Origin of the sequence: Alteromonas sp. LOR (assembly GCF_000753865.1) — a bacterium.
GTDB lineage: Bacteria > Pseudomonadota > Gammaproteobacteria > Enterobacterales > Alteromonadaceae > Alteromonas.
In genome coordinates this window covers 49,297-99,632 of the sequence record NZ_JQFW01000007.1, presented here as the reverse complement: position 1 = coordinate 99,632, position 50,336 = coordinate 49,297, and the positions used below count along the sequence as shown (strand labels likewise).

46 protein-coding genes and 2 tRNA genes are annotated in these 50,336 nt (G+C 45.3%); 28 read left to right on the top strand and 20 right to left on the bottom strand.

The features are described from left to right. Positions 1 to 590: 590 nt before the first annotated feature. Positions 591 to 1,448: a glutathione-dependent disulfide-bond oxidoreductase gene (yghU, locus tag JV36_RS0103965; protein WP_032095472.1), complete on the top strand. Its 858-nt coding sequence runs from the start codon at positions 591 to 593 to the stop codon at positions 1,446 to 1,448. A gap of 190 nt (positions 1,449 to 1,638) precedes the next feature. On the opposite strand, the gene JV36_RS0103960 is transcribed toward yghU, so the two are convergent. The 8 genes from JV36_RS0103960 to argC all read right to left on the bottom strand — a co-directional run bounded on the left by JV36_RS0103960 (position 1,639) and on the right by argC (position 10,133). Beyond that, the gene (locus JV36_RS0103960) at positions 1,639 to 2,085 is read right to left on the bottom strand and encodes a hypothetical protein (protein ID WP_152561520.1); all 447 of its coding nucleotides are present in this window, start codon (positions 2,083 to 2,085) and stop codon (positions 1,639 to 1,641) included. A gap of 339 nt (positions 2,086 to 2,424) precedes the next feature. Continuing rightward, on the bottom strand, positions 2,425 to 3,291 hold the full coding sequence (locus JV36_RS0103955; protein WP_032095471.1) for an alpha/beta hydrolase family protein: 867 nt from the start codon (positions 3,289 to 3,291) through the stop codon (positions 2,425 to 2,427). 137 nt (positions 3,292 to 3,428) lie between these two features. Next, a complete protein-coding gene (gene argA / locus JV36_RS0103950; protein ID WP_032095470.1) occupies positions 3,429 to 4,742 on the bottom strand; it encodes an amino-acid N-acetyltransferase in 1,314 nt (437 codons plus the stop codon). 18 nt (positions 4,743 to 4,760) lie between these two features. Beyond that, the gene (argH, locus tag JV36_RS0103945; protein ID WP_032095469.1) at positions 4,761 to 6,164 is read right to left on the bottom strand and encodes an argininosuccinate lyase; all 1,404 of its coding nucleotides are present in this window, start codon (positions 6,162 to 6,164) and stop codon (positions 4,761 to 4,763) included. A gap of 24 nt (positions 6,165 to 6,188) precedes the next feature. Next, complete coding sequence (locus JV36_RS0103940) at positions 6,189 to 7,394, bottom strand: argininosuccinate synthase (RefSeq protein ID WP_032095468.1); 1,206 nt, start codon at positions 7,392 to 7,394, stop codon at positions 6,189 to 6,191. Between the two features lie 14 nt (positions 7,395 to 7,408). Next, entirely contained in the window at positions 7,409 to 8,320 is a 912-nt protein-coding gene (locus JV36_RS0103935) for an ornithine carbamoyltransferase (protein ID WP_032095467.1), read from the bottom strand. After that, positions 8,317 to 9,123: an acetylglutamate kinase gene (gene argB / locus JV36_RS0103930; protein WP_032095466.1), complete on the bottom strand. Its 807-nt coding sequence runs from the start codon at positions 9,121 to 9,123 to the stop codon at positions 8,317 to 8,319. The genes JV36_RS0103935 and argB overlap by 4 nt, the downstream gene beginning before the upstream one ends. Further along, positions 9,120 to 10,133: an N-acetyl-gamma-glutamyl-phosphate reductase gene (argC, locus tag JV36_RS0103925; RefSeq protein ID WP_032095465.1), complete on the bottom strand. Its 1,014-nt coding sequence runs from the start codon at positions 10,131 to 10,133 to the stop codon at positions 9,120 to 9,122. The genes argB and argC overlap by 4 nt, the downstream gene beginning before the upstream one ends. 576 nt (positions 10,134 to 10,709) lie before the next feature. Between argC and JV36_RS0103920 the strand changes: the two genes are divergently transcribed. Further along, positions 10,710 to 11,120: a methylglyoxal synthase gene (locus JV36_RS0103920; protein ID WP_032095464.1), complete on the top strand. Its 411-nt coding sequence runs from the start codon at positions 10,710 to 10,712 to the stop codon at positions 11,118 to 11,120. A gap of 185 nt (positions 11,121 to 11,305) precedes the next feature. Here the strand turns inward: JV36_RS0103920 and JV36_RS0103915 are convergent, their stop codons facing one another. Continuing rightward, positions 11,306 to 12,163: a Spy/CpxP family protein refolding chaperone gene (locus tag JV36_RS0103915; RefSeq protein WP_032095463.1), complete on the bottom strand. Its 858-nt coding sequence runs from the start codon at positions 12,161 to 12,163 to the stop codon at positions 11,306 to 11,308. Positions 12,164 to 12,421: 258 nt separating this feature from the next. Between JV36_RS0103915 and JV36_RS0103910 the strand changes: the two genes are divergently transcribed. The 4 genes from JV36_RS0103910 (at position 12,422) to trmL (ending at position 16,163) form a co-directional block, all read left to right on the top strand. Then, the gene (locus JV36_RS0103910) at positions 12,422 to 13,129 is read left to right on the top strand and encodes a response regulator transcription factor (protein ID WP_032095462.1); all 708 of its coding nucleotides are present in this window, start codon (positions 12,422 to 12,424) and stop codon (positions 13,127 to 13,129) included. Positions 13,130 to 13,134: 5 nt separating this feature from the next. After that, on the top strand, positions 13,135 to 14,484 hold the full coding sequence (locus tag JV36_RS0103905) for an ATP-binding protein (RefSeq protein ID WP_235207756.1): 1,350 nt from the start codon (positions 13,135 to 13,137) through the stop codon (positions 14,482 to 14,484). Between the two features lie 181 nt (positions 14,485 to 14,665). Beyond that, a complete protein-coding gene (locus tag JV36_RS0103900; RefSeq protein WP_032095460.1) occupies positions 14,666 to 15,631 on the top strand; it encodes an alpha/beta fold hydrolase in 966 nt (321 codons plus the stop codon). A gap of 67 nt (positions 15,632 to 15,698) precedes the next feature. Further along, a complete protein-coding gene (gene trmL / locus JV36_RS0103895; RefSeq protein WP_032095459.1) occupies positions 15,699 to 16,163 on the top strand; it encodes a tRNA (uridine(34)/cytosine(34)/5-carboxymethylaminomethyluridine(34)-2'-O)-methyltransferase TrmL in 465 nt (154 codons plus the stop codon). 193 nt (positions 16,164 to 16,356) lie between these two features. On the opposite strand, the gene gpsA is transcribed toward trmL, so the two are convergent. The 4 genes from gpsA to JV36_RS0103875 all read right to left on the bottom strand — a co-directional run bounded on the left by gpsA (position 16,357) and on the right by JV36_RS0103875 (position 18,698). Continuing rightward, positions 16,357 to 17,340, bottom strand: a complete 984-nt coding sequence (gene gpsA, locus JV36_RS0103890; RefSeq protein WP_032095487.1) for an NAD(P)H-dependent glycerol-3-phosphate dehydrogenase — start codon at positions 17,338 to 17,340, stop codon at positions 16,357 to 16,359. 86 nt (positions 17,341 to 17,426) lie between these two features. Continuing rightward, positions 17,427 to 17,936, bottom strand: coding sequence for a protein-export chaperone SecB (gene secB / locus JV36_RS0103885; RefSeq protein ID WP_032095458.1), 510 nt, complete (start codon positions 17,934 to 17,936; stop codon positions 17,427 to 17,429). Between the two features lie 62 nt (positions 17,937 to 17,998). Beyond that, positions 17,999 to 18,259: a glutaredoxin 3 gene (gene grxC, locus JV36_RS0103880; RefSeq protein ID WP_032095457.1), complete on the bottom strand. Its 261-nt coding sequence runs from the start codon at positions 18,257 to 18,259 to the stop codon at positions 17,999 to 18,001. 13 nt (positions 18,260 to 18,272) lie between these two features. Next, the gene (locus JV36_RS0103875) at positions 18,273 to 18,698 is read right to left on the bottom strand and encodes a rhodanese-like domain-containing protein (protein WP_032095456.1); all 426 of its coding nucleotides are present in this window, start codon (positions 18,696 to 18,698) and stop codon (positions 18,273 to 18,275) included. Between the two features lie 355 nt (positions 18,699 to 19,053). Between JV36_RS0103875 and JV36_RS0103870 the strand changes: the two genes are divergently transcribed. The 3 genes from JV36_RS0103870 (at position 19,054) to JV36_RS0103860 (ending at position 21,805) form a co-directional block, all read left to right on the top strand. Then, positions 19,054 to 20,175, top strand: a complete 1,122-nt coding sequence (locus tag JV36_RS0103870) for a peptidoglycan DD-metalloendopeptidase family protein (protein ID WP_052010110.1) — start codon at positions 19,054 to 19,056, stop codon at positions 20,173 to 20,175. A gap of 275 nt (positions 20,176 to 20,450) precedes the next feature. Next, entirely contained in the window at positions 20,451 to 21,251 is an 801-nt protein-coding gene (locus tag JV36_RS0103865) for a divergent polysaccharide deacetylase family protein (protein ID WP_235207755.1), read from the top strand. A 125-nt stretch (positions 21,252 to 21,376) separates the two neighbouring features. Continuing rightward, complete coding sequence (locus tag JV36_RS0103860; RefSeq protein WP_032095454.1) at positions 21,377 to 21,805, top strand: MerC domain-containing protein; 429 nt, start codon at positions 21,377 to 21,379, stop codon at positions 21,803 to 21,805. 60 nt (positions 21,806 to 21,865) lie between these two features. Here the strand turns inward: JV36_RS0103860 and JV36_RS0103855 are convergent, their stop codons facing one another. The 4 genes from JV36_RS0103855 to rsgA form a co-directional block, all read right to left on the bottom strand. Beyond that, positions 21,866 to 22,555: a glycerophosphodiester phosphodiesterase gene (locus JV36_RS0103855; protein ID WP_032095453.1), complete on the bottom strand. Its 690-nt coding sequence runs from the start codon at positions 22,553 to 22,555 to the stop codon at positions 21,866 to 21,868. Positions 22,556 to 22,563: 8 nt separating this feature from the next. After that, positions 22,564 to 23,445, bottom strand: coding sequence for a DMT family transporter (locus JV36_RS0103850; RefSeq protein ID WP_032095452.1), 882 nt, complete (start codon positions 23,443 to 23,445; stop codon positions 22,564 to 22,566). A gap of 3 nt (positions 23,446 to 23,448) precedes the next feature. Further along, positions 23,449 to 24,327, bottom strand: coding sequence for an archaetidylserine decarboxylase (gene asd, locus JV36_RS0103845; RefSeq protein ID WP_032095451.1), 879 nt, complete (start codon positions 24,325 to 24,327; stop codon positions 23,449 to 23,451). A gap of 142 nt (positions 24,328 to 24,469) precedes the next feature. After that, a complete protein-coding gene (gene rsgA, locus JV36_RS0103840; protein ID WP_032095450.1) occupies positions 24,470 to 25,513 on the bottom strand; it encodes a small ribosomal subunit biogenesis GTPase RsgA in 1,044 nt (347 codons plus the stop codon). An 86-nt stretch (positions 25,514 to 25,599) separates the two neighbouring features. On the opposite strand from rsgA, the gene orn reads away from it, so the two are divergent. From orn to ilvN, 8 genes are all read left to right on the top strand, one after another. Further along, entirely contained in the window at positions 25,600 to 26,145 is a 546-nt protein-coding gene (gene orn, locus JV36_RS0103835; protein ID WP_032095449.1) for an oligoribonuclease, read from the top strand. A gap of 100 nt (positions 26,146 to 26,245) precedes the next feature. After that, positions 26,246 to 26,321, top strand: a tRNA-Gly gene (locus JV36_RS0103830). A 170-nt stretch (positions 26,322 to 26,491) separates the two neighbouring features. Continuing rightward, positions 26,492 to 26,567: transfer RNA gene (locus tag JV36_RS0103825), tRNA-Gly, on the top strand. Positions 26,568 to 27,213: 646 nt separating this feature from the next. Next, a complete protein-coding gene (locus JV36_RS0103820) occupies positions 27,214 to 30,300 on the top strand; it encodes a TonB-dependent receptor domain-containing protein (RefSeq protein ID WP_032095448.1) in 3,087 nt (1,028 codons plus the stop codon). Between the two features lie 180 nt (positions 30,301 to 30,480). Beyond that, positions 30,481 to 30,942 (top strand): hotdog fold domain-containing protein, encoded by a 462-nt coding sequence (locus JV36_RS0103815; protein WP_032095447.1) that lies wholly within the window; start codon positions 30,481 to 30,483, stop codon positions 30,940 to 30,942. A gap of 218 nt (positions 30,943 to 31,160) precedes the next feature. Next, positions 31,161 to 31,544, top strand: coding sequence for a DUF413 domain-containing protein (gene maoP / locus JV36_RS0103810; RefSeq protein ID WP_032095446.1), 384 nt, complete (start codon positions 31,161 to 31,163; stop codon positions 31,542 to 31,544). A 255-nt stretch (positions 31,545 to 31,799) separates the two neighbouring features. Beyond that, positions 31,800 to 33,518 carry an acetolactate synthase 3 large subunit gene (locus JV36_RS0103805; RefSeq protein ID WP_032095485.1) on the top strand — a complete coding sequence of 573 codons (1,719 nt, stop codon included), beginning with the start codon at positions 31,800 to 31,802 and terminating at the stop codon, positions 33,516 to 33,518. Then, complete coding sequence (gene ilvN, locus JV36_RS0103800) at positions 33,518 to 34,015, top strand: acetolactate synthase small subunit (RefSeq protein WP_032095445.1); 498 nt, start codon at positions 33,518 to 33,520, stop codon at positions 34,013 to 34,015. The genes JV36_RS0103805 and ilvN overlap by 1 nt, the downstream gene beginning before the upstream one ends. 111 nt (positions 34,016 to 34,126) lie before the next feature. Here ilvN and JV36_RS0103795 read toward each other — a convergent pair whose 3' ends face one another. After that, a complete protein-coding gene (locus JV36_RS0103795; RefSeq protein ID WP_235207754.1) occupies positions 34,127 to 35,173 on the bottom strand; it encodes a hypothetical protein in 1,047 nt (348 codons plus the stop codon). 182 nt (positions 35,174 to 35,355) lie between these two features. Here JV36_RS0103795 and tatA point away from each other — a divergent pair, with 182 nt between their 5' ends. Genes tatA through hemB form a run of 7 tightly spaced genes read left to right on the top strand, consistent with a single transcriptional unit; the run spans position 35,356 to position 40,937 of the window. Continuing rightward, the gene (gene tatA, locus JV36_RS0103790; RefSeq protein ID WP_032095444.1) at positions 35,356 to 35,595 is read left to right on the top strand and encodes a Sec-independent protein translocase subunit TatA; all 240 of its coding nucleotides are present in this window, start codon (positions 35,356 to 35,358) and stop codon (positions 35,593 to 35,595) included. Next, positions 35,595 to 35,894, top strand: a complete 300-nt coding sequence (gene tatB / locus JV36_RS0103785; protein WP_032095443.1) for a Sec-independent protein translocase protein TatB — start codon at positions 35,595 to 35,597, stop codon at positions 35,892 to 35,894. Before tatA ends, tatB begins: the two co-directional genes overlap by 1 nt. Further along, positions 35,895 to 36,668: a twin-arginine translocase subunit TatC gene (tatC, locus tag JV36_RS0103780; RefSeq protein ID WP_032095442.1), complete on the top strand. Its 774-nt coding sequence runs from the start codon at positions 35,895 to 35,897 to the stop codon at positions 36,666 to 36,668. 25 nt (positions 36,669 to 36,693) lie between these two features. Next, entirely contained in the window at positions 36,694 to 37,254 is a 561-nt protein-coding gene (locus tag JV36_RS0103775; protein ID WP_032095441.1) for a hypothetical protein, read from the top strand. Further along, complete coding sequence (locus tag JV36_RS0103770) at positions 37,255 to 38,031, top strand: TatD family hydrolase (RefSeq protein ID WP_032095440.1); 777 nt, start codon at positions 37,255 to 37,257, stop codon at positions 38,029 to 38,031. A gap of 9 nt (positions 38,032 to 38,040) precedes the next feature. Continuing rightward, positions 38,041 to 39,936 (top strand): sensor domain-containing diguanylate cyclase, encoded by a 1,896-nt coding sequence (locus JV36_RS0103765; protein WP_032095439.1) that lies wholly within the window; start codon positions 38,041 to 38,043, stop codon positions 39,934 to 39,936. Continuing rightward, on the top strand, positions 39,933 to 40,937 hold the full coding sequence (gene hemB / locus JV36_RS0103760) for a porphobilinogen synthase (protein ID WP_032095438.1): 1,005 nt from the start codon (positions 39,933 to 39,935) through the stop codon (positions 40,935 to 40,937). The genes JV36_RS0103765 and hemB overlap by 4 nt, the downstream gene beginning before the upstream one ends. 101 nt (positions 40,938 to 41,038) lie before the next feature. On the opposite strand, the gene JV36_RS0103755 is transcribed toward hemB, so the two are convergent. Further along, complete coding sequence (locus JV36_RS0103755) at positions 41,039 to 42,550, bottom strand: Ppx/GppA phosphatase family protein (RefSeq protein WP_032095437.1); 1,512 nt, start codon at positions 42,548 to 42,550, stop codon at positions 41,039 to 41,041. Positions 42,551 to 42,563: 13 nt separating this feature from the next. Beyond that, positions 42,564 to 43,850, bottom strand: coding sequence for an ATP-dependent RNA helicase RhlB (gene rhlB, locus JV36_RS0103750; RefSeq protein WP_032095436.1), 1,287 nt, complete (start codon positions 43,848 to 43,850; stop codon positions 42,564 to 42,566). Positions 43,851 to 43,950: 100 nt separating this feature from the next. On the opposite strand from rhlB, the gene trxA reads away from it, so the two are divergent. From trxA to JV36_RS0103730, 4 genes are all read left to right on the top strand, one after another. Next, the gene (trxA, locus tag JV36_RS0103745) at positions 43,951 to 44,277 is read left to right on the top strand and encodes a thioredoxin TrxA (protein WP_032095435.1); all 327 of its coding nucleotides are present in this window, start codon (positions 43,951 to 43,953) and stop codon (positions 44,275 to 44,277) included. Between the two features lie 268 nt (positions 44,278 to 44,545). Further along, complete coding sequence (rho, locus tag JV36_RS0103740) at positions 44,546 to 45,811, top strand: transcription termination factor Rho (protein WP_032095483.1); 1,266 nt, start codon at positions 44,546 to 44,548, stop codon at positions 45,809 to 45,811. 206 nt (positions 45,812 to 46,017) lie between these two features. Further along, entirely contained in the window at positions 46,018 to 47,316 is a 1,299-nt protein-coding gene (locus JV36_RS0103735; protein ID WP_032095434.1) for an amidohydrolase, read from the top strand. A 21-nt stretch (positions 47,317 to 47,337) separates the two neighbouring features. Beyond that, on the top strand, positions 47,338 to 50,172 hold the full coding sequence (locus JV36_RS0103730; protein WP_032095433.1) for an ATP-binding protein: 2,835 nt from the start codon (positions 47,338 to 47,340) through the stop codon (positions 50,170 to 50,172). Positions 50,173 to 50,336: the final 164 nt, after the last annotated feature.

Sequence of the window (50,336 nt, the reverse complement as noted above, 5' to 3'; positions counted from 1 at the left end):
ATGCTCATCGGATTTTTGCATCTATAAAAGATCGGTCAACCGATCGCTAAAATATTTCTTAACTGATCGGCATTAGGCGCAACGCCTGCTTTTTTGTGTGTACTTTTAGGTGAAATATATCCTAGCAATCGCCTTTCCACCTCCCTCGGTAAAACATTGTCACCAATGTGCAACATTTTCCTCTATTTCTTCTTGATTTTTTCGCTTTGAATTTTATAACGCTATGAAAATAATAGATTTTTTGAAGTTGGCTTAATTATTGATAACTAGATATTGATATGCACAGTCGTGCAAGCACGCGTGACGAATAAGCGCGGTGCAAATGCAGTTAATTGATATGTACGGGTAGATTAGCGCAAGTGTAATTCGCTAGCTCAACTCGCTAACGCTATCCGTACACTACCGCTTTGCGTGCAAAGGAGTGTGCGCCTTTTATTGTAGGCCGAGCTGGTAAATTTCACCGCTCGGCTTTTTTTATGTTGGTGAGCCTATAACCTTGTTTATTGGTCGACACCGGTGAGCTCTATCTCTTTAAAAGTTGTTCTTAGTTAATAGATACATTTTACAAGCAGCGACAAAAAGGAAAAGCAATGTCAGTATCTGATAATTACACCCCTCCTAAAATATGGGCGCAGGACAAAGACGACGGTAATAAGTGGGCTAGCATTAATCGCCCTGTGTCTGGTGCGACCCATGAAAAGGCCCGTGAACAAGGTGAGCATGGATTTCAGCTTCATTCTTTAGCCACACCAAACGGGCAAAAAGTCACCATCATGCTAGAAGAGTTGTTGGCCGCAGGCGTGGATGAGGCTGAATATGACGCTTGGTTGGTGAATATCGGAGAGGGCGATCAATTTTCTTCAGGCTTTGTGGATGTAAACCCAAATAGTAAAATACCCGCGATGGTGGATACTACAACCACGCCGGAAACAAAGCTGTTTGAGTCGGGCTCCATCCTGATGTACTTAGCTGAAAAGTTCGATAAATTTATTCCCAAAGATGCTCATGCTAAAGCAGAATGCATGAACTGGTTATTCTGGCAGGTGGGCAGTGCGCCTTATCTCGGTGGTGGTTTTGGCCATTTTTACAGTTACGCGCCATACCCAATGGAGTACCCCATTAACCGCTTTACTATGGAAACGAAACGTCAATTAGATGTTTTAGATAAACATTTGGCGAAGAATACATTCATGGCGGGCGATGAGTACAGCATAGCGGATATCGCCATATGGCCATGGTACGGCAACCTCGTGCTAGGTAATTTGTATGACGCCGCTACGTTTTTACAAGTAGAAGATTATACCCATCTGCTTGAATGGGCCCAGCGTGTTGAAAAGCGCAAAGGTGTGCAGCGCGGCCGTATCGTTAATAAAACGTGGGGCGAAGACGGACAGTTGGAGAACCGACACAGCGCTGCTGATATTGATAACGCCCTAGCGAATAGCTAAAGACGTTTGAAATAAGAGGAAGATGACTGTGTAAAGCGCCATCATTGACGTTGTCGGTGGTGGCGACACAGCTGTTTTTCGTGATGCTAGTGACATTAACTAATGCAGTTAATTATTGCAGTTAACCAACGCAGTTAACTAAGCACAGTTAACTAAGCACAGTTAATTAAGCGCAGTTAAACAAGCATAGCTAAATAAGCACGGCTCGGCTTTTATAGTAGGCTTTTTGCAACGGTTTAAGATCCCAATCTTCAAGTGATACTGAAAAACGAAAGTCGCCAACGTTTCCTTCCCACCGTGTTTCTGGAGGTGTTGCCCACGACTTCATAAACACCAATTTTCCTTGAATACAGTGCAGCACATCAATATTTTGCTCACCGTCGGCACCATAGTATTTAGTTTCTGTAATAGCGGAACCTTCTTCGCAGGGTTCGTCAAAGAATACAAAACCTCGATAACGGCCATTATCGCTAATGGTTAAAAGGGCTGCATAATTTTCATCTACGTATACCTTACGCAAAGCAGGTAAATCCCCTTCAACTCTCTTTATTTGAACACGCCGCTTTTCGTCAAACCATGACCAACCTTTGCTGCCCATAAAATTAAGTTCTTCTCGTTTCAAGGCGTGTTTACTCATACTTTTATATGAAAAAAGGGCGCCCGCGCCTATGGTGAGAAGCACAAAGACAATAGCAACAGTGAGTAGTCGTGATGTATGCAGCGCCATATCGATAAAGAAAAATGAGTGATAGTACGATTACATAAATATACGTAGATAAAGTGGTAAACGTTTGTTTATCTCATCCAATTAACCGGAATTTAATGTATCAGGGTTGGGTGTTTGCTCAATATGATCTAGCCGATAAAAACTACGGCGCTCAAGTAAGAGAGGCTGTGTTATCTCGTTCGGCTAGTTAAATAGTGGGGGAGTAAAACGATAAAAGCCGTGGCGAAAGTCACGACTTTTTACTCTGTACTAAGCAACACTATCAAAGTACTCAGTTACTTTAGGCCAAAGGTGTTGGCACTTGCGTGAGAAGAATTTCATGTGACCAATGTCCTTCACGTTGTGCTCGGCAGGGTCGAGCTGCTCCACTTCAGCCTTCATATTGGGAAACACACTTATCATGTCATGCACATTTTTTATGTTAGCTATGTCATCATCAGTGGCAAGAAACCATTTTGAGGGAATACGGATATCGTCAAAATAATGGTTTTTTACTTCCTTCCCAAAAGCCGTTTTTATGTATCCACTGCCGTTACACCATTGTTGCCACTGGCGAGCAACCTTTTTTGGCAATGGCTCACCCATACCAACCCATTGTGAGTTCGTGCAGCCAAACAAAAAGTTACTTAAGGGAATAAAGCCATTCATAAAAAAATGCGCTTTGATTAAATATCTCTTACGCATATTGCGCAAACTACCGGATGAACTACCAAAGTTGCAAAACGCACTCAGGTCGTGAACATTATGCATGAGACCTAGCAATTGCCCACCTGCGCTATGGCCCACTAAAAAATAATGACAGTGTGAAAAATGAGATTTGAGCGTTGATAGTACGGCAGGCATGTCTTGCTCGCCCCAGCTTACTAGCGACGCATTGCTGTGCTTTAACGGAACGTTACACGATTCTCCAATACCACGATTATCGAATGTGATGACACCGTAGCCTTGTTCGCACAAATACGTGGCGAAGGCGCGATAAAATTGACGTTTTATGCCCGTAGCAGGGCCCACCATGATAGCCGCTTTCGGTGGGGTACTAGGTGTAAATAAAGTGGCTTTTAGCTGGGTTTTGTCTTCGCAGGTTACAAAGATATCGTCGGTTTTTATGTCTGTCACAAATAGGCCCGCTCGCAGTTTCTGGTCTTACCAGTAAAGAGAGTTTGCCGTTAATTTGCAACAAAGAGGGTATTTATTTTGATGATAAATGCCCATGCCAAAGCGGCCTTTAGAGCCTTTTGGCACAGGAGAAAAGGTTACTCTACGTTTAGTGTAAACACCTTCGAATTACGCTGGAAGTTGTACAGTTCTTTTTTCACTTCTGGCAAAGCGCTGATATCTGCAGGCTGAAATCCCTGCTCTAAAAACCAGTGAGCCGTCACTGTGGTCAGTACAAATATACGATTGATACACGCTTCTTTAGCACGCCTGCATACTTCTTCTAGTATACGTTCCCCGCGGTTTTTGCCGCGGTAATCTTGATGTGTTGCCACACACGCGAGCTCGGCACAGTCATCCTCGGGATACAGATAAAGTGCTGCGCAAGCGATGATCATTCCATCACGTACAATAATAATAAATTGATTAATTTCACTCTCAAGGCGTTCGCGAGAGCGTTTGACCAATACGCCACTGTCTTCTAAAGGCTTAATAAGATTCAGTATGCCGCCCACATCGTCAATGGTAGCAGCTCGCAATTGCTCGTAATGATGTTCCATCACTAATGAGCCTGTGCCATCGCGAGTGAACAGCTCTTGAAGCAGTGCACCGTCGTTTTCATAACTAATGCAGTGTGCTCGTGGCACGCCAGCAGATACGCTGGTGGTGAGAGCACGCAGTACAGTGTGTTCCGTGGTAATGCTGCCGCCCATTATCATTTTCTCTAACTGAGGGCGCTCGATGGTGCGAAGCAGTTTTCCATCGCTGTTATACACGCCATCGTAATTTGAAAATACAATGAGCTTGTCGGCTTTAAGTGTAATTGCAGCTTGGGTGGCCACATCTTCATGAGACAGGTTGAACACCTCTCCTGTCGCTGAATACCCCATGGGCGAAAGCAAAACGATTGAACCGTCATTTAAATGATCGTTAATGCCCGTTATATCAATGCGTCTCACTAAACCGGTATTTTCAAAATCAATACCGTTGCGCACTCCCATGGGTTTTGCGACAACTAAATTTCCAGAACAAACGCGAATTTGTGCGCCGTGCATTGGAGAGTTTGGAAGGCCCATGGTTAACAAGGCTTCTACTTGAGAACGCACCGAGCCAGCGGCGTCTTTTACGCACTCAAGAGTTTGCTTGTCGGTAATTCTTACGCCGTCTTCAAAGCGTCCTTCAATATTGCGAAGGGCCACTCTTGAGTCTATTTGCGGCCTCGCACCGTGCACAATAACTACGCGCACGCCAAGCGTATTCAGCAATGCGATATCGTGAATAATATTAGGGAAATTGGGATGTTCAATGGCTTCGCCACCGAACATCAATACAAAGGTCTTTCCCTGGTGGGCATTAATATAAGGCAGCGAGCTGCGAAATAATTTAATGCCATCGTGATGCGCTAATACCATGCGAGTATGTCCCTACCGCTACCCTTGTTTATCTAAGCTTTCCAGCTCTTGATCCAAGCTTTCCAGTTCTTGATACAGCGCTTTAGTCACTGTTTCTTTACTGGTTCCGCCAAGTATATTTCGTTGATTAACGCCAAACTCAAGCTGCAGCACCGGATACACATCGTCTTCAATCTTGTCGCAAATAGACTGCAGCTGGCTAAGGGGCAAATCTTCAATGGCACAGCCACTATCAATAGCCTGCAGCACCACGCGACCTGCAATATCGTGACCGGTTCTAAACGGAATGCCTTTGCCCACCAAGTAGTCAGCAAGTTCAGTGGCATTGGAATACCCTTGCGCTGCAGCAACGCGGCAGCGCTCCTCGTTTAGTTGCAACGAGTCGAGCACTTCACTGGCGATGCACAAACAAATATGCCATTGATTGACAGCGTCAATAGCACCTTCTTTGTCTTCCTGCATATCTTTGTTGTACGCAAGAGGCAGCCCTTTCATGGTGACTAGCAGTGCTTGTAGTGAACCGAAGACTCGGCCGCATTTCCCGCGCATTAACTCTAGTGCATCCGGGTTTTTCTTCTGAGGCATAAGTGAAGAGCCCGATGTCACGCTATCACCTAGCTGAAGAAAGCCAGCTTCGCCAGAGTTGTAAAAAATCATATCTTCAGCCAGGCGAGATAAGTGCATCATGCTTGTGCTTGCGGTGAATAAAAGCTCAAGCACGAAGTCGCGATCTGAAACTGCATCTAAGCTGTTTAGGCAAGGAGAATCAAACCCTAACTCATCGGCAATGGCATGGCGGTCAACAGGGAATGTTGTACCAGCTAATGCACCAGAGCCCAGTGGACACTGGTTCATTCTTGCTTTTAGGTCATCAAGTCGACTCAGATCGCGCTTTAGCATTTCAACGTATGCCAAGCACCAATGTGCAAAGTGAATAGGTTGAGCGCGCTGTAAGTGGGTATAACCAGGAATGATAGCTTCCTGATGGCGACTTGCAGCGTTTAGCAGCGATTTAATGACGCCAAGAACGTCGCTGCGAAGTGAAGCAATATGTTCGCGAACCCACAGCCTAAAATCGGTTGCAACTTGATCGTTACGGCTTCTACCCGTGTGCAGTTTTCTGCCAATATCACCCAGCTTTTCGATAAGCGCAGCTTCTACAAAGCTGTGAATATCTTCTTCGCTAGAGGCATCAAAATCTAACTCGCCGGCATCAGCTTGCGCTTTAAGCTCGCTCAGTGCTGCTTCTAGCTGCTGCTGTTCGTCAACAGTGAGCACGCCCGCTTTTTGCAGCGCGCGCGACCAACTTATTGAGCCTTGTATATCTTGGCTCGCCATAACACGGTCAAACGGTAAAGAGTCGTTAACCTGCTTAAACATACTACTTGCACCGGATTCAAACCGGCCACCCCACAACGCCATGTGATACTCCTTTAACCCTTGTGATTAGCCTTGGTTTTTTAATGCTTCAATACGACTAGACAGGCTGAATAAACGGATAAATCCTTCAGCGTGTTTTTGGTCGTATACATCATCGGCGCCAAATGTGGCGAAGTCTTCAGAATACAAGCTGTTAGGCGAGCGACGCTGGGTTACAGTTGCCTGACCTTTATAAAGTTTAACCACGATATCACCCGTCACTTTTTTCGCGAAGGATGCCGCACCAGCAAGCAGTGAATCGTTTAGCGCAGTAAACCAACGTCCGTCATACATAACGTGGGAAAACTCTAAGCCAATTTGCTCGCGGTATTTAAGCGCTGCTTTATCAAGTACCATTGTCTCAAGTGCTTTGTATGCTTTTAGCAGCACTGTGCCGCCAGGAGTTTCATAACAGCCACGAGACTTCATGCCCACTAAACGGTTTTCAACAATATCGATACGACCCACGCCGTGTGCCGCCGCAACCGTGTTTAGCTTCACTAACGCTTGATATGGCGATAATGCTTCGCCGTCAATGTGAGTGAGTCTACCTTCGTTAAATGACAAATTTATGCGCTCTGGTGTGTTTGGCGCATCTTCTGGGTCTACCGTCATAGTCCAGACTTCTTTCGTCGGCTCTTGCCATGGATCTTCAAGCTCACCGCCTTCGTGAGAAATATGCCATGCGTTGGCGTCACGGCTGTATATCTTTGTTGCTGAGGCCGTAGTGGCAATGTTGCGCTCGGCCAAATAGGCCAATAAGTCTTCACGGCTTACCATATCCCACTCACGCCATGGTGCGATAACCGTTAAATCTGGTGCTAGTGCCGCAAAGGTACTTTCAAAGCGTACTTGGTCATTACCTTTACCGGTACAGCCGTGACACAGTGCATCAGCACCTACTTTTCTTGCCACTTCTACTTGCGCTTTTGCGATAACCGGGCGGGCCATTGAAGTACCTAATAGATACTCGCCTTCATATACAGCGCCTGTGGTAATTGTTGGAAAGATGTAGTCGTTAACGAACTCTTCTTTCAAATCGATGATGTGGCACTCGCTAGCACCTGAAGCGATCGCTTTTTCATGAAGGCCTTCAAGCTCTTCATCCCCTTGACCTACATCAGCGGCAAACGCCACTACTTCACAGTCATAGTTTTCTTTAAGCCATGGAATGATAGCTGAGGTATCAAGCCCGCCGGAGTAGGCCAACACGATTTTTTTAACGTTTTGCATCTAAGTAGTTCCTCTTAGGCACTGAGTAATTGAGTAAGGATGGCGTTTTGGCCATGCATTCTGTTTTCGGCTTGCTGCATTAATAGCGACTTGTCACTATCAATCAGTGAGCCAGTAATTTCTAAGTCACGATGGGCCGGCTGGCAGTGCATTACAAAGCTTGCACCCGATGCCTCCATTAGCGCTTCGTTCACTTGATACGGCATAAACGTTGCCTTAATAGTTTCAAGCGGAGTGTCATCACCCATTGAAAGCCAAGTGTCGGTATAGATGACATCGGTACCATTTGCGGCTTCTAACTCGTTACTTTCAACAATGGTTGCGCCGGTCTTCTCAGCTAACGCTTTTGCATGAGCGACAATGCTGGCATCTGCTTCGTGACCTTTCGGGGTAATCACAACTTGGTTGCAACCTAACAGGGCACCAACAATCAATAGCGAATGGGTTACGTTGTTGCCATCGCCGATATAGGTCATAGTCAAACCTGTGGTTTTACCAAAACGCTCGAACATGGTGAGGTAGTCGGCCAAGCCTTGGCACGGGTGGTATTTATCGCACAATGCGTTAACCACAGGTACATTTGCCGCTTCAGCATAGGTCTCTAATGTCGAGTGAGAAAATACGCGAGCAACAATGGCATCCGCCCAGCACGAAAGGTTTGCTGCGGTATCTACCGAGTCTTCACGACCGGCCAGCTTGCCCGATTGTACATCAAGATACACCATGTGGCCGCCAAGCTTGTTAATACCAATATCAAAGCTCACGCGTGTGCGCAGAGACGGTTTTTCAAATAGCGCAACAATCGACTTTCCTTTTAGCACATTGCTATAACTTGCCGGTGCTTGCTTTATTTCAACCGCAAGTTTAAGTAATGCTTCCATTGCCTCTGGGGTCCAGTTGGCAAATGTTAATAAATCCTGTTTCATTCGTTGTCTCCCAAGACGCCATTTAGTGACGAGGTCTCGCAGGGTATAATTTGTGTACCCGTGTTTTTATTAAGTATGTCAGTGATATCTGCAGTCCAGCTGGCAATATAGACCGCACGCGATAGAGTGTTTGCTGACTGAAGAGCTGCGTCGACCTTTACCTTCATGCCATCAATAATAACGCCCGCAGCAGAGTATTCTTCTATGCGCGTTGCGTCTAACTCGCCAATAAGCGCTTTGTTGCCATCGAGCACGCCATCAACGTTGGAAAGCAGCAATAGTTCGGCATCCAGTAATTCAGCAATTACCGTTGCTGCTTGGTCGGCGTTGATGTTGAGCAATCTGCCTTGTGCGCTTGAGCCAATAGAGCTGATAACCGGCAGCACTGACTGGGCTAATACGCTTTTTAAAAAGCTTGCGTCGGCAGTGGCAGGCGTACCAACGGCACCGTATTTGTCTGCCAGTGGTTCACAAACTACCATGTTTCCATCAAGTAGTGATAAGCCCACGGGCGTTAATCCCGACGCTATTGCCGCAGCACAAAGCTGTTTGTTTGCCGAGCCCGCTAGCGCACCACAAATGTAAGGCATATGTTCATCTGGGGTTACCCTTAGCCCATCTATCTTAGTACTCTTAAGTCCTAAGCTCGCCATTAAGGTTTCCACCAATGGCCCACCGCCATGCACAACCACAACAGGACGGCTTTTTTGTACTTCTTTAACGCTTAAAAATAACTGGGTCATCGCAGCGGCGTCATCGAGTAACGCGCCACCTACCTTTATGACAATGGGGGAACGGCTCATAGTACTAACCCTGTTTCTATTGGCTGTTTAGTCATAATGTTTACGCATTGAATGGCCTGCGATGCTGCGCCTTTCATAACGTTATCAATTGCTGATGTGACAACGGCATAACCTGATGACTCATCAAGCTTCCAGTAAAGATCAACAAATGGCGTGTGCGCTACATCATCTATTTTAGGGAAGCTGCTGCGCAAACGAACAATAGGCTTATCAGCATAGGCAGCTTTATAGGCTTCATCAAGTTGCTCTTGAGTGACACCTGATTTTAATTTCACCGTTACCGTAGCTAAGATCCCGCGTTTAAAATTACCTAAATGAGGCGTGAAGATAACGGGGGTGCCTAGGTATGCCTCAATTTCCGGCGTATGGCGGTGGCCTAAAACACCATAGGCATGCAGGCTAACTTCGAAAAAGCTGGTGGTAAGGCTTGCTTTTCTACCGGCTCCAGAGACACCGGACACCGCATTAATGACGGGGCGAACAGCGTTATCTAACAAGTTGTTTTCACCTAGCGGCTTAAGTGCACTTAGGCTGGCGGTGGGGTAGCAGCCCGGTACAGCAATAATTTTGGCTTGCTCAATAGACGAGGAATACCACTCAGCCAGTCCATAAACCGCATTGTCTAAACTTTCTTGCTGCATGTGAGGAAAACCATAAAACGCCTCGAATACCTCAGTGTCTTTTAGCCTAAATGCGCCAGACAGATCGAGTACTTTTGCTGAGCCTGAGGTAAGCACTGGCATCCAGTCGTGGCTTGCTTCATGAGGCGTTGCTAAGAATATAAAGTCAACGTCATGCGCTAACGACTCTAAGATGCTGTCGCTAATGGGGATAAGTGTTGCATCAACGTGAGCTAACTTTCCGTGAAGCTCGCCAATGGGTTTATTGGCATCGGCGCTGTTCGATGACACATAGGTTCCAGACAGCGTCAATGCAGGATGCTGTTGAACTAACTCTACAAGCTGTGCCCCGGTGTAACCACTGGCACCAATAATTGATACGTTATACATAATAAGTCTATTTTGAATAAAGAAAAAAAATCACTTTTTACCTTTGTAAACTGATTGGACTCTATTGCCTAACCGCTACCACATTACAAAGGTAAAAAGTGTGCTACTGCAACAGCATAGATGAACGCGAGCGTCGTCGCACACTATGCAAAGTGTAGCTAGCCAGGGGAGTGGTAAACATGGTTACGTTGCTATTAAATTCAGCAGCGTAAATCGATGTTGTCATTATGCGTTCCTGTATCGTGTCATCCTCACAATGGACGACTGTTTTGACCGTGGATAAGTCTACCAATTTTGAATTTATATGCAATATTAATGTATAAATATTTTAAATTGAGTGGTCTTTATCGCTTTTTGCTGTGATATATTCGTTAACTAATATAGTACATTAGTATCTGTTACATAAATTTGACACGGACTTCGCTGATATTGAATATTTATACATGCAGTTTTGGCGAGGATGGCTATGTAAACAGCGTAAGACGCTGTACACTTTCCCTGTTGTCATAATTGGTTATTATTATTGGTTGTCATAATCGTATTTATCGGTTTACACATAAAAAGGCACATTCAGCAATGAGCAAGCTTACTTTGGCCCTAGTTGCCCACGACCACAAAAAACCTGAGTTGTTAGCGTGGGCGAATCAGCATAAAAAAATATTAGAACAGTGCAACCTCGTAGCCACTGGAACAACAGGGGGGCTGGTTGCTGATGAAATTGGACTTCCGGTACAGCGCTTTAAAAGCGGCCCGTTAGGTGGTGACCAGCAAATTGGGGCACTGATTGCTGAAAATAAGTTAGATGCCTTATTCTTTTTCTGGGACCCGTTAAATGCCGCTCCTCACGACCCCGATGTTAAAGCGCTGCTGCGCTTGTGTTCTGTATGGAACGTACCTGTGGCTTGCACACCGGCAACCGCCGATTTAGTTGTGACGTCACCGCTATTTTTGTCGCCAGAATATAAGCCAGTTAAGCCCCACTTTTAAACGTTGAGACGAATTGGCGTAGAATCATTGCCCTAATTCTTACTGGCCCAGAGCATCAAACCCAAAAGAGCGCGGGCCAAAACAAAAAGCCGAGAGTAATGTCTCGGCTTTGAATCAACGATAAATGGTATCGATGCTATTAAAATTAAGGGCTATTAAGATTAAGTGCTAACTAGGTAAGAGCCCTACTTAATTAGATCCATCAACCCTCGCATTTCTCTTTTCCTGCTTTTAAGCTCTTCTTGTTGCTCGTCGGTAAGCACGGCCATTAATGTACTTCTGAATTTAACCTTTTCAACGCCAGCAGCGATAAGGTCATCTTCATACTTCGCGCTAAGGGCGATAAAAGCATCCTCAGAGAACGCATCACTTCTCACTAAATCGCGCTGTGCCTGTTTGAATGTTTTCACTGTTTCGCGATGAGACTCTGCACTCTCTTTCTGTGAATCAATCAATTGCGCAATCTCGGCCTTTTGTTCATCAGACAAAGACAGGCCAGCAAACTGTTTCATCTCTCTTTTTCCACGCTGCTGTTTGTCGCCTCTGCTATCTTTGTGCGACTGCATGGCCTGCTCTCTGCGTTCATGTTTGCGTTCACGCTTCTCTTCAAACTTAGAGTGGCGCTCATCGAGTTCTGCTTGCTGCTCTGTGGTTAACACGGCAAACACATCATGGCGTAATGTTGCAAATTCAAGCTGCTTCGACGATTGCTTTGCAACACGCTGTGTCACCATCTCAGTAATTTCAGCGTCCGTCGCTGTGGCCAAGTCTACTCTTGGCGTTGAGTCAGCATTCCTGCGCTCTTCTCTTGAATAGCCCTTGGTTTCATTAGAGTTGGCTTCTTTAAATTGAGTGACTAGCGCTTTAATTTCACTTTTTTGTACTTCACTAAGAGAAAGGCCGCGAAGCTGTTTAACCATCTGTTTAACTGAAAATTTCGCTGATTGATGGTGACGCATTTCTGTGTCGTGATGCTTGGCATAAGCAAAACCACTGATACCTACAGTCGCTACAATTGCGGTGGTAATAAGTAATCGTTTCATTTTCGTCTCCTTTTAATTGACACTGATAGATTAGTACCAATCGTCTAGCTATACAGTCAGCAAACTGTAAAGCTTGTGTAAAGGCGATACGATATCAAGACTAGAAAGAGTGGAAGCGATATAGTAGCTATATAGAAATTATATAGAAGTTATATAGACGCTGTGCAGTCCAGTAATAGCATTGCTTAGCAGCGTGCAGTTTCAATCAATGGGCACAGTGGGTATGGGAATAAATCATAGAAAGGTGAGTGTGTTTTCATGAACAAGGAGTTCCATCTACAGTCTGTATTAGTCATCGATGATGACATTGAACTAACAGATATGTTGTCGACTTATCTCTCTGGTATGGGATATAGCGTTAACGTGAAAAACGACGGTGAAGCCGGATTGTCTGAAGCAATATCCGGCCATCATTACGACCTTATTCTTCTCGATGTAATGATGCCAAAAATGGACGGTTTCGACGTGCTCCAAAAACTTCGCGCTAGCCATACTACACCAGTGCTTATGTTGACGGCTCGCGGTGATGACTACGACAGGATCTTAGGTCTTGAATTGGGAGCCGATGATTATTTGCCAAAGCCCTTTAACCACAGAGAGCTAGTAGCGCGAATTAAAGCCATAGTGCGGCGCTACACCTTGTCTGCCGGTGGCGGCGGCACAGAGCAAGACCTTCTTATTAATGACATCTTTCTTAGCCCTAGTAGTCAGCAGGTTAAGGTGAGCGATATAGCGCTAGAGCTGACAACCACGGAGTTTATGGTGCTCAGGCTTCTAATGCTGAATGCCGCACAACGGGTTACAAAAGAGCAAATTAGCCTAAAAGTACTGGGCAAGCCCTTACAAGCTTTTGATAGAAGTATCGATATGCATGTGAGTAATTTACGCAAGAAAATTTCTGCAGTGGCGCCTGGTGATAAGATAAAAACCCTGCGCGGTGTGGGTTATATGCTGCTGCCGGAGTAATGCAGATGTTTAAAAAGTTAAATCCCACACGCAAAATTATGGGGCGCATTTTTTTGTGGTTTTGGGCTACATTTCTTGTAACAGCAGCGCTGGCCGTTGTGGGGACACGGTTTTTCTTCGAAGAGTTAGAAGTTGTTGATATTAAACCCCAGGATGTGCGCGCACTGTCCGTTTCTGTCTCGCGAATTCAGCGTAACAATGTGCAGCAAGTGCCTCTCGTTAAACTGCTTAACCGCTTCGAGCGAGAAAGACGGTGGCGTTTAATCGCTGTGAATACCAACAGCAAACAAGTCATTGCGCCTTCCGGGCCGCCCCTTCGAGATGTTGATGTTCGGGCGCTGCAAAATTTAATTGGGCAAGAGTCTGCCATTGCAATTAAACGCGGAGCCGTAAAGTTTTCTGGGCCTGTGTTTTTTAACCATGATGAAGAGCGTTATGCGCTCTTCTCAGCAAAGTTTGATCGCGCTCAGGAAAATAAGCCATCGTTTTTATTGCTGTTTTTTATCGCCATCCTTACTACTACCATACTGAGTTGGTTGTTTGCACGCTCGTTAACTTCACCCATTCTTGATATACAAAGTTCTGCCAAGAAGCTTGCCAGCGGGCAGTGGGATACGCGAGTAGGCTTCGCATCGAATCGCCATGATGAATTAGGTGAGCTAGCCCGAGACTTCAATACAATGGCAGCACGATTACAAGCCATGTGGGGCTCACAGAAGCGCCTCTTAGCTGATGTATCTCATGAGTTGAGGTCGCCACTGGCTAGGCTACAAATGGCATTAGGACTGGCGTATCAACAAAACGTAGACCCTGACACGTTAAGCCGAGTTGAGCGAGAAGCTGAACGCATGGAAGCCTTGGTGGCACAGCTACTTACGCTAAGTCGTGTTGAGGCTGGTCATGTGTCGCTTACCAAGCAGCCCCTAACCGAAGTGCTCAACGATGTATTTACTGACGCTAACTTTGAGGCACAAAATAAAAATAAGCAGCTGCGTATTGCACAAGTACCACAAATAACCGTTGAGGTTGATAGCAACATGCTCTGCAGGGCGGTGGAAAACGTGATACGAAATGCTATTCGCCACAGTAAAGCACTTACCTCGGTTGCTTTTGAGCATGACGATACACAGTGGCATATCTCTATTTCAGATGATGGTGATGGTTTGTCACAAAAAGAGTGCGAGCAAATATTTTCTCCGTTCTATCGAGCATCTCTGGCCAGAGAGCGTGAGTCTGGCGGAGTTGGGCTTGGACTCTCTATTGCCAAGGCCGCTGTAGAGTTACATAACGGAGTTATCTGCGCTGAACCTCAAAGTGATAAAGGGTTAAAGGTGACTTTATCCTTTCCCCGGTAGTGCATGGTGTTACCCTAGGGCGTGTTGATCTTTGCTGTACATTTAGCCCAAAACTCGCACAACAAACATTAACATGCCCTAATCTGCTATTAAATAAATAAAACTTTGTGAGTATGTTGGTAAAGTACCTAGGTTTTTAGGTATCATTTCGATATAACAACTTTATAACAAGGCAAAACACATGGAATGGACGTTCACGTCTGAAAATGACCTGGCGACGACGTTTGCTACGGCAATAAACCCATTCTGGCAAGAGCACGTCACTGAAGGGGCTTTTAAAGGCCAAGAAGGTTTCAGTGTTCGGTACGCGTTTTGTATTCCAAAGAACCCGCGTTCTACGGTGGTGATCAGTTCTGGCAGAATTGAGTCTTACTTAAAGTATAAAGAGCTTATTTTTGACCTATACCAAAATGGGTTTACTGTCTTCATTCTTGATCATCGAGGACAAGGGCTGTCCGATAGGCTGACTCACGACCCTCAGCATGGCTATGTAAGCAGCTTCGATGATTACGTGGACGACCTGATCACCTTCGTTAAAGAGATAGTAAAGCCAAAACAGTGTGGCGAGTTACAGCTTGTGTGTCACTCAATGGGTGGAGCAATTGGTGCCCTCACTCTGCTACGGGTGCCTACTTTATTTGACAAAGCCGTATTGGCTTCGCCTATGTTTGGTATCAAGCCAGCCTTGCCTGACTGGGTGGCCAACGGACTTATTCGTACGGGCCTGGCCGTAAATAGAATGAGAAAGCAGCAGTCGGGGTACTTTTTTGGCCAAACGCCTTACATCGCATTCCCCTATTCATTGAATAAACTCACTCACAGCAAATCCCGCTATGCGCTATTTCGTTCGCTGTATGATGAAGAGCAAGAAATACAGCTGGGTGGCGTGACCACAGAATGGCTAGCTGCTGCACATGAAGCTATGCACCGAATAGAAGATAGTGCTAGGGCCGTCACTACACCTATGATAATTTTTAGTGCCGATGGTGACAGCATTATTGATAATACTCGTCAGCGCCGAGTGGCAAAGAAAATGCCAAATGCAGAGTTAGAAGTCATACCCAGGGCCTATCACGAGTTATTTACCGAGTCGGACTCCATACGCGAGCCCGTGCTAAATCGACTATGTGATTACCTTTCTAGCTAAACGCATTGGAAGTGTCGCAACTCATTCCATAGCCCTTAACTTTATAGCAGTAAGCAGAAGTCACAGCATGTTTGATATTGTACTTTACCAACCTGAAATTCCACCTAATACAGGTAACATTATTCGTTTATGCGCCAATAGTGGTTTCGCGCTACACCTCATTGAGCCGCTTGGCTTTGAATGGGACGATAAACGAGTACGACGGGCTGGCCTCGATTATCACGAGTTTGCCCATGTGACACGACATGCAAATTTGGACGCCTACATTGAAGATGCAAAACCCACGCGAATTTTTGCATGCACCACAAAAGGAAAAGCCTTTCATAGCGATGTCAGCTATAAAAAAGGTGATGCGTTAATATTTGGCCCTGAGACGAGAGGACTACCTGATGAATTTATTCAGTCTCTTCCTGAAGGGCAGCGAGTAAGAATTCCTATGCTGCCAGACAGTCGCAGTATGAACCTATCTAATGCCGTGTCTGTGTTTGTTTATGAGAGCTGGCGTCAAATGGGATACGAAGGAGCAAGATAGCCTTTAGCACTAAAAGCCTTTCGCATTGAAACCATTTCGCGTTGAGGCCATTTCGCGTTGAGACTCCCTCACGCTGACTACCTTCTTAAAAGCATAAAAAAAAGCGCAGCGCGATAAAACGCTGCGCTTTTTTAGTGTTACATTTGCGCTTTTACAATGCTTGGGCAAACGAAGTTTCAGTCACTGAAAGCGACTAGCCCTCAGTTCGAAGGTCGCGTCCTAAAAGCGCTAAAGCGGCCTCTTTAGGGTTTTTATCGTGATACAGAACGGCATAAATTTGCTCACAAATCGGCATTTCTACACCCACCTTGTTCGACAATATATGCACTTCTTCGGTATTTCTGTAACCTTCAACCACTTGCCCAATTTCTTCTATGGCAACGTCAACGGATTTACCTTGACCTAGTGCCAAGCCAAAGCGGCGGTTTCGAGACTGATTATCTGTGCAGGTAAGCACTAAGTCGCCAAGTCCAGCCATGCCCATAAAGGTTTCAGGGTTGGAGCCAAGCTTTACGCCTAAGCGGGTTAGTTCGGCAAGACCACGGGTTATCAGCGCAGTACGAGCATTTGCACCAAAGCCTAAACCGTCGGCCAATCCCGCACCAATCGCGATAACGTTTTTCACTGCACCACCAAGCTGTACGCCGGTAAAATCTGAGTTTTTATACACTCTGAATGATTTTGCACAGTGAAGCTTTGCCGAAAACTCATCAGCGAAAGTATCGTCAGTAGAAGACAGTGATATAGCCGTGGGCAATCCCGCTACCATTTCTTTGGCGAAGGTTGGGCCGGATAGTACCGCTAGAGGGTAATCAAGACCTAGAATCTCTTCTGCTACTTCTCGCAACAAACGCCCTGTTTTTGGTTCAAGACCTTTTGTCGCCCAAATAACTCTGTGATGAGGTTTTAGCAAGGGCTTTAAGCTTGTCAGCATGGCCGCAAAAGCATGGCTTGGAACCACGACTAATATGTCTGCGCTCGCTGCAACAACGCTTTCTAAATCAGCATCTACCTGCAGCGCATCGGGAAACGTTGCTCCTGGTAAGTATCGAGCATTCTCTCGAGACTCTGCGAGAGCTTGTATATGCTTCTCGTCCCGCCCCCACAACAGTGTTGGATTACCATTTCTGGCAAGACAAAAAGCAAGAGCAGTGCCGTAAGACCCTGCTCCTAACACCGAGGTAGACGGTACCGAGGTAGAAGGTACCGAGGTAGACGCAGTAGAAACCGAAGGTTCACAAGCCGTCTTAGTGTTCACGTTATTTACGCGTCCATCTTAGGCGCTTGGCCCTGTGCTTGTTGCGCACGTTTTTGCACATAAGCTGCAAAAATTGCATCAAAGTTTACAGGTGCAAGGTTAAGCGGAGGGAAAGTCCCGCGGTTAACCAAGTTAGAGATGGTTTCACGCGCATAAGGGAAAAGCATATTCGGGCAGAACGAACCAAGAGTATGTGCTTTGTTCTGATCTGGCATTTCGCCAATAGCAAAGATACCTGCTTGCTGAACTTCACAAAGGAACGCTGTTTCTTCGCCAAGAGACGCAGTAACGGTAACCGAAAGTACCACTTCGTATACGTTCTCTTCTAGCTTGTTTGTGCTAGTGTCGATATCCAGCTTAATTTCAGGCTTCCACTCTTTTGTGTAGATAGCCGGCGCATTGGGTGATTCAAAAGAAATATCTTTGGTGTAAATGCGTTGAATATTAAACTGTGGTCCCTGCTGAGCCTGTTCGCCTGCAGCCTCGCCGTTATTTGTCTGATTTTCGTCAGCCATGATAGTTCCTATTTATTTGTTGTTTTATTTTAAATTTAGAGCGTTGCTGTCGTGCTGACGCTTTATGCTAAACCCAGCATTGGGTCGAGTTTACTCGCGGCTTCTAAAGCCATCATCTCGTCACAGCCGCCAACGTGCTGATCATTGATAAAAATCTGCGGTACTGTCCAGCCACCGTTGGCACGCTCAATCATAACGTCGCGCAATTCAGGCTGCACGTCGATGGGATATTCAGTAAATTCCACACCTTTTTGCGTGAGTAGTGCTTTTGCACGATGGCAATATGGGCAGTGGCCCTTGGTGTAAAGTTCAACGTTGCTCATAAAAGGTTACCTATTATTTTGAAACGGGAAGGCTGGCGCTTTGCCATGCATTCATACCGCCTTTCAATACATTCACATTTGCGAAGCCGTCTTTTTGCATCGCACTTGCTGTACCACGAGCCTGATTACCCATAGCGCATACTACGATAATGGGTTTGTCTTTGCTGTTTTCAAGCTTCTTGAAGTTTTTCTCGCGAAGCTCTTCTGGTTTTATTTGTCTAGCACCGAGTATGTGTCCGGTTTTAAAGTCTTTTGCGGGACGAGTATCAAATATCACCGCGTCTTCTTTATTGATTAAAAGCGTTGCTTCATGGGTGCTTAATTCTTTTACCGACGAGGTGAGCCCGCTGACATAACTAAATATCAACATTGCCACTAACGCCACCCACACACCAGCAAGAACAATATTGTTGCTGGCAAATTCAATTAGTTGATCCATTACTGCTAACCCTGTCTACAGACCTTGAAAAGAGTGCAAAGTATATAGAAAAATCGGCGAGAAACCAGCCTGCCGTTAGCAGTAGCTCGCATCAGCATTCCCATTTGCTTCAGATGGTTGATATTACGGCGAAATTGAACTGGGATTATGGCAAAGCCTCAGATACACTGATTTTGGAACGAATACCCGCGCTTTGTCGTTAAATGCGCGCTATTTTAGTTAAGGTTCGTTATTTTTAGATGCTCGATGCGTTCATCATTTCAAATTTATGCACAGCCATGCTTGTTAACAGGATATCTTCACCGCTTTTATGTTTTTAAAAACCGCGCTTTCTCTGCTGTCTTTTTGCTTGCTAATGCTTGTTTCGCCCCTTGCGTGCAGTCAGGACTCTGACCAAGAATCTGGACAAGCACAACAAAAAGAGCAGTTGGCACAACTACAGGCCGAATTAGTCGCTAGGCAGCAAGTGCTTAAAAATAATAAAGCAAGTGCAGAGGAGCTTGAGGGTGCGCTTAAGCAGTCTGAGCTGGAAATAGCCAAGGTCGCAAAAGCATTGAGTAGCACCAAGCAGTCTTTAGATAAGATAAAAGACGAGCAACAGGCACTCCAAAAAGAGCAGAGCGAATTGAAAACTGCGATTCGTCAGCAACAGTCGTTACTTGCCAGTCAGCTTAAAAGCGCCTTTATGGCAGGGCACTACGACTATGCAAAAATGCTGTTTTATCAAGAAGACGCAAAGTCCTTCGAACGCGTCATTACCTATTACAAGTATGTTGCGAAAGCACGTCAAAAAGAGATAGAAACGTTTAGAGATAATGTGGCTCGCTTAGAAGCAGTTAAAGCGGAATTGATTGAAAAAGCAGAATCGTTAGCGCGCCTTCAAGATGAGCAAGAAAATCAGCGGGCTATCTTGCTGACTCGCCAGAACGATCGCAAAGCCACATTGAATAAGCTCAATCAAACGATTGCGTCAGAAAGCCAACGAATTGCTTCCCTGCAAGCAAACGAAAAAGCCTTAGTGGATGCTATCGAAAAAGCGCGCATTGCGGCTGAGCGAGCGGCAAGAGAAGCGACAATTACGCTAGACGGATTAGCCAAGCTGAAAGGTCAGCTCGATTCGCCAGTGAAAGGTCGCATACGCAAGCTGTTTGGAAACAGAAGGCAGGGGCAGGTACGATGGAAAGGCATTGTCATTGATGGCGCAGAGGGCGACCCGGTAAATAGTATTGCACAGGGTAAGGTGCTGTATGCTGACTGGCTACGCGGTTTTGGGTTGGTCTCTATTGTCGACCACGGTGACGGCTACATGAGTGTGTATGGGCACAATCAAGCGCTTTTAAAGCAGGCGGGTGATGAGGTGCGAAGGGGAGAGCGTATCGCTTTGGTAGGGCGAAGCGGGGGGCAAGAGTTTCCGAACCTCTACTTTGAAATTCGTCATAAAGGCAAAGCGGTTAACCCGACGATTTTTATAAACTAGCTAGGGTTTGTATTGAGTGGCCGTGTATTAAATAGCCAGGTATTGAGTGGCTGTGTATTAAGTGACCGTGTATTAAGTAGCTATTTATCAAGGCCGTGTATTGAGTGCCCATGTATCGAGTAGCTAGGCTGCACGGCGTGTTGTGTCAAATTCATTACTTGGTATGCTAGGTCATCACCTCTTAGCACTTTGATTAGCTGACTTGGTGTTAAAAATAAGCGCTGGTGAATACCAGGAACAAATAATAATAAATAAATGGATATTGTTAGGTGCACGTGCGTCGTTTTTTAATTAGCGTAACTATAGCGATGAGTGCTGCTGTTAGTAGCCTCACAAGCTTATCTGCTTTTGCAAAGCCTAATATCATTGTTATTCTCGATGACCTTGGCTACAGACCTACTGACGTGGCCGCATTTTCACTTCCTAAAGAGGTGGCGTTTTCTATTCTTCCGCAAACGCCGCTGTCAAAAAGCATTGCCCAACGCGCTGAAAATGAAGGTCGCCCTGTGATGTTGCATATGCCGATGCAAGCCACAAATCACAAGTCCATGGGGCCCCTAGGTTTGAGTACAGATATGTTTCCTGGTGCCATTACCCACACATTGCGAAAAGCCATCAAAAGTGTTCCTAATGCAATTGGGGTAAATAACCACATGGGGAGCGCCTTTACCGGGCAAGAAGACTCAATGAAAGCGCTTATGGAAGAAATTAAGCGCCAAGGTTTGTTTTTTGTAGACAGCAGGACAACCGTCTTAACCAAAGCTCAAGAAGTTGCTGAACGGGTGGGGGTGCCAAATGCCAGCCGGCAGATTTTTTTAGATCATCAGCGCAACACGGCATTCTTCGAACACCAATTTAAGAGAATGAAAGATATAGCAAAAGCCAAAGGCTATGTGGTTGTTATCGGTCATCCCCACCCTGAAACCATCGCCTTTTTAAAGCAGCAGTTACCTTCTTTAGAATCTGAGGGATTCAACCTGTTATCCATTGCAGATTATTTCGCAGAAGACGAGCAAAGCGACCCGTTGCTCGCCACTTATTCCACCGATAGCGGCGCATCCTCTCCAAACGAGTAGCACGATAGAGTGCAATCGGACATAAACTGCGCGAATTCGATATAAAGTTTAATGCGAAGAAATTTTTCATTTCTCCCAATTTGTTATATTATAACGTCTCTGACACGTTTTAATGTAAGGTATCCATGGCTCCTCTTGATGACAATCCAGCGAAATTAGACAAATTAGGCATTTGGGTGTCTGGTCTGTGTGCGCTGCATTGCCTTGCGCTGCCAGTACTTATTCCTCTGCTGCCATTAATTGGCTCAACCTTTTTTGCCCAGGTGTGGTTCGAGCGCACCATCTTGTCATTTTCTTTATTGGTTGGCGCAGTAGCCCTCATTAGCGGTGCAACCCGTTATCACGGTCGGTATTATCCACTTGCGTTGCTGTTAACCGGCGGCGTAATTTATTGGAATAAAGATATATTTGGCGAGTCCTACGAGCCCTTCACTATCGCGACGGGGGCATTTTTGATTGTAGCGGGGCATTGGGTAAACATGCGTCTTTGCCGTCAATGTAAGTGCTGCAAAAACTCTGTATTGTCGAATCACTTATCGACAGAGGCAAAGTAGTCAGATTTCGCAAATTTTGAATCTACCTCAAGCTTTCTAGTCTACTTCAGTATCTCCAACTTACCTTAAAACCTCTATGGCTTTATTCGGTACGTTGGTAAATATACCTGTTACTCCCCACGCGGCTAATTGCTGCATATCTCTTGGTTCATCCACCGTGTACACATACACTTCAAAGCCTTTAGAGCGTACTTCTTCCACAAAGTCTTTTTCTACTGCATCTAATGCAATGTTCACAGAGTAAGCGTTAAGTGCTCTTGCACTTGCTGTGCAGTCCAGTTCGTAGCTTGCGGTTAATGCACCTATTTTTACCTCGGGCCACCGAGCGACAATACCAGCAAGCCAATGGTGGTTAAATGACGATATAAGCACCTGCTCTTCTGCAACCGCACTTTGTGCGATGGCCTGTTTAGTTTGAGTTACCCAGGTGTCGATACACTGAAGATGCTTTATTTCAATATTGCACCAGCGCCCTTTAGGTACCGTAGCTAGGGTGCTGTCCAACGTAGGAATGCACTCACCTTCACCAATATCTAAGTGGCGCAAGGTAGACCACGGCGTATCTAATAAATAACCAGGAGTACGGGCTCGTCGAAGCAGCAGTCTGTCGTGAAAAACAATAATGCCGCTGTCGTGTTGATAAGTATCAAACTCAATGCCATCAGTACCCTGCTCAAAAGCCAAATGAAAGGCTTTGAGTGTATTTTCGGGAGCGGCTTTACTGGCACCTCTGTGGGCAAAAATACGCATGGCTATTCCTACTCATCTTGTACGTTTGATTGATGGAGTTTGTGTGTATTTAGCGTTTCGTAAACCGATGCCGATGTAATAAGAATACCGCCAATGAGGGTGCGAAACGTTGGGCTTTCATCAAGCACAATTATAGCAAGTGCGACGCCGTATAGGGGCTGCATGCAAGCGATGAGAGAAAAGGTTTTTGCGCGCAAATGGCGTAAAGTTGCAGCAATAAGGGCGTGTGGCAGCGCAGTAAAAACAGTACCTAATAGCAATAGCATGAGCCAATCGCGGGTTGTTGCTTCGCCAATGCTGCTACTTATGGTTGGCAGCAGCACCGCAATGATCACTAGTGTTTGCCAGGCCATGGCTTTTGCACCGCTATACTGCTTGAAATGCTTGCGATGAATAATATTTCTAAACGCGTACAAAATAGCCGAGCCAATGCCGATCAATACGCCAAGCGTGACTTCATTTTCCAGCGAAGACTCGGGCACAATAAGATAAACGCCTACAATAACAGTGAGGGCCGACACAATGTCTTGCCATACCAATCCTGTTTTTTCGAAAAATGGCTCAATGAGCACGGTGATAACAGGAAAAGTAAAAAGGGCAATCATTCCTACCGATACGCCAGCGTACTGCATGGCCGCAAAATATGAAATCCAATGCAGTGCCATAAGCACGCCTAGTCCGATAGCAATAAGGTAATCACGGCGAGAACGAAGTGATAGCTTGTCTTTCGTTAAGGTTAGAAATGCAAATAGGGCGATACACGCAAAAACAGAGCGTATAAGCGTGATATCGCTAGCACTTAACGGGATAAGACGAGAAAAAAGCGCCGTACCACCAAGCAGAACAACAGTAAAATGCAGCGATATCAGGCTTTTTTTAACAGCATCCATAAATTAAGTGTCAGTGGTATCGGCACTGCGTTTTGCTGCCATTGGCTCACCGAGACGGGTGACCATACCCGGCACAAGATCTTCAAAATCTATGGTGTCTTTCTCGAAACACACCACAATAGTAGAGCCCAGTTTGAAGCGGCCTAATTCGGCACCTTTTTCTAACTTAACGGCAGCCTCACTGTCTTGCTCGTAAGTCCAGTGCTGCACATTTTGCCCCGCTGGTGGTGTAACCGTGCCCGCCCAGACCGTCTCAATACTGGCCACAATGGTGGCACCAACAAGTACCATTGCCATTTTGCCTACAGGCGTATCAAAAATAGCGACGACCCGCTCGTTGCGAGCGAATAATCCAGGTATGTTTTCTGCGGTCAGTGGATTAACTGAGAATAGATCGCCTGGAACATAAATCATATCCGTAAGGGTACCTTCAACAGGCATGTGAATACGGTGGTAGTCTCGCGGAGCTAGATAAATAGTGGCAAACTTACCGTTCTTGTAGGGCGCGGCAATATCAGGCTTGCCACCAAGTAGCGTGGTTAAGCTAAAGTCGTGTCCTTTGGCTTGAAAGATACTGTCGCTTTCTATATCGCCAAACTGACTGACGGTTCCATCTACAGCATGGATTAGCACATCGTCGTTGTCGTCGATGGTGCGAGCCTCAGGTTTTAAAGGGCGCGTGAAAAAAGCATTAAAGCTTCGATAATGAGAAGGGTCTTCGTGCAAGGCTTCTGACATATCCACATTGTACTGCTTTATAAATAGCTTGATTAACGATGTGGTTACGCTACCCATTTCTGCTTCAGCAAGCTTTCCCACCAAGCGCGATATGAGGTGCTTCGGGGTTACGTACTGTAAATTAACTTTAAGCCAATCTAACACTAAAAATTCTCCATTTTTCTAACAAGGCCCTTTCAACGGGAGGGATTGTACCTTATGTTGCGCAACGACAAACTACTTAAAGATTATGGATGCTTCCAAGTCGATATAAGTACGCGACTAAAGGTTTTTACGCTAGGGCTTTTTAAGCCCCCGGAGGCTGACTGTGGCTCGGCCTATTTTCTTCCATCGAGACTAAAATTCGATGATAACTATCAAAGCGTTCTTTGCTAATTTCGTTTTCTTCGACCGCTTTTTTAATTAAACACCCAGGGTCGTTAAGGTGCTTACAGTCTCTAAACTTACATCCGCCAAGGTAATCTCTAAATTCAATAAAACCCCAAGTGATACGCTCGCTGGGAATATGCCAAAGCCCAAATTCTCGCACGCCGGGAGAGTCTATTAAGTCTCCTCCCGCAGGAAGGTGTAGCAGTTTTGCTGTTGTGGTGGTGTGCTGGCCTAACCCAGAGTTATTTGAAATTTCGCCCGTGAGTTCATCCGCGTCAGGCAATACCTGATTAATTAGGCTCGACTTGCCCACGCCAGACTGGCCAACAAATACGCTTATACTATTATTCAAGTAGTCGTTAAGCGCTTCGATGCCTTCGCCAGTTGCACAGCTGGTGTAGAGCACTTCATAACCCAGTTTTTCATAGGTGGTAAGCTGATTTGCTACCGCAGTTCGTTCTTCGTCGCTAAGTAGCTCAACCTTATTAATCACTATCAGCGGTGTTATGCCTATGTCTTCACAGGCAACAAGATAGCGGTCAATGATATTGGTTGAAAGCGAGGGCAGAATAGCACTCACTACGATGATTCTATCTATGTTCGCGGCGATGGGTTTTACGCCGTCATAAAAGTCGGGACGGGTAAGTACAGAGTGTCTGTCTTTGACAATTTCAATAACACCGTTTACGCCGGTGTCAGTGGTATCACCTTTACTAAAAAAGACTTTGTCTCCACACACTACAGATTCCACCGTGCGGCGAATGTGACAACGTGAAATAGTGCCGCTAGTGTCCTCTACATCAGCATGCTTGCCAAATCGACCCACGACGGTGCCGCTCAGCAGTGCGCTCTCATCCGGTGTTGAGGATGATGAGTTCGCGTGTTTTTCTTGTAAGCGTTTGCTACGGTTAGTTGCAACTTGACGCTTTTGTCTTTGAGTAAGTTTTGGTTTTTTCGCCACGATTATTTTCTAGTTTCACGTATACTAATACAATAATAACGTTTGTAGGGCATGGTTGCCATGTCTGTAACGCATAGAGGAATGATATGAGTAAAGATAACAGTAACCTTGTTTGGATAGACATGGAGATGACAGGGTTAGATCCCGAAACGTGTGTGGTAATGGAGATTGCTACCATTGTGACTGACGCACAGTTAAACATCCTTGCCGAAGGACCTGTTATTGCCGTTCATCAAAGTGATAGCGTGTTAGATACCATGGACGAGTGGTGCACGCGAGTGCACGGCGAAAGCGGCTTAACAAAGCGTTGTCGGGAAAGTACAGTGAGCGAGAGCGAAGCTGCTGAGCAAACTATCGCGTTTTTGCAGCAGTGGGTTGATGCTGGCAAATCGCCACTATGCGGAAACACTATAGGGCAAGACAGACGCTTTATGGTGAAATATATGCCAGAACTCGAAGACTACTTTCACTACCGCAGTATTGATGTCAGTACAATTAAAGAGCTAACTCGTCGTTGGAAGCCTGAAATATTATCTGGTTTTGACAAAAAAGGCGTTCACCTTGCACTCGACGATATTCGCGAGTCTATCGAAGAGATGCGCTATTACAGAGAGAAAGTGTTTACGATTTAAGCACTCAAGGGCAAAGGTACTAAAAAAGTGGAATAAAAGGTTGCGTTACCCCAAAATTTTTGTAAAATGCGCACCACTTCAAACGAAGTGCCTTTTTGTTGCGGGAATAGCTCAGTTGGTAGAGCACGACCTTGCCAAGGTCGGGGTCGCGAGTTCGAATCTCGTTTCCCGCTCCAAATTCAAATCTAACTAACGCGTCAAACGTCAGTTAGTGAGTGCGAAAAGCGCGACCCCTTAGGGGACCGCGACAGAGTGTCGGCCAGTTGGCAAATCTCGTTTCCCGCTCCAAATTCAAATCTAACTTACTTTTAGTAAGTACCAAAAGATGCATCAGCATCGACTCTATGCGGGAATAGCTCAGTTGGTAGAGCACGACCTTGCCAAGGTCGGGGTCGCGAGTTCGAATCTCGTTTCCCGCTCCAATTTTTACACCTCAAATCATATTTTTATATTTGCAATCCTATTCTATGCGACCCTTGTGGACCCGCGACCGAGCGTCGGCCATTGTTTCGCAACGAGTTCAAATCTGTTTCCCGCACCAGCCTGTTTGCCACATTTTCATAAGTTAATGATTAGTGCATTCATACTGATTGCATCAATATGCATCGTGACTTGTCTTTTATTGGTGCGCTAAAAATACGGTGTTCGCTATTCTTCGCGTTTTCTCTGCACTCCATCTCTACTTAATGCCGATTTAAAATGGCTTAAATCCACTTGATTGCACAAAAATAGTGCGGTCGATGGTTTTCTTGCTTGATCATTTGCATATTAAATAGATTTTTATAAATAAGTATGCATAATCCCCAGCCTTTATGAGCTGTCGCAGTGCAAAAGTGAACATATACTGGGCACAGTGCTTGCTAAAACATAAATGTTAAAAGTCTATAAATATAAATTTCTGGGTAAAACCAGAAAAAAATACCAGACAAAAAATACCAAAAAAATAGTACCCCACGTGAGCACCTTAATGTTGCTCATTGTAGAGGTACGCATAATCAGTCTTACTGCCGGTAGCTATCACTAAGAATAGTGGCTTAAACAGACAAGAAAATATTCGGAGAAACACACATGGCTTTTGATTTATCAAAGCGCAATAACATTTCTGTACTAGCATTTGCCGTATCGTCGGCATTGGCCGTAAGTGCAGGAGCAGTTCAGGCTCAGGAAGAGACTGAAGTTAAAGAACGGGAAGTCGAAAAAGTAGTGGTAACCGGTTCTCGTGTTGCGCAAGATTCATCATTAAGTGCCGCAAGTCCAGTCCTTGCAATTAACGCGGGCGACATTAAAACCTCAGGTCAAATCGACCTTGGTGCCATGTTGCGTGAGTCTCCACAGCTACAGGCTTCACTTCCTGGCTCATTTTCAGCGTTCAGCGGTACGCCACTAGGTGCAAGTTTATTAGACTTACGTAACCTAGGTAGTGAAAGAACTCTAGTCATGGAAAATGGCCGCCGCCACGTTTCCGGTATTGAAGGAACAGGCTCAGTTGACGTTAATGCTCTTTCTACTGCACTGCTTCGCAATGTAGAGGTATTAACGGGTGGTGCGTCAGCGGTATACGGCGCCGATGCGGTTACCGGTGTTGTTAACTTCAATATGCGCGACGGCGCGTCGTTTGATGGCTTAGAAGTTCGTACACAAACCGGTGTTACTGATGATGGCGATGCCAATGAATTCTTCTTATCATTAGCAAACGGCTTTACCAGCGATCGCGGTGACCTTGTTTTTGCCGTTGAATATCAAGAAACCAGCCCCGTATTTGCTCGCGACAGAGACTTTGCTGGTTCAGGTTTATTCTCTCAAGTCGCTAACTCAGCGGCTACTCAGGAAGCTTTTGGTGTAGATGCTCGCTTTGACAACACATGGGTGCCTAATTATCGCCTGCCTATCTCAAGTGATCGCGGTGTAATCTCACTCACTGGCAGTGCATTTGTTGACGTACTTGATTCCGGCGGTGCTGCAGGTTGTGCCACTATCGGCTCACAAATGATCCCAACCTGTCAGGTAATTGGTGAAGACGGTAATTTACGTGCTTATAACCCAGGTGATGTGTATATAGGTGCCTTTGATGCAAGCGGCGGTGACGGCGTTCCAGCTTCCCCTGATAGCGAATTAATTCTGCCTGAATCTAAGCGTTTGTTAGTTCAAGCGGTGTCTAACTATGAAGTAAATGATTTTATAAACTTTTTTGTTGATGCTAAGTTTGTTTCAAGTGAAACCAAAGAAACCAACCAAGTAAACGGCTTTAACGATGATATTCCAATCTCGTTAGACAACCCATTTGTACCTAGTGCGCTACTTGCTCAAATCAACCAGCTTAATGGCGAGGGAGAAAGCGTAAGTTTGGTAATGTCTCGCGACGTTCTAGATTTCAATGCAACCTCAAACCCTGAAGCCGAGCGCAAAACGTTCCGTATAGTCACTGGCTTCGACGGTTACATCCCCAATACCGAATTAGAATACGAAGTATTTTATAACTACGGTCGTACGGATGCTGATATTACATCCAGAGTTCGCTTAGAAGACCGCTACTTCGCAGCTATTGATGCGGTAACAGACCCAACAACTGGTGAAGCCGTGTGTCGTTCAGATTTAGACGGTTCTGCTCTGCCACCAACGTCACCATTCCCCACGGTTAATGGCAACTTTGGTTTTAATACTTTCCAACCTGGCGACGGATCGTGCGTTCCCGTTAACTTGTTTGGAAAAGATTCAGTAAGCGCCGAAGCTGCGGCGTTTATTTTCCAGCCGGCGACGTCGGAAAACGAAATTGAACAAGAGAACTTCCTTGCTGTTATTTCAGGTAACTCGTCTGATTTATTTGAACTACCAGCCGGTCCAGTATCGTTTGCGTTAGGTTACGAATGGCGTCGTGAAACAAGTAATTTTACACCAGACCCTTATTCAGCATCTGGCCTGACATTTGGCACACTAGATTCACGCAGTGGACCAACGAACGCATCAAATGGTCAATACGATGTTTCAGAATATTTTGTAGAAGCCACTATTCCACTATTAGAGGGAATGGATTTCGCCGAGCGTCTTGAACTTCGTACCGCGTATCGTAGTTCAGACTACGACCCATACGGCACTCATGATGCGTGGACAGTGGGTTCAGTATGGTCTCCTGTAGAAACGTTTAGTGTGCGTACTACGTACTCTGAAGCGGTTCGTGTTCCAAATATAAACGAAGCATTTGCGCCAACGTTTGCTGCAACATTGGGTGCAGGCGACGACCCATGTAACCAAAACTTTATTGAAGCAGGTTCTGAATTCCGCGAAGCAAACTGTATTGCATTAATCGGCGATAGCGTTGCCGATGGCTCATATGATTCAACTAACTTCTTGTCGGCCTTCGTCGCTGGAACCACAGGTGGTAATCCAGACCTAGAACCAGAAGAAGCGGAAACCATTACGATAGGTACAGTGTGGATGCCCTCTGGCGAGCTGGACGGTTTGTTTGATGGCCTAGTATTCACGCTAGATTATTACAACATCCAGATTGATGGTCTTATCGATAGCCTAAGTGGTTTTGATATTGCGTCTAACTGTGTTGATGCACCAACGATCAACAACCAGTTCTGTGATGCGGTAGACCGAAATGCAACAAACGGTTCTATTTCTAACTTCCGCTCAGGGTTTATAAACCTGGCAGCAGTGGAAACCTCGGGAATCGATTTCCGTGTTGATTATGGTTTTGATTTAGCAGAATTAACCGGCACAGACTCTCGTTTAAACTTTACTCTTAACGGCACAAACTTCCTTAAAAATGATGAAGTTCGCGACGTATCGGCACCGGATGAAGTGACTGATGTGCTCGGCACATTTAGCCGTCCAGAGTGGATTGTGAACATGAACGTCGATTATTTAATTGGCGATTTTGTTATCGGATGGCAAGGGCGTTACGAAAGTTCGCAACTACTTCCGGGGTTAGAGAACCAAGATATTGAAAACAACCCTGACTTCGTCAGCATTACATCAACAGGTTCTGCGCTAGTTCACGACTTTTCTGTATCTTATACCTTCGACGATTCACTAGAAGTGTATGGTGGTGTGAATAATGCGTTCGAAGAAGACCCGTATTTAGGTACGCTTTCTCGTCCAGCAGGCCCTCGAGGACGTTTCTTCTTCCTTGGTTTGAATTACAACATGTAATCTAGGTGAGATGAATAACAGCCCCGCCACGAAAGTGCGCGGGGCTTTTTTTTGTCTCATTGCTTTTAACCGAATCAAACGCTACTCTTACTGGTCTAACCAGATAAGTGCTTGCTGTTACAAGATGCCAGCTCAATTTTTAACATACGCGTATACCGTTGCTGTGGAACACTGAATACTATGTCCAATAACTACGTACTAAACACCTACAATAAATTTCTAAAACTGCCTTTCGGTAAAAAGCTGTTCAGTTGGTACTCTGCGCGTAGAGCGCCTTATTTCTCTACCGTGTCGCCTTTAATTACCGACGTCAGACCGAATTATTGTGAAGTCTATCTTAAGAAGCGCAAAGCAATAGAAAACCATATCGGCACGGTGCATGTTATTGCAATTTGTAACGGGCTAGAAATGGCAATGGGGTTTATGTGCGAGGCATCTATTCCAAAACATTTGCGGTGGATACCTAAAGGTATGGAAGTGAAGTACCCAGCAAAAGCGGACTCCGATATACGTTGTGTTGCCGAAGTGCCAGAAGATGCATGGAAGCCCGGTAACCTGCCTATTTCAGTAAAAGCATATAATAAAGAAGGCACAGTAGTGGTTGATGGAACTATTACAGTGTGGGTAAGTGAAAAGCGATAAAAAACATTTCCTCAATCGTAATTTAAGGGGCCGCATTTGCGGCCTTTTCTGTCTTTAAACCACGTTAATATATTAAGTTTTTACTACCGTGTATTTTCGGTTTGACAGCCGCTATAAACCAAACTAAACCTATCGATAGATGTCGGGTAAAAAGTCTATTGCATAGCTGGTACATGTGCCAGCTACCACCAAGCTAACATGTGTTGAACGGGGTGAATATGGCGGTTATGACGAAAGCGCAGGTAGTGGGTAAACTGTTTGTGGATAAAAAAAATTACCCATATGGCTTTGCCCGTTCTGGTGATTTCTCTATTTCAGAGAGCAAGCTTCTGCAGTCTACAGGGGGGTTATTTGCAGCCCTTGTCGATGGCCACATTACGCCTGAAAATGATGAAGAACAATCCTATCTCGAATCAGCACTAGGCCATCGCGAGCCAGCAACGCCTCAAGAGAGGGTGTGGTTAAAATACCAACGACGCATAAATCGACCAAAAGCAGCGAGTATTTACGGTTCTCAAAAACCCATTCTTGAGGATGGCGATGATGATAGTGATACAACCATAAGTGATAATAGCGACCTTGATGTAGACATATCAGATTGAGAGGTGTCTACCTTTGCTCTATATAAGTGCACGAAATGTATTGATCCTAATAAATGTTAAATCAATGTAAAACTTCATCCTAATTTACGTTGCTAGCTAGCTTTATTCGAAATATCCATCCTAATAATCTTCATTATTGGGATATATATCTCACTTTTCCTCAATTTGGTGTTTTATCTTCCTAATAGCTTCGATATAGTCCGGACATGGTCAACGAAAGCTGACAATACACAACCTTTTATGGGAGATACAACAGTGAAAATGATGTCGGGCGCAGCCATGGTGGTTGAAGCGCTAAAAGATGTAGGAGTGACTCATGTGTTCGGCTACCCAGGTGGAGCCGTACTAGACATTTACGATGCGTTATATGCGCAAGAAGATGTCAAACATGTCCTCGTGCGTCATGAACAGGCAGCCGCACATATGGCGGATGGGTATGCACGTTCAACTGGCAAAACCGGCACCGTTCTCGTCACCTCAGGTCCAGGGGCAACAAACACGATCACCGGTATAGCTACAGCTTATATGGATTCAATCCCTATGGTTGTGCTGTCAGGGCAAGTGCCGTCTATGCACATTGGTGAAGACGCATTCCAAGAGACTGACATGGTAGGGTGCTCGCGCCCTATCGTTAAGCACAGTTTTCTTGTAAAGCGTTCGGTGGATATCCCAGAGGCGATTGCTAAAGCTTATTATATTGCAAACACTGGCCGTCCTGGCCCTGTTGTGGTTGATTTACCAAAAGACTTGGTGAGTGTTGCAGATGAACATCCTTATGTATTCCCAAGCGATGTCACTATGCGTTCATATAACCCCACTGAAAAAGGCCACCCAAAGCAGGTTAAAAAAGCGGTAGAGTCACTACTTAAGGCCGAGCGCCCTATACTTTATGTTGGCGGCGGTGCAGTAGCATGCGATGCATCAAGTAAAGTGATTGAATTGGCGGAAAAGCTAAATGCCCCTGTAACTTGCACGCTTATGGGTTTAGGTGCAATGCCGGGTACGCACAAGCAGTTTATCGGTATGCTGGGCATGCATGGCACCCTTGAAGCCAACAAGTCGATGCACAATGCTGATTGTATTATTGCATTGGGCGCGCGATTTGATGACCGCGTGACAAACAATGTGGACAAGTTCTGTCCCCATGCAGACATTATTCATGTAGATATTGACCCAGCGTCAATCTCAAAAACCGTAAACGCACACATTCCTGTAGTGGGCTCGGTAGATAAAGTATTAGATCAAATTCTTAGCCAAGTAGATAAGAAAGACTTATCACATCAGCCAGAGAAGCTTGCCGATTGGTGGGAACAAATTGCAACATGGCGTGCAAAGACGTGTTTGAATTACGAGCAAGGCGAGGAAGTCATAAAGCCTCAGCGCGTTATCGAGACCTTGTACAAACATACCGATGGAAAAGCGTTTGTGAGTTCAGATGTTGGCCAGCATCAAATGTTTGCGGCACTGTACTATCAATACGACAAACCTCGTCAGTGGATAAATTCAGGTGGCCTTGGCACCATGGGCTTTGGCTTGCCAGCGGCCATGGGCGTTCAGTTTGCTCACCCTAAAGCCACATCGGTTGTAGTTACAGGTGACGGTAGTATTCAAATGAATATTCAAGAGTTGTCTACCTGCTTGCAGTACAACCTACCTATTAAGATTATTTCGTTGAACAACCGTGCCCTTGGAATGGTTCGCCAATGGCAAGACATGATTTATAAAGGTCGCCACTCGCATTCCTACATGGATTCTATGCCCGACTTCGTTAAGCTTGCTGAGGCCTATGGGCATGTTGGTATTAAGGTCGACAAGTTAGAAGACCTAGATGCAGCGATGGAGAAATGCTTTAGCTATACAGATAGACTTGTATTTATGGACATTGCCATCGATCAAAACGAACACGTATATCCAATGCAAATTAAGTACGGCGCCATGGATGACATGCGCTTGAGCAAGACGGAGCGAACCTGATGAAACGCATTATTTCAGTATTAATGGAAAACGCCCCTGGCGCACTATCACGTATTGTTGGTGTCTTCTCACAGCGTGGATATAACGTTGATTCGTTATGTGTAGCGCCTACAGACGATTCCAGCTTGTCTCGCTTAACGATTATCACCCACGGGGATGATAAGGTGATAGAACAGATCACCAAGCAGGTGAACAAGCTTATCGATGTACTTAAAGTGGCCGATTTAACGGAAAATACGCACATTGAACGTGAATTGATGTTAATCAAGGTTGCTACTCGCACAGAGTCAGTGCGCGCGGAAGTGAAGCGTAACTCGGATATATTTCGTGGCCGCATTCTCGATGTGAATGCCAACAACTACACCATTGAGATTACCGGTACTACCGACAAGCTCGACGCGTTTGCCGCTACAATGGGGCAATGTGCTGAGGTAATTGAATCTTCTAGAACCGGCGTGTGCGGTTTGGCCCGAGGTGATAGAGCACTTCGTCCTTAGTATTCATTGGCTCTCGCTGCTAATTACCGGCAGCACAGCAACGATAAAAGAAAGAAGGCCAGTTGATAAAGACTGGCCTTTTTATTTGCCAATCAAAAAAGTCCTACCTCATTAATTGCCTGAGTTGCCGCCGTAGTAAGCTTCTACTCTAAGGGCCACACCTAAAGACGCTGAAAAGTTTTCTTCGCGAAGTAACAGCACGAAGGGCTCTACATCGAAATACAACCAGTCTCTAATCGTGTTAGAGCGCCATCTCAAGCCGCCATACACCTCCTCTACGCGATAATTTGGCTGACTCAGTCCTTCCACCATAAAGTGAGGAATTAACGCATTGTGGCTGTTTATGGAGTAAAGGTGCTGAATTTCATGTCGCCAAAACCAGTCGTTGGTTTCATCGCGATAGAAAAAGCGATTGTTTTGTCTCACAAGGTGTCGTGGACTAATATCGTACTGAAAGGCAGCGCCTATCTCCGCACCAAGTCTGTCTCTGGTAAAGTAATACAACTCAGCATCATACAGCATGGCCAATTTATTAGTGAAAGCTAGGGCATCCCGATACCTTGCTCGGGTATACAGTTGGTCACGTCGTCCGGCTCCCACTCTAAAAGAGTAGTGTGAATTCTGATCTGGGCGAAAGCGCAGAGCAATGGTGGTCTGGTCGCGATTGTTATTGGCGGTATCTCTGGCGGCTCGAATCGATGAGTCTTGGGTTTCATCTTCATTATCACTTAACAAAAGGTCAACGCGCTCTTCAAGTGCCGGAAGCTTTACGCGGATCCTAAAACGCAAATCTGTGTCAGCAAAATCCCCAGAACGAGGTTCCCAAGCAAGCTGAATACGCCCCTCTGCACGCGCTTGTTCACCGAGTTGTTTTGCACCCGAGTCGTTACTGTGAAACCAACCATCAAACTGCTTTACAGTAAAATCCATGGAGTCAGTAAAACTGCGCTGCCAAATATCAAACCACTGCTCGTCAAAATGATGTTCATGAACATTGTTGGGATCATTGGACTGATGAGTTTGCAGGCTGGCGCTGCTTTGTGATTGCTCATGGTTACTGACCGCATCTACATCACGTTTGGCCGTCTCTATGTTGGTTTGTAGCGGCGAAAAGTTGACAAGCATAAAGTGACATAACACAGTTACCGCACAGGTCATTAATGACTAACCCCTTGTTAGCAATCGTGATGTTAGGTGCTTAAATTAGCAATCCTTTGTAATACAAAGAATGAAACGGGAAGTACAAAACGTCAATGATTATTCGATAAGATAAATATTCAGGTGAAAGGAACGGCTCGCGGTGGCATACTGGTGCCATTGACGTTGGGGAGATAAATTTTATGGGTGGAATTAGTATTTGGCAGTTGCTGATAATACTGGTTATTGTTGTGTTACTTTTTGGTACAAAGCGCCTTAAAGGTATCGGCACCGACTTAGGTAGTGCCATCAAAGGTTTCAAAAAAGAAATCACTGAAGACGATAAAGATGCAGACTTCGACCAAAAAAAACAGGTTGAAGAGCAGCGCTCGACTGACTCAGTATCCACAAAAACAGAAAGCGACGTTAAAGATAAGTCCTAATGTTTGATATTGGCTTTTGGGAGTTATTGGTCATTGGCGTTCTGGCCCTGCTAGTGTTAGGTCCAGAACGGTTGCCCGGTGCCATGCGTTCCACTATTAATACTATTCGCGGCGTGCGTAATATGGCAACTGGCTTTAAGCAAGAAGTTGAGCATCAGTTGCGCGTGCACGAATTGCATGAAAATCTTAAGAAAGCGGAACAGCAAGGGCTTAAAGATCTCTCACCAGAACTTGAACAAAGTGTTGATGAGTTGAAAAAAGCGGCTGAGTCGGTTCAAGAACCATATAAAAAGCAGTAGATGTCTGACGCTAACAACTTACTATCTCATTTAATTGAATTACGCAGCAGAATTCTAAAGGCGCTATTGAGCGTGCTGGTGGTTTTCCTGTGCTTGGCTGCGTTTGCGCAAGATTTGTATCAGCTTTTGGCTATGCCGCTTTTAAATGCAATGCCAGAAAATGCCACAATGATTGCCACTGACGTTGCCTCACCGTTTTTCGCGCCGTTTAAACTTACCTTGGTGCTATCCTTTTTTATCGCCATTCCTTACGTGCTTTATCAAGTGTGGGGCTTCGTGGCGCCAGGTCTTTATCGCAATGAAAAGCGTTTGGTGGCGCCACTGCTGCTATCAAGCACATTACTCTTTTATGCGGGTATGGCGTTTGCGTATTTTGTGGTTTTCCCCATTGCCTTTGCCTTTTTCACGAGTGTAGCCCCCGAGGGCGTTACGGTAAGCACTGATATTTCAAGCTACCTGAACTTCGTGTTAAAGCTGTTTTTCGCTTTTGGCGTGTCTTTTGAAATACCCATCGCTATTATTTTATTGTGTTGGACCGGCGTTACAGACGCCAAATCACTACGTGCTAAACGCCCATTTGTGGTGGTTGGTGCGTTTGTTGTCGGCATGCTGCTTACCCCGCCAGACATTATCTCGCAAACTTTATTGGCAATCCCTATGTGGTTTCTGTTTGAAGTGGGCGTGATCATAGGCGGGCTATACGCTGGAAAGGCCAAGGACGCAGATGAACCCGAGCAAGACGAAGCAGAAAACAAAATTTCAGACGACGTTTAATTCATTAATAACAAAAGGGATAAAAATGAAATCACGAGCCATTACTTTGATCTCAATGCTAGCAGCGTTAGGCACATTTTCTGTGCAGGCTGAAAGTATAAGCAAAGCAATCGAAAAATGTCGCGGCACTGAAAACAGCTTAAAGCGCCTTATGTGCTACGACCGTATGGCAAAATCTATCAGCCAGTACGACGACGTTGATATGCAAATAAGTGACGTACCGGCTATTCCTAGGGCAACTCCAAAGCCAGCCGTCACCAAAGTACCGGCGGTTCGTCCTACCGTTGCTGCTGCGCCTCAACAAATGGAAGAGCAAGACCCTGAAGCGTCTTTCGGCTTAGATAAAAAGCGCACTCCAGCCGACGACGTATCTGAAGTTGCACTAACGATTGCTGAGGTGTCAAAAGGCGCCCGTGGAAAGCAAGTGATCACATTTAACGACGGCTCACAGTGGCAACAAGTAGATAATACCTATTTGAAATTAGAAACAGGACAGGGCGTTACTATCGAAAAGGGCCTATTCGGCGCATTCTTTTTAGGCGTTGACGGTATAAATAAGCGTTTAAAAGTAAAACGACTTAAGTAAATGACTCTATTTGATGCTGGTGTCAATCTGCTAGACAGGCGCTTCGATGCCAGCGAAGTCATTCAACGTGCCGTTGAGGCAGGCGTTGAGAAGTTATGTGTAATTACCACTCACCCAGATGAATGGGAGCCTGCTTATCAACTGTATCTCAAGTATCCTGATATTCTGTGTTACACCATCGGCGTTCATCCGCACCATGCAAAGGACGTTACTGACCAATCATTAATTCAACTTGAGCAGTTAGCGCAGCGCGAAGGCTGTGTAGCCATAGGCGAGTGCGGCTTAGACTTTAATCGCAACTTTTCTGCACAAGACACTCAGTTATCGGTGTTTGAGGCACAGCTTGCTATCGCAGTTAAACTGCAAAAGCCCGTTTATCTGCACGAGCGCGATGCGTTTGAACCACAGATGGGGCTGTTAACTCACTATATTCCTCAGTTGCCAGGTGGCATTGCTCACTGTTTTACTGGCACGGTGGAACAGGTTAATACCTATTTGTCTCTCGGTTTGTACATTGGGATCACGGGGTGGGTCTGTGATGAAAAGCGGGGCGAAGCGCTAAGAGACGCGGTAAAAAATATTCCTAAAGACAGGCTTATTTTTGAAACTGACGCTCCCTATCTTTTCCCAAAAACATTAAGACCAAGAAAGCGAAATAACGAGCCAGCCTTTTTGCCTCACATTGTAAAGCAGGTTAGCGAGATGCTAGCACTATCTGAAGAGCAGCTAAGCGAATACAGTTTTGCTAACAGCTGCACTTTGTTTTCCATAGGCTGAGAACGATTGATGCAAATTCACACAGACAAGCTACGTAATTATGATGTAGGTTTGTTGGTAACTGCCATCGTTGCTGTTGTGCTTTTTATATCGCTGTTTTTAAATATATCCCCCAACTCGTCGCAGCCCCCGCATTACTCACAATTAAAATATCGTTTTGCCTCATCTGACGAGCTAAATTTTGAGAATGTGGACCAAGTACCATCCAACCAATGGATGCCCGCTACATCACCCGTCAATTTGGGAATGAGTGACAAAACTGTGTGGTTTTCAATGGTCATTGAGCCCACTCAAAGCCCAGATAGCAAATATTTGCTGCATATCGACTATGCCTTATTAGATGAACTCGACGTAGGCATATATGAGAATATTAGTTCGGCGCCCCTTGTTACTTACTCTGCTGGAGATACACAAACGGCAGAAAACCGTCCGTTTAAGCACGTAAAGCCACTTTTTCCATTGCCGTCTAGCCAGTTTTCACAGCAGGTTTTTATTAAAGTAAAAACGTCGGGAACCATCCGATTACCCATTCGTATTTGGAAAGAAAGTGAGTTCATTCAGTTCACAGCCAATCGAAATGCTGCACTAGGTGTCTTCTTTGGAATACTGATTGCGATGGGAATAAGCAATTTATTCCTCACTGTCACTACAGGGAGTAAGTCATTTTTTCTCTACTCCGGCTACGTTTTTTGCTTAGCCCTCACCATTGCCACACTTCAAGGTTATGGTTTTACTTATCTTTGGTCGAGTAGCCCATGGTTTCAAGGTAAAGCCGCCGTTATTTTTGCCAGTGCCACCATTATGTTTGGCAGCATGTTTACTCGTAGCTTATTGCCCATAAAGAAACACAGTATTCTGTTGGACAAAATAATGCGCGGTATTGGTTGGCTATGTGGGGCAAGCATCGTTGCCAGTGTGTTACTGCCTTATTCAATTATGATCAAAATTTTCTTAGTGGCCTTGAGCATAATCGTCTCTTTCACGTTGCTATTAGGCGCGTGGATGGCCACTAAAGGCGAGGTGATTGCTCGATACTTTACTATTGCTTGGGGCTTTTTACTGATAAGCGCCTTAGCGGCGAGTTTTGACAATTTAAACCTATTCCACTTGCCATTAACGTCTAATACGTTACTCATTATTGGTGGTGCGGTTGAAACGCTTATCCTGGCGTTAATCTTGGCTATTAATTTTAGCCACAGCAGAGATACACTGATAAACGCTAAGCAATTTGCATTAGAGCAAGAGAAGCAGGCTAATATTGCCAAAGAACACTTGTTAACCATGCAACAACGACATCAAGAAGATTTGGAGTACAAAGTTGAAGAGCGTACCCTAGAGCTTGAGGTTACGTTGCGAGAGCTCTCTGAAGTGAACCAAGAGCTAGAGCGACTCAACGCAGTAGACCCGCTTACAGGCGCTCACAACCGCCGTCACTTTGATAAAAGCCTGCGCGCACAGGGGCGACGAAGTCGCAGAGAGCAAATACCGCTCTCGTTGATCATTCTCGATATTGATCACTTTAAGCAAATTAACGATAAGTTTGGTCATGATGCCGGTGACGAGTGTTTAAAGCATATGACACACCTCTTTCAAAAACATATTCATCGCCCTAGCGATGATTTATGTCGAATTGGGGGCGAAGAGTTTGCTGTTATCTTACCTAATACCGATCTTCGAGGCGGTGAATTCATTGCCGAAACTCTGCTAACCGCGTTGGCATCTGAACCACTGAGTTATGAGGGCGATGAAATAAACCTTACTGCCAGTGCCGGCGTAGCAACTGCTATTATGCATGATGAAGATCAGGCTCAACATTTATTCAGACTTGCCGACTCACTGTTGTATAAAGCAAAGCAGGGTGGGCGAAACAAAGTAATATCTCAACAATTGCAGGACCAACTATGACCACTTCGTTTCCAAATCGCCGAATGCGCAGACTTCGAGCTAAAGATGCTCTGCGTGGACTCGTTGCTGAGAACGCACTTTGCGTAGATGATTTAATTTACCCCGTATTCGTATTGCCTGGGCAAGACTCACGAGAGGCCGTCCCCTCAATGCCAGGCGTAGAGCGTCTTTCTCTCGACCTTTTATTGGTAGAAATGAAAAAGTGGGTTGCGCTGGGTATTCGAACATTTGCGCTTTTTCCCGTCACGCCAATGACCTTAAAAACAGACTGTGCAAAAGAAGCGTTTAACCCTGATGGCTTAACGCAAACGGCACTTCGTGCGATTAAAAAAGCGTACCCAGACATCATGCTAATGTCTGATGTTGCTCTCGACCCATTTACGTCCCACGGCCAAGATGGCCTTATTGATGCCATGGGCTATGTGGTTAACGATGAGACGGTTGAGGTGTTAGTAAAGCAGGCCTTATCCCATGCTGAAGCAGGTGCTGATATTGTTGCGCCATCGGATATGATGGATGGACGCATAGGTCAAATTCGCCAGGCGCTAGAAAGCAACGGATATGTAAACACGTGTATTATGGCCTACTCAGCCAAGTACGCTTCTTCTTACTACGGGCCCTTTAGAGATGCCGTCGGCTCAGCTGCCAATATTAAAGGCGGCAATAAAAAAACCTATCAAATGGACCCTGCAAATTCCGATGAAGCCATTCATGAAATTGCCCTAGATATCGAAGAAGGTGCAGACATGGTAATGGTGAAGCCAGGCATGCCATATTTAGATATTGTGCGTCGCTGTAAAGATGAATGCAAAGTGCCTACGTTTGCTTATCAGGTAAGCGGCGAGTACGCCATGCACCAAGCAGCTTTTGCCAACGGTTGGTTAAACGAAGATGAGGTGGTACTGGAATCGTTATTGGCATTTAAGCGTGCTGGTGCCGATGGTATTTTGACTTACTTCGCCCCCAAAGCAGCAGAGCTATTGCGCAATAGCAATAAATAACACGTTGGGCATGAGTACAAACAAAAAGAGCTGCTTCAAAGCAGCTCTTTTTTTATGAAATGATTTTTTTCTTATGTAGCGGCCTTACCTAAAAGCGCCTATTACAAACAAACCAGCTCACATCCTGCTTTGTGCTGCAGCCAGCATTCATTGGCTAGTTCGGCATTAATTAAAGGGTGAGACTTTAACCAACCTTCTGGAAAGGTAAGCGTCCACTTATCATCTTCACACAACAGTTTTACATCGGGAATATGCTTGTTTTGTCTGCGTAAACACAGCACCACGGCAATGCGTAAAACCCGAAGTAACCCTTTAAGCATAGGACGATAATCTTGGTGATAATTATCAAATATATTACTGGCAACATTTAACCGATGCTGAGACACAAGCTCTCTAATTGCTGAGCGCTGCAAACGAGTAAAGCCTGGCAAATCGATATAACTGAGTATATATGCACCGTGTTCATGATGGCGTTTGTACTCAATATGCAGGCCAATTTCGTGAAGCTCTGCGGCTGCGCCTAAAATTGTCTCGGTATCGAGGTGACAAATATTCTGTTGACCACACAGTTGATAGCATAGCGACAGCGCCACTTGTTTTACCGTAGCTGCATGAGCCGTGTCGATGTGGTAACGCTGTTTGGCTTGGTTTAGCGTCTGCTGGCGGCGGTCGTTATCGGTGACATTGTCCAACATGCCATAGATTAAACCCTCTCGTAGGGCGCCACCAGAAATGTTCATGTGCTTAATATCGAGAGCTTCAAATAAGCTAATGAGAATGGCCAGTCCCGATGGAAATATTGCTTTGCGGTTTTCTTCTAACCCTTCAATAGTGAGTTGGTCGATAGAGCCGCATTCAATACACTGCTTTTGCAAGTGGTAGAGGTAATCGAGTCGAATAGCATCGCTGATCCCTTGAGCCACTAATATTTCAGTTATTGCCTGTGGCGTACCTGAAGCACCAAGACAGTTTTCCCAGTCAAAGCATAAAAAGGCGTTAGACACTTCACTAATAAGTGCGTGTGCAGCTTTTTTTGCCTTATCAAAGTTCTCATCGGTTATGCTTCCTCCTTGGAAATAGCGTTCCATAAAGGTGACACAACCCATGTCTAAACTTTTCAAATGAATGGGCTGCATATCATTACCAATAATGATTTCAGTGCTAGCACCACCAATATCAATAACAAGGCTGTTGCCTTGATTGGCCGATGTATAGGCTACGCCGAGGTATATCTGTCTGGCCTCTTCTTCGCCGCTGATAACATTAAGCTTATGATTAAGAATTTCTTCGGCTTTGCGCACAAAAACGTGTGCATTGGTGGCAAGGCGCAGTGTCGCGGTTGCAACCACCTTGATATTTGAAGGGGGGATATCTTGTAATCTTTCAGAGAATACTTGCAGGCATTTCCAACCGCGCTCCATGCTTGTGTCATCAAGCAATAATTGTTCATCAAGCCCGGCCGCTAATCGCACCTTCTGCTTAATTTTACCAATAATTTGAACGCTTCCATTGACCACATGGACAATCACCATGTGAAAACTATTAGAGCCTAGGTCAACGGCGGCATAATACTCGCCGTAGGTCTGGGCATCGTGCTGGAGTTCTGCCTGCATAGTGTCTCGTGTTCTATTTACTATTATTTCGCTGCTGAGGCTTGCCGCGCCCACGGCTATTGCCTCTACGAGAAGAGTTTCGATTATTAGGCACACGCTTTCTGCGTGGCTTAGGAGGTGTTACCTCGTCTAATAATGCGGTTCTATCGTAGTCTGTAACCGGAATAGTTGTATGAATGTACTTTTCAATTGCCGGTAGGTTAAGCGCGTATTTTTCGCACGCAAAACTTATTGCAATACCGCTTCTTCCCGCTCGACCGGTACGACCAATACGGTGCACATAATCTTCGGCATCGTCTGGCAAGTCGTAGTTAAATACGTGCGTTACCGCATCGATATGTAAACCACGAGCCGCCACGTCAGTCGCAACTAATATGTCTAATGCACCCTTGGTAAAGTCTTCTAAAATACCAAGACGTTTCTTTTGCGGAACATCGCCACTTAATAAACCAACGCGGTGTCCGTCTGCGGTTAGCCAATCTGTGACTTTCTCACAGCTGTGCTTGGTGTTGGCAAACACAATGGCCTTTTCTGGCCACTCTTCTTCTAAGAGCGTGAGAAGCAGCAACATTTTATCGTCATCTGACGGATAAAAGAGTTCTTGGCTTACGCGGCTTGCAGTCGTTTGTTCAGGGGCAACTTGCACATGAGTAGGGTTATTCATGTGTTCATAGGCCAACTCCTGTACGCGATAACTCAACGTGGCTGAAAACAGCATGCTAAGTCTCTCGTTTGCAGGTGGCATACGACGGAATAAAAAGCGGATGTCTTTAATAAAGCCCAAATCGAACATACGATCGGCTTCATCAAGCACGGCAACCTGAATATTTTTCAGCGAGAATACATCCTGTTTATAGTAATCCAGTATGCGTCCTGTCGTGCCAATAATTATATCCACCCCTTCTTCTAGGGTTTCACGTTGACTTTGGTAACCTTCGCCCCCATAAATCAACCCTAACGATATTCCAGTGTGCTCACTGAGCAACTTGGCATCGTTATAAATTTGCACAGCAAGTTCTCGTGTAGGTGCCATAATGATGGCACGAGGACCGTCTAATTTGCTGTTACTTGAGTTTTCTGCTTTGCTTAGCAGGTAATGGAATGTAGCGACCAAAAACGCAATGGTTTTTCCCGTGCCCGTTTGAGCTTGGCCAGCAATATCGAGGCCTTCTAATAACGGAGGCAGTGCAAGTGCCTGAATTGGTGTACAATGCGAAAAATTCTCTGCCGTCAAGGCGTCAACGACTTTGCTGTTGATCGGCAGGTCAGAAAAATGAGTTTCAGTTAAATGAGTAGGCATAGCTTATAGCTTATCAGTGCTTGCATTAAAAAACAGTTTCTATATAACACTTATGGTAAGGCTGAGAAGACTCAGCGACAGACCAACAATGGAGAAAAGAATGAGCGACAAAATTATCCAGTTATCTGACGATAAATTCGAAGCAGATGTTATCAATGCTGACAGTCCTGTACTAGTTGACTTTTGGGCCGAGTGGTGTGGCCCCTGTAAAATGATCGCACCTATCTTAGAAGAAGTTGCGACCGAGTTTGATGGCAAGTTAACAGTTGGCAAGTTGAATGTCGATGAAAATAACGAAACTCCGCCTAAATACGGTATCCGTGGCATCCCAACGTTGTTACTTTTCAAAAACGGTAACGTTGCAGCGACAAAAGTGGGTGCGTTATCAAAAACTCAGTTAACAGAATTTCTCAACGAAAACCTGTAATTGATACAGAAAAGCCGGTGTAGGTAACTCCTACATCGGCTTTTTTCATTACACTAGGCAGCATTACACTTTAGGATAGTGAGCCCAATTTAATTAACATTTAGTGACCAAATCGCTGGACGTTGGTTAAATATAGTGCTAACTTTTCCCTCAGCGCTCATCCGAGCAGCATTCTGCAACTGTCCAAATCCGGGCGATACCAAATCTAAACGAGAACAGAGTGACCAAAAGTCCTGTAAGCGAAGCTCAAGCACAAAGACCCACCAGTATGAATTTAACCGAATTAAAGAATAAACCAATTAGCGAATTGGTTAACATGGCCGAGAAAATGGGCCTTGAGAATATGGCTCGCGCCAGAAAACAAGACATCATATTCTCTATCTTGAAGACGCACGCTAAAAGTGGCGAAGATATCTTCGGAGATGGAGTTTTAGAAATTTTACAGGACGGTTTCGGCTTCTTACGCTCAGCTGATTCTTCTTACCTTGCAGGTCCAGATGATATTTATGTATCGCCTAGCCAGATTCGTCGCTTTAATTTGCGCACTGGTGACACCATTGCAGGAAAAATTCGTCCTCCTAAAGACAGCGAACGTTACTTTGCGCTATTAAAAATTCGCGAAGTAAACTTCGACAAGCCTGAAAACTCGCGAAACAAAATCTTGTTTGAAAACCTGACTCCATTGCATGCTGCAGATCGTTTGCGCATGGAACGTGGTAATGGTTCAACAGAAGATATTACTGCGCGTGTTCTCGATTTAGCATCGCCTATTGGTCGCGGTCAGCGCGGACTCATAGTTGCGCCGCCTAAAGCCGGTAAAACGTTGCTTCTACAGAATATTGCACAGTCTATTGCTGCCAATCACCCAGAATGTGAATTGATGGTACTACTTATCGACGAACGTCCAGAAGAAGTAACTGAAATGCATCGCCTAGTACAAGGTGAAGTGGTTGCCTCTACGTTCGACGAGCCAGCAAGCCGTCACGTACAAGTGGCAGAGATGGTTATCGAGAAAGCGAAACGCTTAGTAGAGCACAAAAAAGATGTGGTTATTCTTCTCGATTCAATCACTCGTCTTGCTCGTGCCTATAACACGGTTATTCCATCATCAGGTAAAGTTTTAACCGGTGGTGTAGATGCAAACGCACTTCATAAGCCAAAGCGTTTCTTTGGTGCTGCCCGTAACGTTGAAGAGGGTGGTAGTTTAACTATTATCGCTACAGCACTTATCGATACCGGCTCTAAAATGGATGAAGTTATCTACGAAGAGTTTAAAGGTACGGGTAACATGGAACTTCACCTTAATCGCAAAATTGCGGAGAAGCGTGTATTCCCAGCTATCGACTTTAATCGTTCTGGCACACGTCGTGAAGAGCTACTTACAAAACAAGATGAACTACAGAAAATGTGGATCTTGCGTAAAATTGTTCATGAAATGTCAGAAATCGACGCGATGGAGTTCTTAATTAGTAAGCTCTCTATGACGAAGACGAACGATGAATTCTTCGATGCAATGCGAAGACAAAGAAGCTAGCACTCGCTAAGAATCTGATAAAGGCGCCTTTGAAGGCGCCTTTTTTGTATCTGTTTATGTCTACAGGCTCATATATTGAGGGTATTAGACTTCCGTATAATGTTTTTGTATTTAGCTATGCGTTATTTTTCCTCCTCGATTCTGTTTGGTGGTGTGTTCTTTTACCAGATGATCTATTCTGGCTAAAACAACAAAGGAAAAACATGATGATTAGGAAGTTAGCAACGTTAACCTTCGCAAGTTTAGCAGTGTCAACCAGCGTATTTGCGGCATCTGTCGATGTTGACAGTTTGGCCACCAATGTAGAGCCAGATGTCATTAAATGGCGTCACCACTTTCACCAGTTCCCCGAGCTTTCTAACCGCGAATTCAAAACCGCAGACTATATTGCGAATTACCTCACCTCCCTAGGCTTAGAGGTACAAACCGGCGTCGCAAAAACTGGCGTAGTGGCCATTCTCGACTCTGGAAAGCCAGGTCCTGTGGTAGCGCTTCGCGCCGATATGGATGGGCTGCCTGTTAAAGAGCAAAACCAATTATCCTATCGCTCTGAACAAATGGGCGAATACAATGGAAATGACGTGCCCGTTATGCACGCATGCGGTCACGACACTCATATGGCCATGCTGATGGGCGCAGCTAAAATCTTAACCGGTATAAAAAGCGAACTTACTGGCAAAGTAAAGTTCATCTTTCAGCCAGCAGAAGAGGGCGCACCCGCGGGAGAAACCGGTGGTGCCGAAGTAATGGTAAAGGAAGGGGTACTTAAAAACCCTGATGTGGATGTGATTTTTGGTTTGCACATTAATGCCAACACTGATGTGGGCAAAGTGCGCTATAAACCTGGTGGCACCATGGCTGCCGTAGATCCGTTTAAAATCGTTATTCACGGTAAACAGGCGCATGGCGCTTACCCGTGGAAAAGCGTCGATCCCGTGGTCACCGCTGCACAAATGATCATGTCTATTCAAACCATTGTGAGCAGAGAATTAAAGCTGATTGACGACGCTGCTGTAGTTTCAATCGGTTCAATACACGGTGGTAACAGGTCTAACATTATTCCTAATGAAGTTGAGCTTGTTGGTACTATTAGAACGTTGAACAAGGCAGCCCGTGAGCATATTTATGAGGCACTGCCTCGCAAGGTAAACGCCATCGCTGAAAGTATGGGAGCCAAAGCAGAGCTAACGTTACCGTTAGATTATTCTTACCCTATTACGTATAACGACCCCGCATTAACGCAGGCCATGTTGCCAACAATGCAGCGCACCGCCGGCGTTGAAAACACCTTGTTATCTAACCCTGTTACCGGTGCTGAAGACTTCTCTTTCTTCCAAGAGCAAGTGCCTGGCCTTTACGTGTGGGTTGGCGGAAAGCCTCTAGGTGTGTCTGAAGAAGATAGCCCCGCTCATCATACCCCAGAATTTTATGTGGACGATGAAGGCATGAAGTTGGGCGTTAAATTACTGACTAACTTTACACTCGACTACATGGAGCAAAACTAAACATGGCGCTGGGGATTTTTTTTGGGTAAAACTCGTTTTGTTTTTAGCTGGTCTCTAGCGCTTGAAGCTTTTTTAGTGTGCTTAGTGGGGGTGGGTATTAATGTATTGCCAGCCCCTTTTGATAGTTCAGGTATTGCCGTGTTTGGCTACGGCGCAGCGGTATACGCAGCACTTCGCTTTACTCCATACCTGTCGATACCCATTGCGCTACTTATCAGTGCACCTGTGTGGTTTGGCGATGGAAGTATCGTAGGAAAAGAAAGCCTCACTCTTCTTCCTATCGTTATAAGTCTGTTTGGGTATCACAAGTCACTGAAACAGGTGATTAAGATAGGTGCGGGCTTTTGGTCTGTTGTTTTTGTGCCTATTTTGGTACTAGAGCATTATTTCAATAACGGCGCCGATAACAGCGAAAGCCTCAATATAATAATGTCTGGGGTGCTGGTTACCTGGATAAGCGGTGCTTTTGGGTTGGTCACAGGCCATTTCGTTTATCTGGCCACTCATGGTTTAAGGCGAAATATTGCTTATGAGCCGGAGAAGGTTAAGCTTAATTTTCTTTTTAGCTACTTCTTTTCTGGCTGTTTCTTTGTCGGCTCCATGGCCGTAATTTACTTGTCGGTCGCGCTGTTTCAGCAACAGCAGGAGCGCCAAATTCAACAATATATGGTTCAACGGGTTGCGGTAATGCAGCAACAGCTATCCGATTTCATTGAACAGCACCAAAGCGTTGTATCGGCCACGGCAAAAACGCTTTCAGGCAACATGGCTCAAAAAGCATTAGACACTGCATCCTCAAAACAGCTGTCGATAATGGCCGCGTATTACCCTAACTTCATTACGTTTCTTATCGCTGATGAAGATGGTGACATTACCCACACTTACCCCACCAATTTAATTGATAAAGTAAAAGATGGCGTGCGCTCAAATGTCGCTTATCGCCCCTATTTTTCTGAAGTAATGGAATCTGGCGAGCCTTATTTATCCGATGTATTTCAAGGGCGTGGCTTTGGGAACGACCCTATCATCGCCATTTCCGCTCCTATTAAAACAAGCAGCGACAACACCGTTGGTATTGTTGAAGGCTCACTGTCTCTTAAAAGCTTTACTGCCTTCGATGAGCTCAGTTTACAAGGCTTTTCCTTATTAATAGAGGACAGAAAAGGGGATGTGATATTTGCATCAAGCGCGCTTAACTTAGAGCCGTTAAGCAAAGCGCCGTTTTATGAGTGCGAGCCAAAGTGTGATGTTGAAATAGATAATGGCGTAGGCGGAAAAAACTGGCTGCGGTTTAAGGGTGATATACCAAAGGTTAACTGGACGTTAAGCTATTACTTCAACCGGGAATACCTGCAAGCCTCTATGGGCAGCTACCTGATGAAGGACTTGCTCTTACTATTGTTGTTATCCGTCCTTGGTACATTAATTGGCTATTTAGTCGCTCGGATGATCAGCATGCCTCTTAGACGACTCATTCGTTATATTGCCAAATTTGACCCAAAAAGTACGCAGGGAAATAATCTCCCCAGTCGTGCATTTCACATTCAAGAGCTCACTGCATTAAACAATGAGTTTATAAGTTTAGAGCAGCGCTTACTAACAGCCTTTGATGAACTAGACAAGGCAAGGGCAAACGAGAAGCAGTTGAACGTAGAGTTAGGTGAGCTTAATCAGTCACTGGAAGCGCGCATAGAAGAAAAAACGCATCATTTAGAGAGCGCATTAAAATCTGCAGAAGCGGCGAATATTTCGAAAACCCAGTTTCTTGCCAACATGAGCCACGAAATTCGCACCCCAATGAATGGCATTATTGGTTCGTGTGAACTCATGTCAGAGTACGAGCTGCCTGGTCATATAGCGTCACGAGCCAATACCATTTCGCGCTCGGCCACAAATTTGCTGCATATATTAGACAGTATCCTCGACTGGTCTAAAATCGAGTCTGGCAAGATGGCAGTGGATTACCAAGATACGCAGGTACGCGAACTGTTGTTAGGTGCCAAGGAACTTTACGCCTACACGGCCAATGTAAAGGAAGTGGAGATTGACCTTCATGTAGATGACTCAGTTCCTAGCGTACTAGCCCTTGATGCTGGCAAAGTTGGTCAAGTGGTGAATAACTTACTGAGCAATGCGATTAAATTTACTAATGGCGGCACCGTTACAATAACGGCAAGTTATGCCGACAATTCCCTTAATATTAAGATCACCGACACCGGAATTGGCATTTCAAAAGATAAGTTACATACTATTTTTGAGAAGTTTGAGCAGGCCGATGCCTCCACCACTCGCGACTATGGAGGCACGGGATTAGGTTTGCCAATAAGTAAAGGTCTTGTGGAGCTTCTCGGTGGTGAAATGAGTGTAGAGAGCGTGCTGGATAATGGCTCTACGTTTACATTTTATGTTCCCTGTAAAGAAAGTAAGCATGCAGTAGTGGCTAAAGGAACCGATGCTAAGCATAGCATCGCAACTATCCCCAGTAACACCCATATTCTATTAGCAGAAGATAACGATATTAACGCCGAAATCGTCATGGATATGTTGTCTAGCGCTAACGTCCGCTGTATACGTGCTAAAAATGGACAAGATACGTTAGAGGCAGCGAAGAAATACCCGTTTGATGTCATTCTCATGGATTGCCAAATGCCGGTAATGGATGGCCTGACTGCCGCATCGCAAATTCGCAAGCACGGCATAAACAAAGACACCGTGCGTATTATTGCGCTAACGGCGAATGCTTTTGAGGAAGACAGAATAGCGTGTCTCAACGCGGGTATGGATGCGTACTTAAGTAAGCCTATTCGAAAGCGTGTTCTATTTAACTGTATTGCCAACGAACTCGCCGCTGTCTAGATATCTTGTCACAAGTCATTTAACGCGCAATTTGAAACGCCTTTCTACGGGCAATTGAAGTGGGAATTTTGCGCAAGTTACGCTACAATCGCGTGCTTTCCAAACTTGTCTATTTTACCTAACCTGAATCCTGTTTAAAGAATGGTGCAAGCATTTGTTCTATA

Coding starts and splice junctions, on each gene's coding strand:
- yghU (WP_032095472.1), top strand. CDS start 591: ATGTCAGTATCTGATAATTACACCCCTCCTAAAATATGGGCGCAGGAC.
- JV36_RS0103960 (WP_152561520.1), bottom strand. CDS start 2,085: ATGAGTAAACACGCCTTGAAACGAGAAGAACTTAATTTTATGGGCAGC.
- argA (WP_032095470.1), bottom strand. CDS start 4,742: ATGGTATTAGCGCATCACGATGGCATTAAATTATTTCGCAGCTCGCTG.
- argH (WP_032095469.1), bottom strand. CDS start 6,164: ATGGCGTTGTGGGGTGGCCGGTTTGAATCCGGTGCAAGTAGTATGTTT.
- JV36_RS0103940 (WP_032095468.1), bottom strand. CDS start 7,394: ATGCAAAACGTTAAAAAAATCGTGTTGGCCTACTCCGGCGGGCTTGAT.
- JV36_RS0103935 (WP_032095467.1), bottom strand. CDS start 8,320: ATGAAACAGGATTTATTAACATTTGCCAACTGGACCCCAGAGGCAATG.
- argB (WP_032095466.1), bottom strand. CDS start 9,123: ATGAGCCGTTCCCCCATTGTCATAAAGGTAGGTGGCGCGTTACTCGAT.
- argC (WP_032095465.1), bottom strand. CDS start 10,133: ATGTATAACGTATCAATTATTGGTGCCAGTGGTTACACCGGGGCACAG.
- JV36_RS0103920 (WP_032095464.1), top strand. CDS start 10,710: ATGAGCAAGCTTACTTTGGCCCTAGTTGCCCACGACCACAAAAAACCT.
- JV36_RS0103915 (WP_032095463.1), bottom strand. CDS start 12,163: ATGAAACGATTACTTATTACCACCGCAATTGTAGCGACTGTAGGTATC.
- JV36_RS0103910 (WP_032095462.1), top strand. CDS start 12,422: ATGAACAAGGAGTTCCATCTACAGTCTGTATTAGTCATCGATGATGAC.
- JV36_RS0103905 (WP_235207756.1), top strand. CDS start 13,135: ATGTTTAAAAAGTTAAATCCCACACGCAAAATTATGGGGCGCATTTTT.
- JV36_RS0103900 (WP_032095460.1), top strand. CDS start 14,666: ATGGAATGGACGTTCACGTCTGAAAATGACCTGGCGACGACGTTTGCT.
- trmL (WP_032095459.1), top strand. CDS start 15,699: ATGTTTGATATTGTACTTTACCAACCTGAAATTCCACCTAATACAGGT.
- secB (WP_032095458.1), bottom strand. CDS start 17,936: ATGGCTGACGAAAATCAGACAAATAACGGCGAGGCTGCAGGCGAACAG.
- grxC (WP_032095457.1), bottom strand. CDS start 18,259: ATGAGCAACGTTGAACTTTACACCAAGGGCCACTGCCCATATTGCCAT.
- JV36_RS0103875 (WP_032095456.1), bottom strand. CDS start 18,698: ATGGATCAACTAATTGAATTTGCCAGCAACAATATTGTTCTTGCTGGT.
- JV36_RS0103870 (WP_052010110.1), top strand. CDS start 19,054: ATGCTTGTTTCGCCCCTTGCGTGCAGTCAGGACTCTGACCAAGAATCT.
- JV36_RS0103860 (WP_032095454.1), top strand. CDS start 21,377: ATGGCTCCTCTTGATGACAATCCAGCGAAATTAGACAAATTAGGCATT.
- JV36_RS0103855 (WP_032095453.1), bottom strand. CDS start 22,555: ATGCGTATTTTTGCCCACAGAGGTGCCAGTAAAGCCGCTCCCGAAAAT.
- JV36_RS0103850 (WP_032095452.1), bottom strand. CDS start 23,445: ATGGATGCTGTTAAAAAAAGCCTGATATCGCTGCATTTTACTGTTGTT.
- orn (WP_032095449.1), top strand. CDS start 25,600: ATGAGTAAAGATAACAGTAACCTTGTTTGGATAGACATGGAGATGACA.
- JV36_RS0103820 (WP_032095448.1), top strand. CDS start 27,214: ATGGCTTTTGATTTATCAAAGCGCAATAACATTTCTGTACTAGCATTT.
- JV36_RS0103815 (WP_032095447.1), top strand. CDS start 30,481: ATGTCCAATAACTACGTACTAAACACCTACAATAAATTTCTAAAACTG.
- maoP (WP_032095446.1), top strand. CDS start 31,161: ATGGCGGTTATGACGAAAGCGCAGGTAGTGGGTAAACTGTTTGTGGAT.
- ilvN (WP_032095445.1), top strand. CDS start 33,518: ATGAAACGCATTATTTCAGTATTAATGGAAAACGCCCCTGGCGCACTA.
- JV36_RS0103795 (WP_235207754.1), bottom strand. CDS start 35,173: ATGACCTGTGCGGTAACTGTGTTATGTCACTTTATGCTTGTCAACTTT.
- tatA (WP_032095444.1), top strand. CDS start 35,356: ATGGGTGGAATTAGTATTTGGCAGTTGCTGATAATACTGGTTATTGTT.
- tatB (WP_032095443.1), top strand. CDS start 35,595: ATGTTTGATATTGGCTTTTGGGAGTTATTGGTCATTGGCGTTCTGGCC.
- tatC (WP_032095442.1), top strand. CDS start 35,895: ATGTCTGACGCTAACAACTTACTATCTCATTTAATTGAATTACGCAGC.
- JV36_RS0103775 (WP_032095441.1), top strand. CDS start 36,694: ATGAAATCACGAGCCATTACTTTGATCTCAATGCTAGCAGCGTTAGGC.
- JV36_RS0103770 (WP_032095440.1), top strand. CDS start 37,255: ATGACTCTATTTGATGCTGGTGTCAATCTGCTAGACAGGCGCTTCGAT.
- JV36_RS0103765 (WP_032095439.1), top strand. CDS start 38,041: ATGCAAATTCACACAGACAAGCTACGTAATTATGATGTAGGTTTGTTG.
- hemB (WP_032095438.1), top strand. CDS start 39,933: ATGACCACTTCGTTTCCAAATCGCCGAATGCGCAGACTTCGAGCTAAA.
- JV36_RS0103755 (WP_032095437.1), bottom strand. CDS start 42,550: ATGCAGGCAGAACTCCAGCACGATGCCCAGACCTACGGCGAGTATTAT.
- rhlB (WP_032095436.1), bottom strand. CDS start 43,850: ATGCCTACTCATTTAACTGAAACTCATTTTTCTGACCTGCCGATCAAC.
- trxA (WP_032095435.1), top strand. CDS start 43,951: ATGAGCGACAAAATTATCCAGTTATCTGACGATAAATTCGAAGCAGAT.
- rho (WP_032095483.1), top strand. CDS start 44,546: ATGAATTTAACCGAATTAAAGAATAAACCAATTAGCGAATTGGTTAAC.
- JV36_RS0103735 (WP_032095434.1), top strand. CDS start 46,018: ATGATTAGGAAGTTAGCAACGTTAACCTTCGCAAGTTTAGCAGTGTCA.